The 53,438-nt window shown below is 71.6% G+C and carries 48 protein-coding genes, 2 tRNA genes and 1 pseudogene; 9 read left to right on the forward strand and 42 right to left on the reverse strand.

What is annotated here, in order from left to right; genetic code table 11:
* Positions 1-39 precede the first annotated feature (39 nt).
* Positions 40-630: a bifunctional pyr operon transcriptional regulator/uracil phosphoribosyltransferase PyrR gene (gene pyrR / locus FGF04_RS08195; protein WP_149510570.1), complete on the reverse strand. Its 591-nt coding sequence runs from the start codon at positions 628-630 to the stop codon at positions 40-42.
* Positions 631-874: 244 nt separating this feature from the next.
* On the opposite strand from pyrR, the gene bldD reads away from it, so the two are divergent.
* Positions 875-1,375 (forward strand): transcriptional regulator BldD, encoded by a 501-nt coding sequence (gene bldD / locus FGF04_RS08200; protein WP_017945577.1) that lies wholly within the window; start codon positions 875-877, stop codon positions 1,373-1,375.
* Between the two features lie 226 nt (positions 1,376-1,601).
* On the opposite strand, the gene nusB is transcribed toward bldD, so the two are convergent.
* The 14 genes from nusB to FGF04_RS08275 form a co-directional block, all read right to left on the reverse strand.
* The gene (nusB, locus tag FGF04_RS08205; RefSeq protein WP_149510571.1) at positions 1,602-2,036 is read right to left on the reverse strand and encodes a transcription antitermination factor NusB; all 435 of its coding nucleotides are present in this window, start codon (positions 2,034-2,036) and stop codon (positions 1,602-1,604) included.
* Between the two features lie 2 nt (positions 2,037-2,038).
* Entirely contained in the window at positions 2,039-2,605 is a 567-nt protein-coding gene (gene efp / locus FGF04_RS08210; protein ID WP_149510572.1) for an elongation factor P, read from the reverse strand.
* Between the two features lie 68 nt (positions 2,606-2,673).
* On the reverse strand, positions 2,674-3,792 hold the full coding sequence (locus FGF04_RS08215; RefSeq protein WP_149510573.1) for an aminopeptidase P family protein: 1,119 nt from the start codon (positions 3,790-3,792) through the stop codon (positions 2,674-2,676).
* A gap of 152 nt (positions 3,793-3,944) precedes the next feature.
* Complete coding sequence (locus FGF04_RS08220; RefSeq protein WP_149510574.1) at positions 3,945-4,796, reverse strand: Pro-rich N-terminal domain-containing protein; 852 nt, start codon at positions 4,794-4,796, stop codon at positions 3,945-3,947.
* A 166-nt stretch (positions 4,797-4,962) separates the two neighbouring features.
* Positions 4,963-6,054 (reverse strand): 3-dehydroquinate synthase, encoded by a 1,092-nt coding sequence (gene aroB, locus FGF04_RS08225; protein ID WP_149510575.1) that lies wholly within the window; start codon positions 6,052-6,054, stop codon positions 4,963-4,965.
* Entirely contained in the window at positions 6,051-6,533 is a 483-nt protein-coding gene (locus FGF04_RS08230) for a shikimate kinase (RefSeq protein ID WP_149510671.1), read from the reverse strand. The genes aroB and FGF04_RS08230 overlap by 4 nt, the downstream gene beginning before the upstream one ends.
* A gap of 29 nt (positions 6,534-6,562) precedes the next feature.
* The gene (gene aroC / locus FGF04_RS08235) at positions 6,563-7,747 is read right to left on the reverse strand and encodes a chorismate synthase (protein ID WP_149510576.1); all 1,185 of its coding nucleotides are present in this window, start codon (positions 7,745-7,747) and stop codon (positions 6,563-6,565) included.
* 227 nt (positions 7,748-7,974) lie between these two features.
* Positions 7,975-8,247 carry a hypothetical protein gene (locus FGF04_RS08240; protein WP_149510577.1) on the reverse strand — a complete coding sequence of 91 codons (273 nt, stop codon included), beginning with the start codon at positions 8,245-8,247 and terminating at the stop codon, positions 7,975-7,977.
* Between the two features lie 68 nt (positions 8,248-8,315).
* Positions 8,316-9,167, reverse strand: a complete 852-nt coding sequence (locus tag FGF04_RS08245; RefSeq protein WP_149510578.1) for a shikimate dehydrogenase — start codon at positions 9,165-9,167, stop codon at positions 8,316-8,318.
* Positions 9,145-10,911 (reverse strand): endolytic transglycosylase MltG, encoded by a 1,767-nt coding sequence (mltG, locus tag FGF04_RS08250; protein ID WP_149510579.1) that lies wholly within the window; start codon positions 10,909-10,911, stop codon positions 9,145-9,147. Before mltG ends, FGF04_RS08245 begins: the two co-directional genes overlap by 23 nt.
* A 120-nt stretch (positions 10,912-11,031) precedes the next feature.
* The gene (ruvX, locus tag FGF04_RS08260) at positions 11,032-11,496 is read right to left on the reverse strand and encodes a Holliday junction resolvase RuvX (RefSeq protein ID WP_149510672.1); all 465 of its coding nucleotides are present in this window, start codon (positions 11,494-11,496) and stop codon (positions 11,032-11,034) included.
* A 17-nt stretch (positions 11,497-11,513) separates the two neighbouring features.
* The gene (alaS, locus tag FGF04_RS08265; protein ID WP_149510581.1) at positions 11,514-14,186 is read right to left on the reverse strand and encodes an alanine--tRNA ligase; all 2,673 of its coding nucleotides are present in this window, start codon (positions 14,184-14,186) and stop codon (positions 11,514-11,516) included.
* Complete coding sequence (locus FGF04_RS08270) at positions 14,186-14,536, reverse strand: DUF6167 family protein (protein ID WP_149510582.1); 351 nt, start codon at positions 14,534-14,536, stop codon at positions 14,186-14,188. The genes alaS and FGF04_RS08270 overlap by 1 nt, the downstream gene beginning before the upstream one ends.
* A 7-nt stretch (positions 14,537-14,543) precedes the next feature.
* Positions 14,544-14,987 (reverse strand): DUF948 domain-containing protein, encoded by a 444-nt coding sequence (locus FGF04_RS08275; protein WP_149510583.1) that lies wholly within the window; start codon positions 14,985-14,987, stop codon positions 14,544-14,546.
* Positions 14,988-15,147: 160 nt separating this feature from the next.
* On the opposite strand from FGF04_RS08275, the gene FGF04_RS08280 reads away from it, so the two are divergent.
* On the forward strand, positions 15,148-17,334 hold the full coding sequence (locus FGF04_RS08280) for an ATP-binding protein (RefSeq protein ID WP_149510584.1): 2,187 nt from the start codon (positions 15,148-15,150) through the stop codon (positions 17,332-17,334).
* A 36-nt stretch (positions 17,335-17,370) separates the two neighbouring features.
* On the opposite strand, the gene rpsD is transcribed toward FGF04_RS08280, so the two are convergent.
* The 5 genes from rpsD to FGF04_RS08305 all read right to left on the reverse strand — a co-directional run bounded on the left by rpsD (position 17,371) and on the right by FGF04_RS08305 (position 22,724).
* Entirely contained in the window at positions 17,371-17,985 is a 615-nt protein-coding gene (gene rpsD, locus FGF04_RS08285; protein ID WP_149510585.1) for a 30S ribosomal protein S4, read from the reverse strand.
* A 300-nt stretch (positions 17,986-18,285) separates the two neighbouring features.
* Positions 18,286-19,641 (reverse strand): replication-associated recombination protein A, encoded by a 1,356-nt coding sequence (locus FGF04_RS08290; protein WP_149510586.1) that lies wholly within the window; start codon positions 19,639-19,641, stop codon positions 18,286-18,288.
* A gap of 91 nt (positions 19,642-19,732) precedes the next feature.
* Positions 19,733-20,371: a vitamin K epoxide reductase family protein gene (locus tag FGF04_RS08295; protein ID WP_235882240.1), complete on the reverse strand. Its 639-nt coding sequence runs from the start codon at positions 20,369-20,371 to the stop codon at positions 19,733-19,735.
* A 360-nt stretch (positions 20,372-20,731) separates the two neighbouring features.
* Positions 20,732-21,994 (reverse strand): histidine--tRNA ligase, encoded by a 1,263-nt coding sequence (hisS, locus tag FGF04_RS08300; RefSeq protein WP_149510588.1) that lies wholly within the window; start codon positions 21,992-21,994, stop codon positions 20,732-20,734.
* A gap of 13 nt (positions 21,995-22,007) precedes the next feature.
* Entirely contained in the window at positions 22,008-22,724 is a 717-nt protein-coding gene (locus tag FGF04_RS08305) for an MBL fold metallo-hydrolase (protein WP_149510589.1), read from the reverse strand.
* Positions 22,725-22,940: 216 nt separating this feature from the next.
* Here FGF04_RS08305 and FGF04_RS08310 point away from each other — a divergent pair, with 216 nt between their 5' ends.
* Positions 22,941-23,780, forward strand: a complete 840-nt coding sequence (locus FGF04_RS08310; RefSeq protein WP_149510590.1) for a peptidylprolyl isomerase — start codon at positions 22,941-22,943, stop codon at positions 23,778-23,780.
* Between the two features lie 135 nt (positions 23,781-23,915).
* Positions 23,916-25,145, forward strand: coding sequence for a DUF349 domain-containing protein (locus FGF04_RS08315; RefSeq protein WP_149510591.1), 1,230 nt, complete (start codon positions 23,916-23,918; stop codon positions 25,143-25,145).
* A gap of 124 nt (positions 25,146-25,269) precedes the next feature.
* On the opposite strand, the pseudogene FGF04_RS08320 reads toward FGF04_RS08315, so the two are convergent.
* The 15 genes and pseudogenes from FGF04_RS08320 to pgsA form a co-directional block, all read right to left on the reverse strand.
* Positions 25,270-27,600: pseudogene (locus FGF04_RS08320) on the reverse strand (RelA/SpoT family protein); the annotation flags it as partial.
* A 53-nt stretch (positions 27,601-27,653) separates the two neighbouring features.
* The gene (locus tag FGF04_RS08325; protein WP_149510592.1) at positions 27,654-28,202 is read right to left on the reverse strand and encodes an adenine phosphoribosyltransferase; all 549 of its coding nucleotides are present in this window, start codon (positions 28,200-28,202) and stop codon (positions 27,654-27,656) included.
* Positions 28,199-29,341, reverse strand: coding sequence for a protein translocase subunit SecF (secF, locus tag FGF04_RS08330; RefSeq protein WP_149510593.1), 1,143 nt, complete (start codon positions 29,339-29,341; stop codon positions 28,199-28,201). The genes FGF04_RS08325 and secF overlap by 4 nt, the downstream gene beginning before the upstream one ends.
* Before the next feature lies 1 nt (position 29,342).
* The gene (secD, locus tag FGF04_RS08335) at positions 29,343-31,109 is read right to left on the reverse strand and encodes a protein translocase subunit SecD (protein WP_149510594.1); all 1,767 of its coding nucleotides are present in this window, start codon (positions 31,107-31,109) and stop codon (positions 29,343-29,345) included.
* A 141-nt stretch (positions 31,110-31,250) separates the two neighbouring features.
* A complete protein-coding gene (gene yajC / locus FGF04_RS08340) occupies positions 31,251-31,781 on the reverse strand; it encodes a preprotein translocase subunit YajC (protein ID WP_149510595.1) in 531 nt (176 codons plus the stop codon).
* Positions 31,782-31,945: 164 nt separating this feature from the next.
* The gene (gene ruvB, locus FGF04_RS08345) at positions 31,946-33,016 is read right to left on the reverse strand and encodes a Holliday junction branch migration DNA helicase RuvB (RefSeq protein ID WP_149510596.1); all 1,071 of its coding nucleotides are present in this window, start codon (positions 33,014-33,016) and stop codon (positions 31,946-31,948) included.
* Positions 33,017-33,176: 160 nt separating this feature from the next.
* Positions 33,177-33,788 (reverse strand): Holliday junction branch migration protein RuvA, encoded by a 612-nt coding sequence (ruvA, locus tag FGF04_RS08350; RefSeq protein WP_149510597.1) that lies wholly within the window; start codon positions 33,786-33,788, stop codon positions 33,177-33,179.
* A complete protein-coding gene (ruvC, locus tag FGF04_RS08355; protein ID WP_149510598.1) occupies positions 33,785-34,330 on the reverse strand; it encodes a crossover junction endodeoxyribonuclease RuvC in 546 nt (181 codons plus the stop codon). The genes ruvA and ruvC overlap by 4 nt, the downstream gene beginning before the upstream one ends.
* Before the next feature lie 204 nt (positions 34,331-34,534).
* Entirely contained in the window at positions 34,535-35,287 is a 753-nt protein-coding gene (locus tag FGF04_RS08360; protein ID WP_149510599.1) for a YebC/PmpR family DNA-binding transcriptional regulator, read from the reverse strand.
* Positions 35,288-35,359: 72 nt separating this feature from the next.
* Positions 35,360-35,965: a pyridoxal 5'-phosphate synthase glutaminase subunit PdxT gene (gene pdxT / locus FGF04_RS08365; protein WP_149510600.1), complete on the reverse strand. Its 606-nt coding sequence runs from the start codon at positions 35,963-35,965 to the stop codon at positions 35,360-35,362.
* 6 nt (positions 35,966-35,971) lie between these two features.
* Positions 35,972-36,895: a pyridoxal 5'-phosphate synthase lyase subunit PdxS gene (pdxS, locus tag FGF04_RS08370; protein WP_149510601.1), complete on the reverse strand. Its 924-nt coding sequence runs from the start codon at positions 36,893-36,895 to the stop codon at positions 35,972-35,974.
* Between the two features lie 99 nt (positions 36,896-36,994).
* Positions 36,995-37,540 carry a LemA family protein gene (locus FGF04_RS08375; RefSeq protein ID WP_149510602.1) on the reverse strand — a complete coding sequence of 182 codons (546 nt, stop codon included), beginning with the start codon at positions 37,538-37,540 and terminating at the stop codon, positions 36,995-36,997.
* A gap of 222 nt (positions 37,541-37,762) precedes the next feature.
* Positions 37,763-38,935 carry a glycosyltransferase family 4 protein gene (locus tag FGF04_RS08380; protein ID WP_149510603.1) on the reverse strand — a complete coding sequence of 391 codons (1,173 nt, stop codon included), beginning with the start codon at positions 38,933-38,935 and terminating at the stop codon, positions 37,763-37,765.
* Positions 38,932-39,936, reverse strand: coding sequence for a phosphatidylinositol mannoside acyltransferase (locus tag FGF04_RS08385; protein WP_149510604.1), 1,005 nt, complete (start codon positions 39,934-39,936; stop codon positions 38,932-38,934). The genes FGF04_RS08380 and FGF04_RS08385 overlap by 4 nt, the downstream gene beginning before the upstream one ends.
* The gene (gene pgsA, locus FGF04_RS08390; RefSeq protein ID WP_235882242.1) at positions 39,933-40,721 is read right to left on the reverse strand and encodes a phosphatidylinositol phosphate synthase; all 789 of its coding nucleotides are present in this window, start codon (positions 40,719-40,721) and stop codon (positions 39,933-39,935) included. Before pgsA ends, FGF04_RS08385 begins: the two co-directional genes overlap by 4 nt.
* 214 nt (positions 40,722-40,935) lie before the next feature.
* Between pgsA and FGF04_RS08395 the strand changes: the two genes are divergently transcribed.
* Complete coding sequence (locus FGF04_RS08395) at positions 40,936-43,134, forward strand: elongation factor G-like protein EF-G2 (RefSeq protein ID WP_149510605.1); 2,199 nt, start codon at positions 40,936-40,938, stop codon at positions 43,132-43,134.
* A 178-nt stretch (positions 43,135-43,312) separates the two neighbouring features.
* Positions 43,313-44,974 carry a hypothetical protein gene (locus tag FGF04_RS08400; RefSeq protein ID WP_408055594.1) on the forward strand — a complete coding sequence of 554 codons (1,662 nt, stop codon included), beginning with the start codon at positions 43,313-43,315 and terminating at the stop codon, positions 44,972-44,974.
* A gap of 64 nt (positions 44,975-45,038) precedes the next feature.
* Here the strand turns inward: FGF04_RS08400 and FGF04_RS08405 are convergent, their stop codons facing one another.
* Complete coding sequence (locus FGF04_RS08405; RefSeq protein ID WP_149510607.1) at positions 45,039-45,599, reverse strand: HIT family protein; 561 nt, start codon at positions 45,597-45,599, stop codon at positions 45,039-45,041.
* 67 nt (positions 45,600-45,666) lie between these two features.
* On the opposite strand from FGF04_RS08405, the gene FGF04_RS08410 reads away from it, so the two are divergent.
* The gene (locus tag FGF04_RS08410; RefSeq protein ID WP_149510608.1) at positions 45,667-46,335 is read left to right on the forward strand and encodes a potassium channel family protein; all 669 of its coding nucleotides are present in this window, start codon (positions 45,667-45,669) and stop codon (positions 46,333-46,335) included.
* 38 nt (positions 46,336-46,373) lie between these two features.
* Here the strand turns inward: FGF04_RS08410 and thrS are convergent, their stop codons facing one another.
* The 3 genes from thrS to FGF04_RS08425 form a co-directional block, all read right to left on the reverse strand.
* Positions 46,374-48,350, reverse strand: a complete 1,977-nt coding sequence (gene thrS, locus FGF04_RS08415; RefSeq protein WP_149510609.1) for a threonine--tRNA ligase — start codon at positions 48,348-48,350, stop codon at positions 46,374-46,376.
* A gap of 99 nt (positions 48,351-48,449) precedes the next feature.
* Complete coding sequence (locus FGF04_RS08420) at positions 48,450-49,673, reverse strand: hypothetical protein (protein WP_149510610.1); 1,224 nt, start codon at positions 49,671-49,673, stop codon at positions 48,450-48,452.
* Positions 49,670-50,233, reverse strand: a complete 564-nt coding sequence (locus FGF04_RS08425; protein WP_149510611.1) for a DUF4365 domain-containing protein — start codon at positions 50,231-50,233, stop codon at positions 49,670-49,672. Before FGF04_RS08425 ends, FGF04_RS08420 begins: the two co-directional genes overlap by 4 nt.
* A 168-nt stretch (positions 50,234-50,401) precedes the next feature.
* Here FGF04_RS08425 and FGF04_RS08430 point away from each other — a divergent pair, with 168 nt between their 5' ends.
* Positions 50,402-51,130, forward strand: coding sequence for a 3'-5' exonuclease (locus FGF04_RS08430; RefSeq protein ID WP_149510612.1), 729 nt, complete (start codon positions 50,402-50,404; stop codon positions 51,128-51,130).
* A 69-nt stretch (positions 51,131-51,199) separates the two neighbouring features.
* Here the strand turns inward: FGF04_RS08430 and FGF04_RS08435 are convergent.
* The 3 genes from FGF04_RS08435 to FGF04_RS08445 form a co-directional block, all read right to left on the reverse strand.
* Positions 51,200-51,271 (reverse strand) — tRNA-Val (locus FGF04_RS08435).
* 646 nt (positions 51,272-51,917) lie between these two features.
* A tRNA-Val gene (locus FGF04_RS08440) sits at positions 51,918-51,989 on the reverse strand.
* A 68-nt stretch (positions 51,990-52,057) separates the two neighbouring features.
* Entirely contained in the window at positions 52,058-52,492 is a 435-nt protein-coding gene (locus tag FGF04_RS08445; protein WP_149510613.1) for a TIGR02611 family protein, read from the reverse strand.
* A gap of 191 nt (positions 52,493-52,683) precedes the next feature.
* Here FGF04_RS08445 and FGF04_RS08450 point away from each other — a divergent pair, with 191 nt between their 5' ends.
* Positions 52,684-53,097, forward strand: a complete 414-nt coding sequence (locus FGF04_RS08450) for an SsgA family sporulation/cell division regulator (protein ID WP_003959770.1) — start codon at positions 52,684-52,686, stop codon at positions 53,095-53,097.
* Positions 53,098-53,438 lie beyond the last annotated feature (341 nt).

Raw genomic sequence — 53,438 nt, forward strand, 5'->3', positions numbered from 1 at the left:
GGTGGGCGCGGCGGACGGCGGCTGCCGTACGCCGGTGGCCTACTGCGGTCCGTCCGGGGAGGTCCGCTTCACACCGAGCAGCACGGTGTCGCGACCGTCCTCCTCGGCGAGCTGGACCTTGACCGTCTCCCGCAACGACGTGGGGAGGTTCTTGCCGACGTAGTCGGCGCGGATCGGGAGTTCGCGGTGGCCGCGGTCGACGAGGACCGCGAGCTGCACGGCGCGCGGGCGGCCGATGTCGTTCAGCGCGTCGAGGGCGGCGCGGATGGTGCGGCCGGAGAAGAGCACGTCGTCGACGAGGACGACCAGGCGGCCGTCGATGCCGTCACCGGGGATGTCGGTGCGGGCCAGCGCGCGCGGCGGGTGCATGCGCAGGTCGTCGCGGTACATGGTGATGTCGAGGGAGCCGACCGGGATGGCGCGGCCGGTGATCTCCTGGAGCTTGGCGGCGAGCCGCTGGGCCAGGTACACGCCCCGGGTCGGGATGCCGAGGAGCACCACGTCGTCGGCGCCCTTGGCGCGTTCGACGATCTCGTGGGCGATGCGGGTCAGGACCCGCGCGATGTCGGGGGCCTCCAGAACGGGCCGCGCATCGGACTCGTACTGCTGCTTCTGCTGTTCGGTGTCCATACGAAACGGACCTCCTTCTCCGCCTCACGGGACGGATCATTAAAGGACGTCGGAATTGCGCCATCCACGGTACCAGCCCCGCAACACCGCTGATCACCCCCCTCGTCCCGGCCGTTCCCCGCTTCCCCGGGAGGGGCGGTCCGGACCATTCGGCTTGACGAGCCAGAGTCACGCTGCGTAACCTCACAGTGAGTCACCAGCCGCGCGGCCGAGCCGCACGTCGACACAGTGTCCGGGGAGCCATATGTCCAGCGAATACGCCAAACAGCTCGGAGCCAAGCTCCGTGCCATCCGTACCCAGCAGGGCCTTTCCCTCCACGGCGTCGAGGAGAAGTCCCAGGGCCGCTGGAAGGCGGTCGTGGTCGGTTCGTACGAGCGCGGCGACCGCGCCGTGACCGTACAGCGTCTCGCGGAGCTGGCGGACTTCTACGGCGTCCCCGTGCAGGAGCTGCTGCCCGGCACCACGCCCGGTGGAGCCGCCGAGCCGCCGCCGAAGCTGGTCCTCGACCTGGAGCGGCTGGCCCACGTGCCGGCCGAGAAGGCGGGCCCCCTGCAGCGCTACGCGGCGACGATCCAGTCCCAGCGCGGCGACTACAACGGCAAGGTGCTGTCGATCCGCCAGGACGACCTGCGCACCCTCGCCGTCATCTACGACCAGTCGCCCTCGGTCCTCACCGAGCAGCTGATCAGCTGGGGCGTCCTGGACGCGGACGCGCGCCGCGCGGTCGCCCACGAAGAGGGCTGACCCGCACCAGCACTGAGAAGAAACGTGCCCTCGGGGTGGCCGGAACCGATTGGTTCGGGCCACCCCGAGGTCGTTTTACGCAGGTACGCCGGAGGGCCCCAGCGGATTGCTGGGGCCCTCCGGCGTACCTCAGGGGCGCGGGGCAGAGACACGGTGCGGCTCCGCCGCGTGGGCGCGACCAGCCCCCACGGCCCCGCACACGGCGTCGTGGGACCGAGCGGAGCGTTCAGGCGTCGTCGCGCCGCAGCGACGACTTGAGCTCCTTGAACCGGCCGAGCAGCCCGTTCACGAAGGAGGGCGACTCGTCCGTGGAGAACTCCTTGGCGAGCTGCACCGCCTCGTCGAGCACGACCGCGTCCGGGGTCTCGTCCACCCAGATCAGCTCGTACGCGCCGAGGCGCAGGATGTTGCGGTCGACGACCGGCATCCTGTCGAGCGTCCAGCCGACGGCGTACTGGGAGATCAGCTCGTCGATGCGCTTCGCGTGGTTCGCGTAGCCCTCGACCAGCTGCATCGTGAACTCGCTCACCGGCGGCTGCCGGGTGTCGGTCCGGGAGTGCCGGATCCAGTCCGCGAGGACCGTCACGACGTCCGTGCCGCGCTGGTCCCCCTCGAAGAGGATCTGGAAGGCGCGCTTGCGGGCCGTATTGCGGGCAGCCACGGTTAGCTGTTCACCCGGCCGAGGTAGTCGCTCGTACGGGTGTCGACCTTGATCTTCTCACCGGTGGTGATGAAGAGCGGGACGTTGATCTGGTGACCGGTCTCCAGGGTGGCGGGCTTGGTGCCACCGGTGGAGCGGTCGCCCTGGACGCCCGGCTCGGTCTCCTGGACGACGAGCTCGACGGCGGCCGGCAGCTCCACGAAGAGCACCTCGCCCTCGTGCTGCGCGACGGTGGCGGTGAAGCCCTCGATCAGGAAGTTGGCGGCGTCGCCGACGGCCTTGCGGTCGACCATGAGCTGGTCGTAGGTCTCCATGTCCATGAAGACGAAGTACTCGCCGTCCATGTACGAGAACTGCATGTCGCGCTTGTCGACAGTGGCCGTCTCGACCTTGACGCCGGCGTTGAACGTCTTGTCGACGACCTTGCCGGAAAGCACGTTCTTCAGCTTGGTGCGCACGAAGGCCGGGCCCTTGCCGGGCTTGACGTGCTGGAACTCGACTACGGACCAGAGCTGGCCGCCTTCGAGCTTGAGCACCAGGCCGTTCTTGAGGTCGTTCGTGGAAGCCACGGTTGCGGAATCTCCTGGACTGACGTGGACGACCCCGGTGGCACGCGCACGGCTCGAAGCGTTCGGAGCTAGAGCGCGAGCAGTTCCTTGGTCGTGATGGTGAGTAGCTCGGGTCCGCCGTCCGCCTCAGGGCGCACGACGAGCGTGTCATCGATCCGGACACCGCCCCGGCCCGGGAGGTGGACCCCCGGTTCGACGGTGACCGGCACGCAAGCGTCCAGTTTACCCATGGCCGCGGGGGCCAACTGCGGCTCCTCGTCGATTTCGAGCCCCACACCGTGTCCGGTCGACGCGGGGAGCCCTTCCGCGCACCCCGCGGAGTCCAGCACCTGGCACGCCGCGTGGTACACGTCACGGCAGGCGGTGCCGGGCACCAGGGCTTCGCGGCCGGCCCGCTGCGCGGCGAAGACCAGGTCGTACAGCTCGATCTGCCAGTCGGCGGGCGAGGTGCCGATGACGAAGGTGCGGCCGATCTCGCTGCGGTAGCCGCGGTAGGTCGCGCCGAGGCGGACGGAGAGGAAGTCCCCCTCCTCGACCCGGCGGTCGGTGGGCCGGTGCCGGCGCAGGCCGGAGTGCGGTCCCGTGCCCACCGAGGTCCTGAAGGCCGGGCCGTCGGCGCCGTGGTCGACCAGACGGCGTTCCAGTTCCAGCGCAAGGTGCCGTTCGGTGCGGCCGACGAGGATCGACTCCAGGAGTTCGCCCAGGGCCTGGTCGGCGATCTCCGCGCCGGCGCGCAGGCAGGAGATCTCGTCCTCGTCCTTGATCACCCGCAGCTGCTCGACGGCTCCGCCGACGTCCGCGAGGCGCAGGCCGGGGGCGACGGAGCCGATCGCCCGGTGCCTGTCGACCGTCAGGTGGTGTTCCTCCACGGCGAGGGACTCGGCGCCCTGGGCAGCCGCGAGGCCCGCGGCGGCCACCGCGGGGTCGCCGCCGGGGCCGGGCAGTGTGTGGACGCGCAGCGTCTCGTCCGGGCGGACCCCGCCCTGCGGGACGCCCGCCGGGGCCTCCGGGGCCACGCCGTGCACGAGGAGGTCCTCGGTCCTGCCCAGCAGGAGGACCGCGCCGGGGGCCGTCGCGCCGGTGAGGTAGCGGACGTTCGCGGGGCGGGAGACCAGCGCGGTGGCGCTGCCGCTTGCGTTGCAGCGGTCCCTCAGGCGGGCTCGGCGGGTCTCGTACACCTCTGGCATGTGTCCGACCGTATGCGCTTCGCGCGGTTTGTGCCGTTTCTGCACGGCCGACGGAAACGGGGTGCCGCGGAGGCAGTGTGCCGGGTGCGGGCCGTGGGGGTCACCCGCGCAGTTCCCCGCGCCCCTGGCGGGGCCCTCTTACCGGGGCCCGGTCACCACTGGGGCGGGCTCGCCATCGCCCGGGCCAGGACGTCGTTCAGGACCTGGGCCGTCTGGGGGACGTCGAGCTGGGAGTTGTCGATGATCGGCAGGCCCGAGCCGTACCAGCCGGCCATCCGGCCGTGGATGCGGGCGACCTCCTCGTCGGTGAGGCGGCGGTTTCCGGAGCGCTTCGCGTTGCGCTCCAGGACTATCTCCAGGCCGGGCAGCAGGACGACCGGGAGCAGGCCGGGTCCGACGTGCCGCTTCCAGCCGCCCAGGCCCACCACGGGCCGGTCGGGGAAGACGGCGTCGTCGAGGATGCACGAGATGTTGTTGGCCAGGAAGTTGCGGGCCGAGAAGCCGCAGGTGCGGCGGGCGAGCCGGTACTGCGCCTCCGACATGTCGTTCCACCCCGCCTGCGGGTCGGCGAAGCCGGAGCGCACCCACTCGCGGACGTCGTCCAGGCTGATGTGGGCGGTGGGCACCCTGCGGTGGTCCGCCCAGTACTTGGCGACGCTGGTCTTGCCCGCGCCCGCGGGCCCGATGAGCAGCACGGCGAGCGTCGTGGACGTCGGGTCGGGGGTGCCGGCCGCGGGCGGTGCGCTCGGCATCGGCACGGGGCCGCCCGGCGGCAGCTGGACGTGGCCCGTGGTGTCCGGCGCCGGCGGTACCGGGGCGTGGTGCGGGACCGCGTGGTGCGGCGGCGCGGGCGGGTTCACCGGTCCCGGCCCCGCGTGCGGGCCCGGGTGAGGCGGGCCCGGATGGGGCGGTCCCGGGTGTGGTGCGGCCCCCGACCAGCCGGCGGCCGGTCCGTGCCCCTGCTGGTGGGGCGGCGGCAGCGGAGACCCCACTGCGTGCTGCATCCGGTGCCACTCCGTCTCGTACAGGCAATGGGCGCTGGCAGCGAGGCATCCTCCCCGCTCCCCTACCGAACGGTACCGTCCCCGGCCGCCGTTTGGTGAACGGCCGGGGGCGGCCCGAAGTGCCCGTCCGCGCACGGCGGATCGGCCCGAAGGGTGCCCGTGGGGGCTATTCGCCCACTTCGCCGTAGGCGGCGAGCAGCACCGCCGGGTCGGGGCCCTCCAGGACGGTGGGCTTGGCCAGTCCGTCGAGGACGATGAAGCGCAGGAGGTCGCCGCGGGACTTCTTGTCGATCTTCATGTTCTCCAGGAGCCGGGGCCACTGGTCGTAGCGGTAGCTCAGCGGCAGCCCGACGGACTCCAGGACGGTGCGGTGCCGGTCGGCGGTCACGTCGTCGAGACGGCCCGCCAGCCGCCCCAGTTCGGCGGCGAAGTGCATGCCGACCGCGACCGCCGCGCCGTGCCGCCACTCGTAGCGCTCGTTCTTCTCGATGGCGTGGGCGAGGGTGTGACCGTAGTTGAGGATCTCGCGCAGGCCCGACTCCTTGAGGTCGGACGAGACGACCTCGGCCTTGACCCTGATGGAGCGCTCGATGAGCTCGGCGGTGTGCGGCCCGGCGGGCGTGCGGGCGCCCTGCGGGTCGGCCTCGATCAGATCGAGGATCTCCGGGTCGGCGATGAAGCCGGCCTTGATGATCTCGGCGAGCCCCGACACGAAGTCGTGGACCGGCAGCGAGTCGAGCGCGGCCAGGTCGCACAGCACGCCGGCCGGCGGGTGGAAGGCGCCGACGAGGTTCTTGCCCTCGGCGGTGTTGATGCCGGTCTTGCCGCCGACGGCCGCGTCCACCATGGCCAGCACGGTGGTGGGGACGGCGATCCAGCGCACCCCGCGCAGCCAGGTCGCCGCGACGAACCCGGCCAGGTCGGTGGTGGCACCGCCGCCGACGCCGACGATCACGTCGGTGCGGGTGAAGCCGGACTGCCCGAGCGCCTTCCAGCAGTAGGCGGCGACCTCCGCGGTCTTGGCCTCCTCGGCGTTGGGCACCTGGATGGCGACGGCCTCGAAGCCCTGCTCGGCCAGGTCGGCGCGGAGCGCGTCACCGGTCTCGGCGAGCGCCTCGGGGTGGATCACCGCGACCCGCTTCGCCCGCTCCCCGACCAGCGCGCCCAGCTCGCCGAGCAGCTGACGGCCGACCAGGACCTCGTACGGCTCGCTGCCCGCCGTGCCGCCGACGTGGATCCGCGTCACTGCCTCGCTCATGCTTCTTTCAACTCCAGTGCGTCGAGGACCGCCCGGGCGACCTCTTCGGGGGTGCGGCCGTCGGTGGCGACCACGGCGCCCGCGACCTGCTCGTACAGGGGGCGGCGGGCGTCCATCAGCTCGCGCCACTGCCGGCGCGGGTTGACCGCGAGCAGCGGCCGGGCCGCGTTCAGGCCGGTGCGCTGCACCGCTTCCTCGACGTCCATCGAGAGGTACACCACGGTGTGTCCGGCGAGCAGCGCCCGGGTGTCCGCGTCGAGGACCGAGCCGCCGCCGAGCGCCAGGACGCCGTCGTGCTCCGCGAGCGCGCGCCGCACGGCCTCCTTCTCGACGGTGCGGAAGGTTTCTTCGCCGTCGTCCAGGAAGATGTCGGCGATCGTGCGGCCCTGCTCGGCCACGATGTCCTCGTCGGTGTCCCGGCAGCGGCAGCCGAGCCGCTCCGCGAGCAACGCGCCGACCGTGGACTTGCCGACCCCCATCGGGCCGACCAGCACGATCCGGGGGCCGGTCACCGCACGGCCAGGTGGTCGAGGTAGGACTCCACGTTGCGGCGGGTCTCCGGGACGCTGTCGCCGCCGAACTTCTCCGCGACCGCGTCCGCCAGGACCAGCGCGACCATCGCCTCGGCGACGATCCCGGCCGCCGGCACCGCGCAGACGTCCGAGCGCTGGTGGTGCGCCTTGGTGGCCTCGCCGGTCGCCACGTCGACGGTGGCCAGTGCCCGCGGCACCGTGGCGATGGGCTTCATCGCGGCCCGTACGCGCAGCAGCTCGCCGGTGGTGAGACCGCCCTCGGTGCCGCCGGAGCGGCCGGAGGCGCGCCGGATGCCCTCCTCGGTGCGGACGATCTCGTCGTGCGCCTGGGAACCGGGCACCCGCGCGAGGTCGAAGCCGTCGCCGACCTCCACGCCCTTGATGGCCTGGATGCCCATGAGCGCCGCCGCCAGCCGGGCGTCCAGGCGCCGGTCCCAGTGCACGTGCGAACCGAGGCCGACCGGCACGCCGTACGCCAGGACCTCGACGACTCCGCCGAGGGTGTCGCCGTCCTTGTGGGCCTGGTCGATCTCCGCGACCATCGCCTCGGAGGCGGCCTCGTCCAGGCAGCGCACCGGGTCCGCGTCCAGCTTCGCCACGTCCGCGGGGGTCGGCAGGACGCCGTAGGGGGCCTTCGCCGCCGCCAGCTCCACCACGTGCGAGACGATCTCGATGCCGGCGGTCTCCTTCAGGTACGACCGGGCCACCGCGCCCAGGGCCACCCGCGCCGCCGTCTCCCGCGCGGACGCCCGCTCCAGGATCGGCCGGGCCTCGTCGAACCCGTACTTCTGCATGCCGGCGAGGTCGGCGTGGCCGGGCCGCGGGCGGGTCAGCGGGGCGTTGCGGGCCAGGTCGGCGAGGATCTGCGGGTCCACCGGGTCGGCCGCCATCACCTGCTCCCACTTGGGCCACTCGGTGTTGCCGACCATCACCGCGACCGGCGAGCCGAGGGTGAGTCCGTGGCGCACCCCGCCGAGGAAGGTGACCTCGTCGCGCTCGAACTTCATCCGCGCGCCGCGTCCGTAGCCCAGGCGCCGCCGGGCCAGGTGGTCCGCCACCATCTCCGTGGTGACGGGCACGCCGGCGGGAAGACCCTCCAGCGTCGCCACGAGTGCGGGGCCGTGCGACTCCCCCGCGGTCAGCCAGCGCAACCTGCTCAACGGTGCTCCTCATGCTCGCGCCCTGGTGCTGTGTCCTGCCGTGCGCACACGTGTGTGCGTACGCGCGTCCTCGCGTACGGCGACGGCGCGACCGGGTGCGCGGCCCTGGCCCGCCGCCCCGATCCTTTCACGTCCGCGCCCGGGCCCGGCCCGGGGTCCACCAGACGGACGCGCTCCCGCCACGCCGCGGCGGCCGCACTCCGTGGGGGCCGCACCGCGCGGCGGTCTCACGCCGTGGTGTCGTCCGGCCCGGTCCGCGGGGCGTACGCGCCCAGGTAGTCGGCGCCGCGGCCCTGTCCGTACGGCGCCGCCGCGTGGACGGGCTGCCCGGAGCGCACCGCGCGCCGGTGCGCGAGCCTGCGCCTGAGCTTGACGCCCCAGCTCGCGAGGACCGCGAGCACCAGGAGCCCGAGGGCGCCGGTCTGCGCCCAGTCCGGCAGGAAGCCGACGGTCACCTGGAAGATCTCCGACTTCCAGGACGCCTGTGTCGTGTGCAGCATGGTTCAGTCCCCCGATGGATCCGGCCCCACCCCCTGCGGGACCGGAAGCCGGATCCTAGCGGCCTTCGCTATCTCGCCGCGAGGGCCTTCTCGCCCGCCGTCCGCATGGCGTGCAGCGGGGCCGGAGCGCGCCCCGTCATCTGCTCGACCTGCAGCACCGCCTGGTGCACGAGCAGGTCCAGGCCGCTGACGACGGCGCCGCCGTGGGCGGACCAGCGGGCCGCGAGGTCGGTCGGCCACGGGTCGTAGAGGACGTCGAACAGGGTGGCGGGCCGTTCGGGGACGGACCGGGCGAGGGAGTCGGTGGTGCCGGCGGGGGTCGTCGCGATCACCAGGGGCGCGCGCAGCGCCCGGTCGGCGTCCGCCCAGTCGGCCGTGCGCACCCGCAGGCCCAGCCGTTCGCCCCACTGCCGCATCTCGGCGGCGCGCGCCGCGCTGCGGACGTACGCGACGACCTCGCCCGTGCAGACGCGGGCCAGCGCGGCCAGTGCGGAGGACGCGGTGGCGCCCGCGCCGAGGACGGCCGCGGAGTCCACCTGCTCGATGCCGCGTTCGCGCAGGGCGGCGACGATCCCGGGGATGTCCGTGTTGTCGCCGACGCGGCGCCCGTCCTGCGTGAACACCACCGTGTTCACGGCCTCGACGGAGGCCGCGGTGTCGGAGACCTCGTCGAGCAGCGGGATGACGGCACGCTTGAGCGGCATCGTCAGCGAGAGCCCGGCCCATTCGGGGCCGAGTCCGGCGAGGAATTCCGGCAGCGCCGCCTCGTCGGTCTCGAAGCGGTCGTACGACCAGTCCCGCAGGTCCAGTTCCTCGTAGGCGGCGCGGTGCAGCACCGGCGAGAGGGAATGGCCGATCGGGGAACCGAGAACGGCGGCCCTGTGCCGCCGGTTCCCGTCAGTCCTTCTTGCGCCGTTCATTGAATTTCTGAACCAGCTTCTCGTGGTCGGCCAACGTCTTGGTGAAGTCGGTCTTCTTGCCGTCGATGGAGATGAAGAACATCCACGCACCGCCGTCCGGGTTCACCGCCGCCTTCAGCGCGTCCTCGCCGGGATTCCCGATGGGCCCGGGCGGCAGGCCCTTGTAGAAGTACGTGTTGTACGGGTCGTCGTAGTTGCGGATCTCGGCGACCGAGATATCGATCTCGCTCTGGCCCTTGAGGTAGTTGTACGTCGAGTCGAACTCAAGTTTCTGGTTGGTGACGTCGTTCGTCGGCTTCAGGCGGTTGTAGACGACGGCCGCCATCTTCCGGAAGTCGTCGTGCGTGATGCCCTCGGCCTGCACCAGGCTCGCCACGGTGACGACCTCCAGCGGATTCTCCAGGCCGAGGTCCGCGGCCTTCGCCTCCAGGTCGTACACGGCGTACTGCTCGTTGGCCTGCGACACCATTTCCTTGAGGACGGCCTCCGGCTTCATGTCCTTGTCGGCCGGATAGGTCGCCGGGTAGAGGAATCCTTCCAGCGGGTCCTTGATGTCGGAGTCGTCGTTCGCCCAGTCCGGCAGTCCGAGGCTCTCGTACTTCTCCTTCGCGACCTTCGCGGTGCTGCCCTTGGGAAGGTCGAGCTGCTTGTCGATCGCCTCGTACACCGTGACGTTGCGCTGGCCCTCGCGGACGACCAGGTTGTTCTGGCTCTTGGGGTCGAGCATCAGCGCGACAGCGCTTTCTGCGGACATCTGCTTGTTCAGCAGATAGGAACCTGCTTGAATCTTGGCGCCGTCGGAATTCTGCGACTGGGCCGCCACGAAGGCGTCGACGCTCTTGACGACGCCGGCCGCCTTGAGCTTCTGGCCGATGACCGACCCGAAGGCGCCCTTCGGAATGACGACGGTCACCTGCTGGGAGGTACCGTCACCGGAGTAATCGGGAGCCGAGCCGAAACGATTCTCGTAGAACTGGTAGCCGAAATAGGCGACGCCGCCGATGACCGAGGTGAAGACGAGCGAGACGACCAGGCAGGCACAGCCGCTCTTGCGTTTCTTCTCGCCCTTGCCCTTGCTCCCCTTGCCGCCCTTTCCGCGCCGGCGGCTCTGCGGGTCGTCGTCGGAGTCGTCGTCCGGGTCGTCCTCGCCGCTGAAGAACGCGTGCTCGCCCTGGTCGGGGCCCGGGTCCCAGTCCTCGCGCTCCTCCTGCCGCGGCTCGGGCTCGGGTTCGGCGCGCCGGCGGCCGGGCGGCTCCGGCGGCGGGTACGCGTCGGGGGTCCCGTAGTAGTCGGGCTGCTGCCCGGCGTACGCGGCGGCCTGGTTGCCGTAGGGGTCGTTCGGGTCCCCGGCGTACGGGACCTGCTGCGGCTGGTACTGCTGCTGGCCCGTGTCGTAGCCGCCCTGATAGGGCTGCCCGTTCTGGTCGTACTGCTGGCCGTACCCGCCGCCCTGGCCGTCGTACCCCTGCCCGCCCTGGCCGTCGTACTGCTGGGGGGCGTGCGCGCCGTACTGCTGCTGTCCCTGGGGGTACTGCTGCTGCCCCTGCTGGTCGTAGCCCGCCTGCGGGCCCTGGCCCCAGTCGCCGTACTGCGGCTGCTGCGCCTGCTCAGGATGCTGCTGCGGCTGGCCGCCGTAGGGGGGCCGGGCCGCCTGCGCCTCCTGCCCTCCCCATCCGCCGTCCCCGTACAACGGGTCCTCGGGATGCCACGGTTCGGAGCCGGGGCCCCGGCCATACTCAGTCATCGATCCCCTAGAGCCGCGAGGCGACGATGGCACGGTGGCTGGGCTCGGCTACCGTCCGCCTCTCCTGTGCGGAGGCTATTCGAACACCACCGCATCGCGCGGAACGTTACCGTACCGCGATCAGATGACCACTTCGACGCCCTCGCCGGGAGACGTGCCTGACGCCCGTTCGGACTCCAGTGCCTGCTGGAGGATGATCACGGCCGCCGCCTGGTCGATGACCGACCGGCCCTTCTTGGACCTCACGCCCGAGGCGCGCAGCCCCTGACTGGCCGTCACCGTGGTCATCCTCTCGTCCAGGAGCCGCACCGGGACGGGGGCGATGCCCCGCGCGAGCTCCTGCGCGAAGGCGCGGACCTTGACCGCGGCGGGGCCCTCGCCACCCTTGAGGGAGCGCGGGAGACCGACGACGACCTCGATCGGCTCGTACTCCTCGACGAGCTGCCGCAGGCGCCGATGGGCGGCCAGGACGTCGCGTCCCGGCACGGTCTCCACCGGCGTGGCGAGGATCCCGTCGGGGTCGCACGAGGCGACCCCGATCCGGGCGTCTCCGACGTCGAGGGCGAGCCGGCGGCCGCGGCGCATGACCCGCTCGCCCTCGCTCACCTGGCGGACTCGGCGACGAGACGCTCGACGGCGTCGACGGCCTCACCGATGGCGGCCGGGTTCTGGCCACCGCCCTGGGCGACGTCGGGCTTGCCGCCACCGCCGCCGCCGAGGGTCTTGGCGGCCGTGCGCACCAGGTCACCGGCCTTGAGGCCGCGCTCGCGGGCGGCCTCGTTGGTGGCGATGACCGTCAGCGGCTTGCCGTTCACGGTCGTGAAGAGGGCCACCACGGCGGCCCGGCCGCCCTGGATGCGGCCGCGCACGTCGAGGACCAGCTTGCGCAGGTCGTCGGCGCCCGTGCCGTCGGGGACCTGACCGGTCACGAGCGCGACGCCCTGCACGTCCTTGGCGGACCCGGCGAGGCCGGCGGCGGCCTGCAGGACCTTCTCGGCGCGGAACTTCTCGATCTCCTTCTCGGCGTCCTTCAGCTTGCCGAGCATGGCCGAGACCTTCTCCGGGAGCTCCTCGGGGCGGCCCTTGATCAGCTCCTGGAGCTGGGCGACGACCGTGTGCTCGCGGGCGAGGAAGTTGTAGGCGTCGACCCCCACCAGGGCCTCGATGCGGCGTACGCCCGAACCGATCGACGACTCGCCGAGCAGCTTCACCAGGCCGAGCTGGGAGGTGTTGTGCACGTGTGTGCCGCCGCACAGCTCCTTGGAGAAGTCGCCGATGGTGACGACGCGCACGCGCTCGCCGTACTTCTCGCCGAACTCGGCGATGGCGCCCTGCTTCTTGGCCTCGTCGATGCTGAGGATCTCGGCGTGCACGTCCAGGTCGCGGGCGAGCACCTCGTTGATCTTCTGCTCGACGTCCGTCATCACGGCCGTCGGCACGGCGGCCGGGGAGCCGAAGTCGAAGCGGAAGCGGCCGGGCTGGTTCTCGGAACCGGCCTGGGCGGCCGTCGGGCCGAGGGCGTCGCGCAGGGCCTGGTGGGTCAGGTGCGTGGCCGAGTGGGCGCGGGCGATGGCCGTGCGGCGGCGTACGTCGATGACGGCCTGGGCCCTGGCGCCGACGGTCACCTCGCCGACCTGGACGACGCCCTTGTGGACGTACACCCCCGGCACCGGCTTCTGGCAGTCGCGGACCTCGATCACGGCGCCCGTGTCGGTCCTGATGCGGCCGGTGTCGCCGATCTGGCCGCCGCCCTCGGCGTAGAACGGGGTGCGGTCGAGGACGATCTCGACCTCGTCGCCCTCGGTGGCGGCCGGCGAGGAGGCGCCGTCGACGAGGATGCCGACGACCGTGGACTCGCCCTCGGTGCTGGTGTAGCCGATGAAGTCGGTCTCACCGGCGGCGTCGGCGATCTCGCGGTAGGCGCCCAGGTCGGCGTGGCCGGTCTTCTTGGCCTTGGCGTCGGCCTTGGCGCGCTCGCGCTGCTCCTTCATCAGGCGCCGGAAGCCGTCCTCGTCCACGGACAGGCCCTGTTCGGCGGCCATCTCCAGGGTGAGGTCGATGGGGAAGCCCCACGTGTCGTGCAGCAGGAAGGCCTGGTCGCCGGAGAGGACCGTGCCGCCGGCGGCCTTGGTCTCCGTGACGGCTGTGTCGAGGATGTTGGTGCCGCCCCTGAGGGCCTTGAGGAAGGCGGCCTCCTCGGCGAGGGCCACGGTCTCGATGCGCTGCCGGTCGGTGACGAGCTCGGGGTACTGCTGCCCCATCATGCCGATCACGACGTCGACGAGGTCCTTGACGACCGGGCCGGTGGCGCCGAGCAGGCGCATGTTGCGGATGGCGCGGCGCATGATGCGGCGCAGCACGTAGCCGCGGCCCTCGTTGCCCGGGGTGACGCCGTCACCGATGAGCATCACCGAGGTGCGCATGTGGTCGGTGACCACGCGCAGCGAGACGTCGGACTCCTGGCCCGCGCCGTACTCGACGCCGGTCAGCTCGGTGGCCTTCCTGATGACGGCCATGGAGGTGTCGATCTCGTACAGGTTCTGCACGCCCTGCAGGATCATGGCGAGGCGTTCCAGGCCCAGACCCGTGTCGATGTTCTTGCTCGGCAGGTCGCCGAGGATCTCGAAGTCGTCCTTCGAGGTGCCCTCGCCCCGCACGTACTGCATGAAGACGAGGTTCCAGATCTCCACGTACCGCTCGTCGTTGACGGCGGGGCCGCCCTCGACGCCGAACTCGGGGCCGCGGTCGTAGTTGATCTCGGAACACGGGCCGCAGGGGCCCGGCACGCCCATGGACCAGAAGTTGTCCTTCTTGCCCAGGCGCTGGATGCGCTCCTTGGGGACGCCGACGACCTCGTGCCAGATGCGCTCGGCCTCGTCGTCGTCCAGGTACACGGTGATCCAGAGCTTCTCGGGCTCCAGACCGTAACCGCCCTTGTCCTGGGGGCTGGTCAGCAGCTCCCAGGCGTACTTGATGGCGCCTTCCTTGAAGTAGTCGCCGAAGGAGAAGTTGCCGCACATCTGGAAGAACGTGCCGTGCCGGGTGGTCTTGCCGACCTCTTCGATGTCCGGGGTGCGCACGCACTTCTGGACGCTCGTGGCGCGCTCGAAGGGCGGCTTGACCTCACCGAGGAAGTACGGCTTGAAGGGCACCATGCCGGCCGGGACCAGGAGCAGGGTCGGATCGTCCGCGATGAGCGACGCCGAAGGCACGACGGTGTGCCCGCGCTCCTCGAAGAAGCTCAACCAGCGGCGGCGAATCTCGGCCGACTCCATCAGTGGTCCTCATTCCGGTTGTGCGAGTACGCCGACCTCTCGACGTACGTCGGGTTCTTGCTGTACTGCGGGTCGTTGCGGTTCTCCAGGGCGGCGACGCGGCGCGCGGGCGGCAGTTCGGGATCGGCGTTCAGGCCGAGGGCCTCGCCGAGCTCCGCCTCGCGCTGGGCCATCCCGTCACGGACGTCGAGTGCGAAGTCCTTGATGCGGTGGCCCGCCTCGATCGCCTTGTTCGCGGCCTGCGCCGCGAGGCTCTCGGGCGTCAGCTGCCTGATCTTGCGGTTGACCTTGGTGGTGGCCCACACGCCGGCGGCTGCGCCCGCGGTGAACCAGAACGTACGGCGGAACATCGCTGCGTCAGTCCTTCTTCCGCTTTCCCCGTCGCGTCGACGGGACGGTGCGGCCCACGATCACGGTGCGACGCGCGGGCTTCGGGGCGGGCACGTCCTCGCGGTCGCGGCCGCCGCCCATGGCCCGGCGCACGCCGTAGCCGAAGGCCGCGACCTTCACCAGCGGGCCGCCGAAGGTGGAGGCGACGGTCGAGGAGAGCGCCGAGGCGTTCGACGTGACCTCCTGGACGTCCGACGCGATGGCGTCGACCCGCTCGATCTGCGTCTGCGCCGAGCGCACGGCCGCGGAGGCGTCCGCGAGGAGCGGGACCGTCTGTTCGGTCACGTCCGCGACGAGTTTGGTGGTCGCCCTGAGCGTCTGGGCCAGCCTCGCGAGTGCCACCGCGAGGAAGGAGACCAGGATCGCCCAGAAGACGGCCACCAGGATCCCGGCCACCTCTCCACCGGACACTGCGCACCCGCTCCCTGAATTCGTGCCTCACCGTCGAAAAGTCGTCCTCCGACCCTATCGCGCCGGGGCAACCGCTCCGTACCGGATTACCGTCCGCCGGAAGGGGAGTCGCGCAACGAGATTGTACGTAGTGCGTATGGATGAGTACGCTCCGTTGCCCATGCGGCGATCTCACGGTTCTGAGCGTTCGGACGCGGGGGCGGCCGGCCGGCGGCCCGGCAACCTCCCCCTGGAACTCGACGCGTTCGTGGGCCGCTCGGCGGAACTGGCCCGGCTGGCCGAGGCCCTCGACACGGCGCGACTGGTGACGGTGACGGGCCCGGGCGGGGTCGGCAAGTCGCGGCTGGCGGCGCACGCGGCGGCCCGGCTGCGGCCGCGCGACGGCGTGTGGCTCGTGGAGCTGGCCGCGCTGCGCGATCCGGACCTCGTCGGGTACGCGGTCCTCGAGGCGCTGGGCCTCACCGACCACACCGGGCGGCCGCCGCGCGAGATCCTTCTGGAGCACCTCGCGGAGCGCCGGCTGCTGCTCGTGCTCGACGGGTTCGAGCACCTGGTGGACGCCTGCGCGCCGCTGGTCGGTGAGCTGCTGCGGCGCTCGGCGGGCCTGCGGGTGCTCGCCGCGGGGCGCCGGCCGCTCTCGGTGGACGGCGAACGGGTCCTCCCGCTGGCGCCGCTCGGCGGACGGGAGGCGGCCGAGCTGTTCGAGGAGCGGGCGGCGGCCGGCACGCCGGGACTCACCCTGCACGACGGCGACCGCGCGGACGTCGAGGAGATCTGCCGGCGGCTCGACGGTGTGCCGCTCGCCGTCGAGCTGGCGGCGGGGCGGTTGCGGACCCTCTCCCCCGCGCAGCTGCTGGCCCGGCTCGACGACCGCTTCCGCCTCCTCACCGGCGGCGGGCGCGACGCCCTGCCGCGCCACCAGGCCCTGCGGACGGCGATCGGCTGGAGCCACGAGCTGTGCACCCCGCAGGAGCGGCTGCTGTGGGCGCGGCTCTCGGTGTTCGCCGGGCAGTTCGACCTGGAGGCCGTGGAGTACGTGTGCGGGGGCGGCGGACTGCACCCCGACAACATCCTCGACGTGCTCGACGAGCTCCTCGCCCAGTCGGTCGTCACCCGCGAGGAGACGCCCGCGGGGGTGCGCTACCGGATGCTGGACACGATCGGGGCGTACGGCGCCGACTGGCTGGACGCCCTGGGCGACGGGGACCGGCTGAGGCGGCGCCACCGCGACTGGTACATGGGGCTCGCGACCTGGGGCGAGCTGGACTGGTTCTCGCCCCGGCAGCACGAGGTGGCCGCGCGGGTGGAGGCGGAGCTGCCGAACCTGCGCCGCGCCCTGGAGCACTGTCTGGAGGAGCCGGACGGCGGGCACCTGGGGCAGTACCTGGCGGGCACCCTCTGGTTCTACTGGGTGGGCTGCGGGCGCCTGTCGGAGGGGCGGCACTGGCTGGAGCGGAGCGTGGACCTGGAGACCGCGCACGAGCGCTCGCGGCTGAAGGCGCTGTGGGTGCTCGGGTACGTGGCGGTCCTGCAGGGCGACACCGTGCCCGCGTTCGCCGCGCTCCACGAGTGCCGGGAGCGGGCGGAACGTTCCGGGAACGCCGCCGCGCTGGCCTACGCCGAGCACCGCACCGGCTGTCTGGCGCTGGTCACCGACGACATGCCGCGCGCGGAGATGCTCCTGCGGTCGGCGCTCGCCCGCTACCACCGGATCGGCGAGCTCAACAGCAACGTCCTGATGGGGCAGGTCGAGCTGGCGATGGCCCGGGCGTTCCAGGGCGACCTGCCGGCCGCGGTGCGGCTGTGCGAGGAGGTGCGCCGGGTCTGCGAGCGCCACGGGGAGCGCTGGGCCCTCACGTACGCGCAGTACGTACTGGCGTACGCGGCCTGGACCGAGGGGGACCTGGCGGGGGCCCGGCGGCTGCTCACCGGGTGCCTGGACATCAGCCACGACTTCCACGACCTGCTCGGCACGGTCCTGGTGGTGGAGCTGCTCGCGCTGGTCACCGTGGCGGAGGGCGACGCCGAGGAGGCCGCGGTGCTGCAGGGCTCCGCCTCCCGGATGTGGCCGGCGGTGGGTCTGCCGCTGTTCGGCTCGGCCCACTACAACGCCCCGCACGAGCTGTGCGAGACGACGGCCCGGGAGCGGCTCGGCGACGAGCGGTACGAGGAGTGCGTACGCGTCGGGGCGCGGCTCGGCCGGCAGGCGGCGGTGGGCCGGGCGCTGGGGCACACCCGGCGGCGGGCGCCCGGCGCGCCGCTCGTCCCGCGGTGCGTTCCGGCGCCCCCGGACGCGCGGCAGCCCGCCGCCTCGCCCACCCACAAGGGCGGTGAGGCGACGGGCTGACGCGTACGTGCTGCCGGTGCTGAGGAGAACGCCTGATCAGCGGGCGTAGTACTCGACGACGAGCTGCTCGTCGCAGATCACCGGGATCTCCTTGCGGTTCGGCTCGCGGTCCAGGCGGAAGGCCAGGGCGCCGAGGTTCACCTGCAGGTAGCGCGGGGTCTCGCCGTCGGGGGCGAAGCCACCGGCGCGCGCGACCTCGAACAGGGGCTTGCTGCGGCTGCGCTCGCGGACCATCACGACGTCGTCGGGCTTGACGCGGAAGGACGGCTTGTCGACCTTGCCACCGTTGACCTCGATGTGGCCGTGCACGACCATCTGGCGGGCCTGGTAGATCGTGCGGGCGATGCCCGAACGCAGGACCAGCGCGTCGAGACGCCGCTCCAGCTCGATGACCAGGGCCTCACCGGTCTTGCCCTGCGTCTTGGCGGCACGCTCGTAGGCGCGGACGAGCTGGCGCTCGGACACGTCGTACTGCGCGCGCAGACGCTGCTTCTCCAGCAGACGGACCTTGTAGTCCGAGTTCTGCTTGCGGCCACGGCCGTGCTCGCCCGGCGGGTAGGGGCGGGCCTCGAAGTACTTGACGGCCTTCGGGGTCAGCGCGATGCCGAGGGCACGCGACTTCTTGACCTTGGGGCGGGACTGGTTCGCCACTTCTTTTCCTTCTTCTCTTCGGCTGCCTCAGGGTTACGGGAGGTCGCATCCGCAGCCGGGGATTCCCACCGGGTCCGCGAGGGACCCGCCGGGCAGCCGCTCCCCTGGTCTGGGCACATACGTGCAGCACACGAACGGCCCACCGACCGGTCCCGGAAGTGCGGGTGGTGGTGGGCTGCCCGCGACACCTACGACGGTGCGCGACGCTCCTGGATCGAAAGATCCGGCTGGGTGTCCCGCCTGAGGCGCCGACCGGGGCCGGACACGGGACTCAGCACTGCGGAGGAGTCTACAGGGTCCTCAGGACCGCCCCCGACCGAGGTGCTTCCTGGTCCACTCGACCGCGTCCGCGTAGCGCGCCTCGGCGCCGTGCCGGGTCGGGGTGTAGTACTCGCGGTCCTTGAGCTCCTCCGGCGCGTACTGCTGGGCGGCGATGCCCTCGGGCAGGTCGTGCGGGTACACGTACCCCTGTGCGTGGCCGAGCGCGGTCGCGCCCTTGTAGTGCCCGTCGCGCAGGTGCATGGGCACGGGGCCCGCGTGGCCCTTGCGCACGTCCTCCAGGGCGGCGCCGATCGCGGTCGTCGCGGCGTTCGACTTCGGGGCCAGGGCGAGCGCGATGGTGGCGTGGCTGAGGGTGAGCGCGGCCTCCGGGAAGCCGATCATGGCGACGGCCTGGGCGGCGGCGACGGCGGTCTGCAGGGCGGTCGGGTCGGCGAGGCCGATGTCCTCGCTGGCGGAGATCATCAGGCGGCGGGCGATGAACCGGGGGTCCTCGCCGGCCTCGATCATCCGCGCCAGGTAGTGCAGGGCCGCGTCGACGTCCGAGCCGCGGATCGACTTGATGAGGGCGCTGGCCACGTCGTAGTGCTGGTCGCCGTCGCGGTCGTACTTCACCGCGGCCCGGTCGACGGTCTCCTCCAGGGTCCGCAGGGTGATCTCCGCCTCGCCCTTGTCGAGCGCGGAGCCGGCCGCGGCCTCCAGGGCGGTGAGCGCGCGGCGGGCGTCGCCGCCGGCGATGCGCAGGAGGTGGGACTCGGCGTCCTCGGGGAGGGTGACGGCCCCCTTGAGGCCGCGCTCGTCGCCGAGCGCCCTGCGGAGCAGTCCGCGCAGGTCGTCGTCGGTGAGCGGTTCGAGGGTGAGGAGCAGGGAGCGGGAGAGCAGGGGGGAGATCACCGAGAAGTACGGGTTCTCCGTGGTCGCCGCGATCAGCGTCACCCAGCGGTTCTCCACGGCCGGGAGCAGGGAGTCCTGCTGGGCCTTGCTGAAGCGGTGGATCTCGTCGAGGAAGAGGACGGTCTCCTTGCCGAAGCCGCCGGTGGCGCGGCGGGCGCCCTCGATGACGGCCCGCACCTCCTTGACGCCGGCGGTGATCGCGGAGAGCTCCACGAAGCGCTTGTCGGTCGCCTTGGAGACCACGTAGGCGAGGGTCGTCTTGCCCGTGCCGGGCGGGCCCCAGAGGATCACCGAGGAGGGTCCGGCCGGGCCGCCGCCGCTCTCGCCGACGAGCCGGCGCAGGGGCGAGCCGGGCTTCAGCAGATGCTGCTGGCCCACGACCTCGTCGAGGGTGCGCGGGCGCATCCGTACGGCCAGGGGGCTGCCGGAGGGGTCCTTCTCCTGGCGTTCTTCGGCTGCGGCGGTGAACAGGTCGGGCTCCACGTCGGAAACCCTATGCCACGCCACCGACAGAGGCTCCGGGCCCTCGTGCCCTCAGCCGGGCCCCGGCCTCCTCAGCGGGGCCCCGGTCGCCTCAGCTGGTCCAGAAGTCCCACCAGCGCGTCAGGATCAGCATGCCGATGATCCCGATGTGCAGGACCGGCGGCACCCAGGCGAACTCGGCGAAGAAGCCCTTCAGCCAGCCGGGCGCGGGCAGCAGGCCGTTGCGGACGTTGTGCGAGGTCACCGCCCAGAACATGACGATGGTCGCGACCCAGGCGAGGCAGCACCACAGGCAGAGCGAGTTGATGTTGTACAGCGACTGGTACTGGAGCCAGGTGACGAAGCCCACGCCGAACAGCGTGCCCGCGTTGAAGGTCAGCCAGTACCAGCGCGGGAAGGTGGCGCGGCCCAGCAGGCTCACGCCGACGCAGACCACCATGCCGTAGGCGACGAGGCCCAGCATCGGGTTGGGGAACCCGAAGACGGAGGCCTGGTCGCTCTTCATGATGTTGCCGCAGGAGACGACCGGGTTCAGGCTGCAGCCCGGCGTGAAGTTCGGGTCCTCCAGCAGCTTGAACTTGTCGATGGTGATGACCCAGGAGGCCAGCAGCCCGGCCGCGCCGGTGATCACCAGCAGGAGGGCCAGGACACGGCCGCCGCCCACGGTCCGCGGGGCTGCGGCGGGCACCTGGCCGGTGGAGACGCCTTCCCTGACTGTCGTCTTGCTCATCACGCCGTTTCCGTAGCTTGAGAGGACCTTTCCGGGCAGGGTCATTGTGCCGCACGGGCACGGGTGTGCACCGTTCGATGCGCATAAGGAAGTGGGTGCGGGGGTCGTTCGCGGGGCTGCGTGTGCAGTACAGGGAGGTCGCCGGGGGCGGTGGCCTCGGCCTCGGTCGTGGGTGGGAATCGCTCGGCGGGGCGAATCTGTGGGCGCGGGGTTGACGGCTGTGCGTCCCGGGGTGTTTTTCGCCCCCGCCGCCCCTACCCATTCCCGTCACTTCCTCGGGGGCTCCGCCCCCGAACCCCCGTTGCGCAGTTCCCCGAGCCCCTGGGTACCCAGGGGCTCGGGGAACTGCGTAGTGACGGGTCAGCTGAGGCGGGACTCCAGTTCCGCCACGATCTCGTTCACGCCCACCGGGATCTGCTCGCCCGACTCCATGTCCTTCAGCTGCACGACCCCCTCGGAGAGGTCCCGCTCGCCGGCGACCACGGTGTACCGGGCACCGCTGCGGTTGGCGTTCTTCATGGCGCCCTTCAGGCCCTTGGACCCGTACGAGAAGTCCGCCGCGATCCCGTTGCGGCGCAGCTCGCTCACCACGCCGAAGAGCACCCGCCGCGCCTCCTCGCCGAGCGGCACGGCGAACACGCTGGTGGCCGCGGGCAGCTGCAGCTCCACCCCTTCCGCCTCCAGCGCGAGGACCGTGCGGTCGACGCCGAGGGCCCAGCCCACGGACGGCAGGGCGGGGCCGCCGATCATCTCGGACAGGCCGTCGTAGCGTCCGCCGCCGCCGACCGCGGACTGCGAGCCGAGGCCGTCGTGCACGAACTCGAAGGTGGTGCGGGTGTAGTAGTCGAGCCCCCGCACGAGCTTGGCGTCGTCCTCGAAGGAGACGCCCGCGGCCGTGATCAGCTCGCGCACCTCCTCGTGGTACGCCTTGCACGCGTCGCACAGGTAGTCCCGCAGCAGCGGGGCGCCGACGAGCTGCTTCTGGACGTCGTCGCGCTTGTCGTCGAGGACGCGCAGCGGATTGATGTCGGCGCGGCGCAGGGTCTCCTCGTCCAGGTCGAGCCCCCGCAGGAAGTCCTGGAGCGCGGCCCGGTAGACGGGCCGGCACTCCTTGTCGCCCAGCGAGTTGAGCAGGATCCGGAAGTCGCGCAGTCCCAGCGAGCGGTACGCCTGGTCGGCCAGGATGATCAGCTCGGCGTCGAGCGCCGGGTCCTCGGCGCCGATCGCCTCGGCGCCGACCTGGGAGAAGTGCCTGTACCGGCCCTTCTGCGGGCGCTCGTAGCGGTAGTAGGAGCCCGAGTACCAGAGCTTGACGGGGAGGTTGCCCGCCTTGTGGAGGTTGGCCTCCAGCGCGGCCCGCAGCACGGAGGCCGTGCCCTCGGGGCGCAGGGCCAGCCGGTCGCCGCCCTTGGTCTCGAAGGCGTACATCTCCTTGGTCACGATGTCGGTGGACTCGCCGACCCCGCGCGCGAACAGCTCGACGCTCTCGAAGCCGGGCGTCTCGATGTACCCGTAACCGGAGTTGCGCAGCGGAGCGGCGATGGCCTCGCGCACCGCGAGGTACTTCGCGCTGTCCGGCGGGATCAGGTCGTACGTGCCCTTGGGTGCCTTGAAGGTGCTCAACGGAAGTCTCTCGTCACATTCCTCGTCGAGGGGCGGACTTCGGGTCCGCCCCCTGGCCGGCTGCCGCCACCTGCCGCAGATACGGGTTGGTGGCGCGCTCCTGGCCGATGGTCGTCTGTTGGCCGTGGCCCGACAGCACCACGGTCGAGTCGTCGAGCGGCAGGCACACGCGTGCCAGCGAGCCGAGCATCTCGTCCATGTCGCCGCCGGGCAGGTCGGTGCGTCCGACGGAGCCGGCGAAGAGCAGATCCCCGGAGAAGAACACGGAGGGGATCTCCGCGGTCTCGGGCATCCGGAACGTCACCGACCCCTTCGTATGGCCCGGCGCGTGCGCGACGGAGAGGTCGAGGCCGGCGAGCTTCAGCGCGGCGCCGTCCGTCAGTTCCTTGACGTCGTCCGGTTCACCGACCGTGAGCTCGCCCATCAGCGGCATGCCGATCGAGCGGCCGAGCGCGCGCTCCGGGTCGCTCATCATGTAGCGGTCCTCGGGGTGGATCCACGCGGGCACGTCGTGCGCGCCGCAGACCGGGACCACCGAGGCGACGTGGTCGATGTGGCCGTGCGTGAGGACGACGGCGACGGGCTTGAGCCGATGCTTGGCGAGCGTCTCCTCGACCCCCTGGGTGGCCTGGTGGCCCGGGTCGATGATCACGCACTCCTCACCGGCGGCGGGGGCGACCACGTAGCAGTTGGTGCCCCAGGCCCCGGCGGGGAACCCGGCAATGAGCACGTTCGTCCTTCGGTATGCGTACGGGTGGTGTCCCGTACGAGCGGTGTCTCGTACGGGGGACGTGCCGTACGGGGAATGGCTTCGCTGCGGATCAGAGCCTACCGGCGCTGCCGGAACCACAGCGAACCCATATACGGTACGGGGCACACGCAGGCGGTCGGCTCACGAGACCCACGCGTCCCACCCGACGTACGAGACGCATGAGGAGATAACCCGGTGGTCACCCAGGAACAGCGGCGGCGCCAGCTCGCCCGGGAGAAGTTCTTGCGGCAGCAGCAGCGGCGCACGTCCGCCCGCCGCAAGGCCCGCGCTCGTAACGCGGTGATCGCGTCGGTCCTCGGCGTGGTCGTCGTGGGCAGCGTGGTGTCGTACGCGACCGGGGTGTTCAAGCAGGACGACGACGACAAGTCGAACGCGGCGGCGGAGGCCACTCCCAGCGCCTCCCCCAGCAAGGCCCCGGACCCGTGCGACAAGGCCGCCGCGGGCAAGGTGAAGAAGCTGAGCTACAAGAAGGAGCCGGCGCTCACCGTCGACAAGTCGGCGGACTACACGATGAAGCTGCAGACGACCTGCGGCACGATAGACATCGACATGCCGGCCTCGAAGGCCCCGCACACCGTCAACTCGTTCAACTTCCTGGCGGGCAAGGGCTACCTGGACCACACCAAGTGCCACCGCCTGACGACGAACGGCATCTACGTGCTCCAGTGCGGCGACCCGCAGGGCACCGGCATGGGCGGACCCGGCTACACCATCCCCGACGAGAACCTCAAGGACAAGCGGCTCAAGGGCGGCGTGTACCCGGCGGGCACGGTGGCGATGGCCAACCAGTACAACGCGCAGACCAAGGAAGGCCGCGACACCGGCGGCAGCCAGTTCTTCCTCGTCTACCAGGACAGCCAGTTGCCGGCCAACTACACACCGTTCGGCACGATTTCCGACGCGGGCATGAAGGTGCTGAAGAAAATCGCCGGCGCCGGTGAGAGCACCGGCCAGGGCGACGGCACGCCCAACGCGACGGTCGTGATCGACAAGGCGACCGTGACGAAATCCTGACCCCGGGCAGGGAAAGTTCGGTCGCGCGGGATGCGGACAGCCGCCCCGCCGGTCGCCTATGTTGGCCGTGACGAAATTGTGGACGATGCCCGGGGGCAAAGCTGCCCCACGCAGGCATCATGTGGAGGAGGCGCTGTGAGCAGCGACCCGTGGGGCCGCGTCGACGAGACGGGGACCGTGTACGTGCGTACGGCCGACGGCGAGCAGGTCGTCGGTTCCTGGCAGGCCGGTACTCCCGACGAGGCACTGGCCTACTTCGAGCGCAAGTACGAGGGCCTGGTCGTGGAGATCGGCCTCCTCGAACGACGGGTGCGGACGACCGATCTGTCCTCCAAGGACGCCCAGGTCGCGATCGACCACATCCGCGAGCAGGTGGACGCCCACCACGCGGTGGGCGATCTGGCCGCGCTGCGGACGCGGCTGGACAAGCTCGTCGAGACGGTCGACGCTCGCCGTGAGGAGCGCAAGGCGCAGCGGGCCAAGCAGTCCGACGAGGCCCGGCACGCCAAGGAGGCGCTGGTCGTCGAGGCGGAGGAGCTGGCCCGGTCCGACCAGTGGCGGGCCGCCGGTGAGCGGCTGCGCGCCCTGGTGGACACCTGGAAGGGCCTGCCGCGGCTCGACCGCAAGTCCGACGACGAGCTGTGGCACCGCTTCTCGCACGCGCGCTCGGCGTTCTCCAAGCGCCGCAAGGCGCACTTCGCGTCGCTGGACGCGCAGCGCGAGGAGGCCCGCAAGACCAAGGAGAAGCTGGTCGCGGAGGCCGAGGCGCTCTCCGGCTCGTCCGACTGGGGTCCGACGGCGGCCCGCTACCGCGAGCTGATGGCGGACTGGAAGGCGGCGGGCCGTGCCCAGCGCGAGCACGAGGACGACCTGTGGAACCGCTTCCGCGGTGCCCAGGACGTGTTCTTCGCGGCGCGCAGCTCGGTCTTCGCCGAGCGGGACGCGGAGCAGACGGAGAACCTGAAGCTCAAGGAGGAGCTGGCCGAGGAGGCCGAGAAGCTCGTCCCGGTGCAGGACCTGAAGGCGGCCAGGGCCGCGTTCCGGTCGATCAACGAGCGCTGGGAGGCCATCGGCCACGTGCCGCGGGACGCCCGTCCCAAGGTCGAGGGCCGGATGCACGCGGTGGAGCGGGCGCTGCAGGAGTCCGAGGAGAACGAGTGGCGCCGGACGAACCCGGAGGCACGCGCGCGTGCCGAGGGTCTGACCGGTCAGCTGCAGGCCGCCGTGGACAAGCTCCAGGGGCAGATCGAGCAGGCGCGCGCCCAGGGCAACAACGCGAGGGCCGACAAGTTGCAGCGGGAGCTGGATGGGCGGCAGGCGCTGCTTGACCAGGCGCTCAAGGGGCTGCAGGAGTTCGGCGGGTAGCTCCGCTGGTGGCCCGGCATTTGTCTGCGGGTGCGCTGTGGCTGGTCGCGCAGTTCCCCGCGCCCCTCACGGGACGCAGGAGGGGCCCCGTACTTGCGTACGGGGCCCCTCCTGTCGTTCGCTGTCAGGCCTCCGAAGGTCTGCGGGCCGACGTGACGCGGTAGACGTCGTACACGCCCTCCACTCCTCTGACCGCCTTCAGGACGTGGCCCAGGTGCTTGGGGTCGCCCATCTCGAAGGTGAAGCGGGAGGTGGCCACCCGGTCGCGGGACGTCTGGACGGCCGCCGACAGGATGTTGACGTGCTGGTCGGACAGGACCCGCGTGACGTCCGACAGGAGCCGGGAGCGGTCCAGGGCCTCGACCTGGATGGCGACCAGGAAGACCGAGGACTGGGTGGGGGCCCACTCGACGTCGAGGATGCGCTCGGGCTCGCGGGACAGGGAGTCGACGTTGACGCAGTCCGTGCGGTGGACCGACACCCCGCTGCCGCGCGTCACGAAGCCCATGATCGGGTCGCCGGGGACGGGCGTGCAGCAGCGGGCCAGCTTGACCCACACGTCGTCGACGCCCTTGACGACGACACCGGGGTCGGCGTTGGAGCGGCGCTTGCGGGCCCGGCCGCGGGCCGGCGGGACGCTCTCGTCGATCTCCTCGGTGGCGGCCTCCTCGCCGCCGAGCGCCTGCACGAGCTTCTGCACGACGCCCTGCGCGGCCACGTGGCCCTCGCCGATGGCCGCGTACAGGGACGAGATGTCGGGGTAGCGCATCTCGTGCGCGAGCGTGACCAGCGAGTCGCCGGTGAGGATGCGCTGGATCGGCAGGTTCTGCTTGCGCATGGCGCGCGCGATGGCGTCCTTGCCCTGCTCGATGGCCTCGTCGCGGCGCTCCTTGGAGAACCAGGCGCGGATCTTGTTGCGGGCGCGGGGCGACTTGACGAAGCCCAGCCAGTCCCGGGACGGTCCGGCGCCGGCCGCCTTGGAGGTGAAGACCTCCACCAGGTCGCCGTTGTCGAGGGTCGACTCCAGCGGGACGAGGCGTCCGTTGACGCGTGCTCCTATGGTGCGGTGGCCCACCTCCGTGTGCACCGCGTAGGAGAAGTCGACGGGGGTGGCGCCGGCCGGCAGCGCTATGACGTCGCCCTTCGGCGTGAAGACGAAGACCTCGTTGCGCGAGAGGTCGAAGCGCAGGGACTCCAGGAACTCGCCGGGGTCCTCGGTCTCCTTCTGCCAGTCGAGGAGCTGGCGCAGCCACGCCATGTCGTTGAGGTGGTCGTCCTTGCCGGTGGTCCGCGGCGCGTCGGAGCGCACCTTGGAGGCGCCGGCGACGGCCTCCTGCTTGTACTTCCAGTGCGCGGCGATGCCGTACTCGGCGCGGCGGTGCATGTCGAAGGTGCGGATCTGCAGCTCGACGGGCTTGCCGTTGGGGCCGATGACCGTCGTGTGCAGCGACTGGTACATGTTGAACTTGGGCATCGCGATGTAGTCCTTGAACCGGCCGGGGACCGGGTTCCATCGCGCGTGCACGGTGCCGAGGGCGGCGTAGCAGTCGCGGACCGTGTCGACGAGGACGCGGATGCCCACCAGGTCGTAGATCTCCGCGAAGTCGCGGCCGCGGACGATCATCTTCTGGTAGACGCTGTAGTAGTGCTTCGGGCGCCCGGTGACGGTCGCCTTGATGCGGGCGGCGCGCAGGTCGGACTGGACCTCGTCGGTCACTATGGCGAGGTACTCGTCGCGCTTGGGGGCGCGCTCGGCGACCAGGCGCACGATCTCGTCGTACATCTTGGGGTAGAGGATCGCGAAGGCGAGGTCCTCCAGCTCCCACTTGATGGTGTTCATGCCCAGGCGGTGGGCGAGCGGCGCGTAGATCTCCAGGGTCTCGCGCGCCTTCTTCTCCTGCTTCTCGCGCTTGAGGTACCGCATGGTGCGCATGTTGTGCAGGCGGTCGGCGAGCTTGATGACCAGGACGCGCGGGTCCTTGGCCATGGCGACGACCATCTTGCGCACCGTCTCGGCCTGCGCGGCCTCGCCGAACTTGACCTTGTCGAGCTTGGTGACGCCGTCGACGAGGAGGGCGACCTGGTCGCCGAAGTCCTTGCGCAGGGTGTCGAGGCCGTACTCGGTGTCCTCGACGGTGTCGTGCAGCAGGCCCGCCATCAGCGTGGCCGGGTCCATGCCCAGCTCGGCCAGGATGGTCGTGACCGCGAGCGGGTGCGTGATGTACGGGTCGCCGCTCTTGCGCTTCTGGCCGCGGTGCCAGCGCTCGGCGACCTGGTAGGCGCGCTCGACCTGGCGCAGCGTGGACGTCTCGATCTTGGGGTCGTTGCTGCGCACGATCCGCAGCAGCGGCTCCAGGACCGGGTTGTACGGGTTGGAGCGCTGTACGCCGAGACGGGCGAGCCGGGCCCGTACGCGGTTGGAGGAGCCGCCGGAGCGGGCGGGCTGACCGGGCGCGGGGCGGGCGGCGGGCGCGGAGGTCCGCCGCTCGGGCGCGGTCGTACGGGCGCTCAGACCTTGAGCAGCGTCTCCAGCGGGGCGCCGTCCAGGGCGGGCTCCAGACGGGCGCGGCCGTCCAGGAAGCCGAGCTCCATGAGGACGGCGACACCGGCGACCTCGGCGCCCGCCCGGCGGATCAGCCGCAGCGAGGCCTCGGCGGTGCCGCCGGTGGCGAGGACGTCGTCGACGACCAGGACCCGGTCGCCCGGCGCCAGGTCCTCGGCGTGCACCTCGATCTCGGCGGAACCGTACTCCAGGTCGTACACCTGGCTCAGGGTCGCTCCGGGGAGCTTGCCCGCCTTGCGCACCGGGACGAAGCCCAGTCCGGCGCGGACCGCGACCGGGGCGCCCAGGATGAAGCCGCGGGCCTCCAGGCCGACGATCTTCGTGGCGCCGGTGCGGACCGCGATCTCCGCCAGGGCGTCGGTGAGCGCCGAGAACGCCGCCGGGTCCGCCAGGAGCGGGGTGATGTCCTTGAACATCACGCCCGGCTCCGGGTGGTCGGGGACGTCACGGATGCGGCTGAGCAGCAGCTGCGTGACGTCCGCGGAGGCGGTCATCGGCGCTTGCCCGAGGGGCGGCCGCGGCCCCGGCCGCGGGACGAGGGCTGGGCGCGCTGGGCGCGGGGTCCGACGACGGCGGGCGTCGCGTCCTCCGGGGCGTCGTCCCCGTCCTCGTCGTCCTCGTACGTCCGGGGGGCGACGGGGGCGTCCAGGGGCTCGCCCTTGGCCGCGGCGGCGGCCCGCTTGGCCAGGACGCGCTTCCTGAGCGCCTTCATCTGCGGCTCGCGCTCCTTGAGGTCGGCGACGAGCGGCGTGGCGATGAAGATCGAGGAGTACGCACCGGCCGCGAGGCCGACGAACAGCGACAGCGAGATGTCGTTGAGCATGCCCGCGCCGAGGACGCCGCCGCCGATGAACAGCAGGCCCGCGACCGGGAGCAGCGCGACCACCGTGGTGTTGATGGAACGCACCAGGGTGCCGTTGATCGAGCGGTCGGCGATCTCGCTGTACGTGTAGCGGGTCTGCTTGGTGATGTCCTTCGTCTGCTCCTTGAGGCTGTCGAAGACGACCACCGTGTCGTAGAGCGAGTAACCGAGGATCGTCAGCAGACCGATCACGGTGCCCGGGGTGACCTCGAAGCCGACCAGGGCGTAGACGCCGACCGTGATGGTGATGTCGTGGATGAGCGCCACCAGCGCGGCCGCGGCCATGCGCCACTCGAAGGCGATCGCCAGGTAGATCACGACCAGGACCATGAAGATCGCCAGGCCCTGCCAGGCCTTGTTGGCGATCTGTTCGCCCCAGCTGGGGCCGACCAGGTCGGCGTTGATCTTCTCCGCGTCGACCTTCAGGTCCCTGGCGAGGTCTTCCTTGATCTGGTCGGACTTGCTGGTGTCGACCCCGGCGACCTGGATGCGCAGGCCGCCGTTGCCGAGCTTCTGGACGATCGCGTCGTGGCCCGAGGCCTCTTCCGCGTACGTCTCGGCCTGGCTCACCGAGACGCTGGTGCGCTCGGTGGTGAAGACGGCGCCGCCCTGGAACTCGATGCCCATGTTCAGGCCGCGCACCGCCAGGCCGACGATGGCCGTGATGGTGATCAGGATGGAGATGCCGTACCAGAGCTTGCGCTTGCCGACGAAGTCGTAGCCGATCTCGCCGCGGTGGAGCCGGGCGCCGAGGGTGCCGAGTTTCGACATCTCACGCCTCCTTCGTGTCGACGGGGGCGGACACGCGACGGGTGCGGCGCAGCGGCGGCTGTACGCCCAGTCGCTTCGGGTCGAGACCGGACCAGCTGTGGCCCTCCGCGAAGAACTTCCTGCGGGCCAGGATCGTCATCAGCGGCTTGGTGAAGAAGAAGACGACGACCACGTCGAGCACGGTGGTCAGCCCCAGGGTGAAGGCGAAGCCCTGGACCTTGCCGACCGTGACGACGAAGAGCACGGCGGCGGCGAGGAACGACACGAAGTCGGAGACCAGGATGGTGCGCCGGGCGCGCGGCCAGGCACGCTCGACCGCGGGGCGCATCCGGCGGCCCTCGCGGATCTCGTCACGGATGCGTTCGAAGAACACGATGAACGAGTCCGCCGTGATGCCGATGGCCACGATGGCGCCGCAGACCGCCGGCAGGTTCAGCGCGAACCCGATCGTCGGGCCGAGCAGCGACATGATCACGTACGTCATGACCGCGGAGACCAGCAGCGAGGCGATGGCGATGAGGGACAGGCCGCGGTAGTAGACCACCAGGTAGATGATGACCAGGGCCAGGCCGATGGCGCCGGCGATCAGGCCGGCCTCCAGCTGCTCGCCGCCGAGCGCGGCGGTGACGGTGGTGACGCTCGCCTCGGTGAAGGTGAGCGGCAGCGCGCCGTACGACAGCATGTTGGCCAGGTCCTGCGCCTCCTGCTGGTCGAAGCTGCCGGAGATCTCCGCGGTGCCGCCGGTCAGCGCCTGGCTGACGTACGGGTCGGAGACGACCTCACCGTCGAGGACGATGGCGAACTGGTTCTGCGGGGACTGGTTCTGGGCGAGCTTGCCCGTGATGCTCGCGAACTTCTTGCCGCCCTTGCCGGTGAAGTCCATGGTGACTTTCCAGCCCGCGGCACCCTGGGTGTCGAACACGGCCGAGGCCTTGTCGACGTCGGTGCCCTCGACCTCGGCCGGGCCGAGGATGTACTTCTGCCACTGGCCCTGCGAGTTCTGGCCGCAGGCCACGGTCGGCTGCGAGGCCTTGACGCCGTCACCGGCCGTCGCGCGGGCCTTCTCCTTGCTGCAGTCCAGCGCGGTGTACTCGGCCTGCAGCTTCGCGGTCGCCGGGTCGGCGCTCGCGGAGGCCGAGGCGGACGGGCTGGCGGAGGCGGACGCCGAGGCGTCCTCGGTGGCGCTCCCCGAGGGAGTGGGGTCGGCCTTCAGCGCGTCGGTGACCGCCCGGCCCTGCGAGGTGGCGGAGGCGGAGGGCGACGAGGACGAGGTGGCCTTCTCGCTCTCCTTGTCCGAGGCGGAAGGGCTCCCGGAGGGACTGCCCGAGGCGCTCGGGGAGGGACTGGCCGCCGGGTCGCCGCCGGAGACCTCGGTGGTCAGGACGGGACGGAAGTAGAGCTTGGCGGTGGTGCCGACCTGTTCCCGGGCCTGCTTGGAGTTCGTGCCCTTGGGAATGTTGACGATGATGTTGCTCTCGCCCTGGGTCTGCACCTCCGCCTCGGAGACGCCCAGACCGTTGACACGGCGGTTCATGATGTCGACCGCGGTGTCCATGTTGGTCTTGTTGATCGCGTTCTTCTGACCCGGCTCGTTCTTCGCCTGGAGCGTGATGCTCGTACCGCCGGCGAGGTCGATGCCCAGTCGCGGTGTCGTGTGCCCGGAGGCGAACATGCCGCCGGTGAGCGCCACGATGGCGATCAGGATCAGGGCCAACGTGCGTCCCGGCCTGCCCTGGGTGCCCTGTCGGCCCTTCTTGGGTGCTGCCACCTTCTCGTTCTCCCTCTTCGTCCGCCCGGTCTCTCGGTACCTTCGCGGACGGGCGTCAAATGATGTCGGGGGACCGCACGAAGCCGTACGCACCGGGGACCACGGCGCGCGAGCGGTGCGCTCCGCGGTCCCCGGCCGTGACTACTTCGTGTCGGACTCGCCGTCGGACTTCTTCAGGTCTGCGCCATCGGTCTTCTTCGGCTCCGCGACGGCGGACTCGTCGACGGGGGCGACGTGGGCGTCGGCGACGGGAGCGTCGGCCGGCTCGTCGGCGTCCTTCTTGCCGAGCTCGATGGGCTTGTCGTCGGAAGCGGCGGCGGGCTCGTCCGTCCCGGTGAGGGAGGAGGCGTCGTCCGGCACGACCGACTCGTCGGACTTCAGGTCGTGCTCGATGCCGTGGACGATGCGGTTGTACTCGTCGTCGCCGAGGACCGCGCCGATGGCGTTCTTCGCGAAGAGCAGGTCGACGCCGGGGCCCGCGTCAAGGAGGACCGTCTCCTCGTTGACCTCCTTCACCGTCGCGTACATGCCACCGATCGTGCGGACACCGGAGCCGGGCTGCATGTCGTTGCGCATCTGCGCGGCCGCTTGCTGCTTCTTCTTGGCCGACCGGGTCATCAGGAACATGGCCCCGATGAGCACGATGAACGGGAGGAGGGTCACGAGACTCACGGGTCGGAACTTCCTTCATTCGACCGCGATGGTGAGCGGCCTGATGGATGGGGGTGTGCGCGTCGCCTGCAAGGGCGGCATCGGCGGAGTCTAAGCGAGTCCGCCGTCAAGGAACAACGCTCAGCATGGCACCGGGGTTCCTGACCTCGCGAGCCCCCTCGCCGTCACGCCCCGAACAGGTCCTGTTGTCCGTTTCCACCGGTTGACGACCGGGGCGGCGTGAGGCCCAGGTGCGCCCAGGCCGCGGGGGTGGCCACCCGTCCGCGGGGCGTGCGCGCAAGCAGCCCCTCGCGCACGAGGAAGGGCTCGGCAACCTCCTCGACGGTCTCCCGCTCCTCCCCCACGGCCACGGCGAGCGTGGACAGGCCGACCGGGCCGCCGCCGAACAGCTTGAGCAGGGCTTCGAGGACACCGCGGTCGAGGCGGTCGAGACCGCGGTTGTCCACCTCGTACACCGCGAGGGCGGCTCCCGCGATCTCCTGCGTGATGACGCCGTCCGCCTTGACCTGCGCGTAGTCGCGCACGCGGCGCAGCAGGCGGTTGGCGATGCGGGGCGTCCCACGGGAACGGCCGGCGATCTCGGCGGCCCCCTGCGGGTCGATCTCCACGTCGAGCAGATGTGCGGACCGGTGGATGACGCGCTCCAGCTCGGCCGGCTCGTAGAACTCCATGTGGGCGGTGAAGCCGAAGCGGTCGCGCAGCGGGGGCGGCAGCAGGCCCGCGCGCGTGGTGGCGCCGACCAGGGTGAAGGGCGGCAGTTCGAGGGGGATGGCGGTGGCCCCGGGCCCCTTGCCGACGATGACGTCGACGCGGAAGTCCTCCATCGCCATGTAGAGCATCTCCTCGGCGGGCCGCGACATGCGGTGGATCTCGTCGAGGAAGAGGACCTCGCCCTCCTGGAGGGAGGAGAGGATCGCCGCGAGGTCGCCCGCGTGCTGGATGGCGGGGCCACTGGTGATGCGGATCGGGGCCTCCATCTCGGCCGCGATGATCATCGAGAGGGTGGTCTTGCCCAGGCCCGGGGCGCCGGAGAGCAGGACGTGGTCGGCGGTGGCGCCCCGCGCGCGGGCGGCGCGCAGGACGAGGTCGAGCTGCTCGCGGACCTTCTCCTGACCGATGAACTCGCCGAGGTCCTTGGGGCGCAGGGCGGCTTCGACGGCCTGCTCCTCCCGGTCGGTGGACGCGCCGACGAGCCGCTCGGCGGTGCCGTCGTCGGCCGTGTCGTCCCAGTTCATTCGGTGTGCCTCGCGGTGTAGTGGTTCCGGATCAGGTTTTCACGGGCCGACGCCCCTCAGGAGGCGTGCCCCGTCAGGAGCGCCCCGTCAGGGGCGCGGGGAACTGCGCGACCAGCCACGACGGACCCGCAGATTCGATCGGCGCACCCCCGGGCAGGGCTCAGCGCGCCCGGTTGAGCGTCTGCAAGGCGGCCTTCAACAACGGCCCGACCTGCGGCGCAGCCCCCGCGGCCTCGGCCTGCGGCTCCACCGCGGAGACGGCCTCGTCGGCCTCCCGCGTCGCGTACCCCAGCCCGATCAGCGCCGCGTGCAACTGCTCGCGCCAGCCGGAGGCGACCGGCCTGCCGATGGCCGGCCCGCCCGGGCCGAGCGGCTCGCCGAGGCGGTCCTTCAGCTCCAGGAGCAGCTTCTGGGCACCCTTCTTGCCGATGCCGGGGACGGCGGTGAGCGCCTTCTCGTCGCCGGTGGACACCGCGCGGCGCAGGGCGTCGGGGCTGTGCACGGCGAGCATGGCCTGGGCCAGCCGCGGGCCCACGCCGCTGGCGGTCTGCAGCAGCACGAACGTCTGGCGCTCGTCGTCGTCCGCGAAGCCGTACAGCGTGAGCGAGTCCTCGCGCACGACCAGGGAGGTGGCGAGCCGCGCCTCCTGGCCGATGCGCAGGTCGGAGAGGGTGTTCGGGGTGCACTGCACGGCGATGCCGATGCCGCCGACCTCGACCACCGCGGAGTCGGGGGCGAGGGCGGCGACCGGGCCGCTGACGAAGGCGATCATCGGGTGACCTTCCGGCTGGAGACCTGGGCCTGGCGGTGTGCGGCCTGCGCCTGCTGGAGGCGGTTCACGGCCGGGGCACGCCAGATGTGGCAGATGGCGAGGGCGAGGGCGTCGGCGGCGTCGGCCGGCCTGGGGGGCGCGTCGAGCCTGAGCAGCCGGGTGACCATGGCACCGACCTGCGCCTTGTCGGCGCGGCCGCTGCCGGTGACGGCGGCCTTGACCTCGCTGGGGGTGTGCAGGGCGACGGGCAGGCCGCGCCGGGCCGCGCAGAGCATCGCCACCGCGCTGGCCTGGGCCGTGCCCATCACCGTACGGACGTTGTGCTGGCTGAACACCCGCTCCACGGCGACGTATTCGGGCCGGTACTCGTCGAGCCAGGCCTCGATGCCCTGCTCGACGGCGACCAGGCGGTGCCCCAGCTCCGCGTCCGCGGACGTGCGCACGACACCGACGCCGAGCATGGTGAGCGGCCGGCCCGCCACGCCCTCGACGACACCGACACCGCACCGGGTCAACCCGGGGTCGACTCCCAGTACCCGCACCCGGTCCCCCACTCTCCGATCCCACCGCCACCACCGGGAAGCACCCGGTTCGAGCAGGCTATCGGGTGCCACCGACAACGCCGGCCAGCGACTCCCGGCGGCGTCCGCCGACCGCGGCGCCCGGCAGAGCGACGGGCCGACGGGGGTGCCCCGCCGGCCCGTTGTGCCAGGTGTGCCCGTTGCGCCCGTACCGCTTGCGCGGTGTTACGCGTCGACCTTCTCCATGACCTCGTCGCTCACGTCGAAGTTGGCGAAGACGTTCTGCACGTCGTCGCTGTCCTCCAGGGCGTCGATGAGCTTGAAGATCTTCTTGGCGCCCTCCTCGTCCAGCTCGACCTGCATGGTCGGGACGAAGTTGGCGTCGGCGGAGTCGTAGTCGATGCCGGCCTCCTGGAGCGCGGTGCGCACCGCGACCAGGTCGGTGGCCTCGGAGAGGACCTCGAAGGAGTCGCCGAGGTCGTTGACCTCCTCGGCTCCCGCGTCCAGGACGGCGCCCAGGACGTCGTCCTCGGTGAGCTCGCCCTTGGGGACGATGACGACGCCCTTGCGGTTGAAGAGGTACGACACCGATCCCGGGTCGGCCATGTTGCCGCCGTTGCGGGTCATGGCGACGCGTACGTCCGAGGCGGCGCGGTTGCGGTTGTCGGTGAGGCACTCGATGAGCACCGCGACACCGCTGGGGCCGTATCCCTCGTACATGATCGTCTCGTAGTCGGCGCCGCCCGCTTCGAGACCGCCGCCGCGCTTGATCGCGGAGTCGATGTTCTTGTTGGGCACCGAGGACTTCTTGGCCTTCTGCACGGCGTCGAACAGCGTCGGGTTGCCGTCCAGGTCGACGCCGCCCATGCGCGCCGCGACCTCGATGTTCTTGATCAGCTTCGCGAAGAGCTTGCCGCGCTTGGCGTCGATCACGGCCTTCTTGTGCTTCGTCGTAGCCCATTTAGAGTGGCCGGACATCTGCCTGTCTCCTTCGCGTAACCCATCCCGTACGAACCGCCCCGGACTTCACGATCCGGGGACCACCAGATCCTACAAGGATCCCGCCGTCCGGTCCGCGCGGACCATGTCGACAAACAGGCCGTGCACGCGGTGGTCGCCGGTCAGTTCCGGGTGGAAGGACGTGGCGAGCGCGTTGCCCTGGCGCACGGCGACGATGTGACCGCCGTGCTCGGCCAGCACCTCCGCCTGCACGCCCACCGACTCGACCCAGGGGGCGCGGATGAAGAGTCCCTCCACAGGATCTCCCCCCACGCCCTTCACGTCGACCTGCGCCTCGAAGGATTCGTTCTGCCGTCCGAAGGCGTTGCGGCGCACGATCATGTCGATGCCGCCGATGGTCTCCTGGCCCGAGCGCGGGTCGAGGATCTTGCCGGCGAGCATGATCATGCCCGCGCAGGTGCCGTAGACGGGCAGTCCGGCCCGCACCCGCGCGCGCAGCGGCTCCATCAGACCGAAGAGGACGGCCAGCTTGGAGATGGTGGTGGACTCGCCGCCGGGGACGACCAGGCCGTCGACCTCCGCGAGCTCCTCGGGACGCCGCACCGGTCTGGCCACGGCGTCCGCCGCGGCCAGGGCGACGAGGTGCTCCCGTACGTCGCCCTGGAGGGCCAGGACGCCTATGACAGGTGTGCTCATCGGTGGTTACCAGCCGCGGTTCGCGTAGCGCTCGGCCTCGGGGAGGGTGTCGCAGTTGATGCCGACCATGGCCTCGCCCAGGTTGCGGGACGCGTCCGCGACGATCTTCGGGTCGTCGTAGAAGGTGGTGGCCTTCACGATGGCCGCGGCGCGCTTGGCCGGGTCGCCGGACTTGAAAATGCCCGAGCCGACGAAGACGCCCTCGGCGCCGAGCTGGCGCATCAGCGCGGCGTCGGCGGGGGTGGCCACGCCGCCGGCGGAGAACAGCACGACCGGGAGCTTGCCGAGCTCGGCGACCTCCTTGACGATCTCGTACGGGGCGCGCAGCTCCTTGGCGGCGGCGTACAGCTCGTTGTTGTCGTAGCCGCGCAGCCGCGCGATCTCGTTCTTGATCTGGCGCAGGTGGCGCACGGCCTCGACGACGTTGCCGGTGCCGGCCTCGCCCTTGGAGCGGATCATGGCGGCGCCCTCGGCTATCCGGCGCAGGGCCTCGCCCAGGTTGGTGGCGCCGCAGACGAAGGGGGTCGTGAAGGCCCACTTGTCGGAGTGGTTGACCTCGTCGGCGGGGGTGAGGACCTCGGACTCGTCGATGTAGTCGACGCCGAGGGACTGCAGGACCTGGGCCTCCACGAAGTGGCCGATGCGCGACTTGGCCATCACCGGGATGGAGACGGCCTCGATGATGCCCTCGATCATGTCCGGGTCGGACATGCGCGCCACGCCGCCGTCCTTGCGGATGTCGGCCGGGACCCGCTCCAGGGCCATGACGGCCACGGCGCCCGCGTCCTCGGCGATCTTCGCCTGCTCGGGCGTGACGACGTCCATGATCACGCCACCCTTGAGCTGCTCGGCCATGCCGCGCTTCACGCGCGCGGTGCCGGTCGCCGGGGTGTCGGTGGACGGGACGGGGTGGGAAGGCGTGCTGGACACGGGGTGACCTCACTCGGTGAAAGAGGGTTTCTGCACCACCGAGGAAACGCCCGCGGACCAGTCCACAGCAAGGGCCAATGGAGAGCCGGTGGCTCGTTCTCACGTTCCGGGGCGGTCCGCCAGGGCCGTCGGCGGCTCGTCGTCCATCTCGAAGGCCAGCGGGAAGGGCGCGTGCCCGGCCAGCCGGAACCAGCGCACCGTGCGGTGGCGGCGCAGGGCGCGGGCCGCGCGTACGGCGTCGTTGTGGAAGCGGCGGGCCATCGGTACGCGGCGGACCGCCTGGGCGAGTTCGCGGGCCGCGGACTCGCCGCCGGGGGCCGCCTGGACGGCCTCGACCTGCGCGGACTCGCCGAAGACGGCCCGCAGCGCGTGGCTGAGGTCGCTCTCGGCGACCTCCCGGTGGTCCTCCTCGGCCTGCCGGGCGGCGTGCGCCGCCTCGTAGAGCACCATCGACGCGGCCGGGTCGAGCACTCCGGAGGTGGCCAGTTCCTGGGCCACCGAGGCGCGGCGCAGGAGTTGCGCGTCGAGGGCGGCGCGGGCCGCGTCGATGCGGGAGTGCAGGCGGTCGAGGCGGCCGGCGGTCCAGCTCAGGTAGAGGCCGATCGCCACGAGGGCGACCGCGATCCAGATCAGTGTGGAGGTCACGGGGGCACACGGTACCGGTGGGCTCCGCCGGGCGTTTCATGCACCGGGTGCGGGCCGGTGGGGGCGGGCCGCGCAGTTCCCCGCGCCCCTGAAGGGCGGGCTTCGCCCGGCCCTTCACCGGCGCGGGGTGAAAAGCACGGCGCAGCCGGCTTTTCAGGGGCGCGGGGAACTGCGCGACCGGCCCCCACGCACCCGCAGTCGAAAACCGTGCCCCCCGGAGGGTCAGTCGCGGGCCAGCCCGAAGCGGGCCAACAGACCCCCCGGCTCCGCCGGATCGTCCGCCGCCGCCACCGCCGCCGCCCCGTCCGTGACCGTCTCGTAGACGGACAGGATGTCCGCGCCCACCGTCGACCAGTCGAAGCGCCGCACGTGCGCGCTCCCCCGCTCGCGGAGTTCCGCGCGGCGCGCCGGGTCGCCCAGGAGCCGTACCGCCGCGGCGGCCAGCGCGTCCGCGTCCTCGTTGGCGAACAGCTCGCCCGCCGCGCCCTGGTCCAGGACCTGGGCGAAGGCGTCGAGGTCGGAGGCGAGCACGGGCGCGCCCGCCGACATCGCCTCGACCAGGATGATCCCGAAGCTCTCGCCGCCGGTGTTGGGCGCGACGTACACGTCGACGCTGCGCAGGAACCGCGCCTTGTCCTCGTCGCTGACCATCCCCAGGAACTCGACGCGGGGGCGCAGCTCCGCCGGCAGCTTCTCGACCGCTTCCTTCTCGTCGCCGCGCCCGGCGACCAGCAGGCGGGTGTCCGGGCGCTCGGCGAGGATCCGCGGCAGCGCCTTCATCAGGACCGGCAGGCCCTTGCGCGGCTCGTCGATGCGGCCCACGAAGCCGAGCGTGCCGCCCTGCCACTCGGGCCGGGGCTCGGCCCGCGCGAAGAAGTCCACGTCGACGCCGTTGGGGATGACCACGGCGTCGCCGCCCAGGTGCTCGACGAGCGTGCGCCGGGCGTACTCGCTCACCGCGATGCGCGCGCTGATCTTCTCCAGCGCGGGCTGCAGGATCGGGTACGCGGCGATCATCGCCCGGGACCGGGGGTTGGACGTGTGGAAGGTGGCGACGATCGGCCCCTGCGCCGCCCAGCAGGCCAGCAGGCCGAGGGAGGGCGAGGCCGGCTCGTGGATGTGGATCACGTCGAAGGTGCCGTCGTGCAGCCAGCGGCGCACCCGCGCGGCCGACAGGAACCCGAAGTTGAGGCGCGCGACCGAGCCGTTGTACGGCACCGGCACGGCCCGGCCCGCCGAGACGACGTACGGCGGCAGCGGTGTGTCGTCGTCGGCGGGGGCGAGGACGGAGACGTGGTGCCCGAGCGCGATGAGGTGGTCGGCCAAGTCGCGGATGTGGAACTGGACCCCGCCGGGCACGTCCCAGGAGTACGGGCAGACGATGCCGATCCTCACGACCGCTCCCCGGGCCGGACCTGGTCGTCGCGCCGGACCCGGTCGTCGCGCCGGGCCGCTCCGTCCCGCGCCGCGGCGGAGGGGTCCTCGGCGGGCGGCCCCGGGCGGGGTTCCAGGTCGGCGAGCCACAAGCGTTGCAGCATGTGCCAGTCCTCCGGATGGTCGGCGATCCCCGTGGCGAAGGCATCGGCCAGCGCCTGTGTCATGACAGACGTCTTCTCGGTCCGGGTACCTGACGCGGGGACCTCGACGGGCGGATGGACCCGGCCGCGCATCACGGGCGACCCGTCGTACCACAATGTCACCGGCAGCAGCAGCGCGCCGGTCTGCTGGGCCAGCAGGGCGGGCCCGGCGGGCATCCGGGTCGTCTCCCCGAAGAAGGTGACCTCGACCCCGGAGGCGGACAGGTCGCGCTCGGCGACCAGGCAGACCAGGCCGCCGTCCCGCAGCCGCCGCGCCAGCGTGCCGAAGGCGGTGCCCCCGCTGTGCGGCAGCACCTCCATGCCGAGGCCCTCGCGGTACGCCACGAACCGGTCGTACAGCTTCTCCGGCTTCAGGCGCTCGGCGACGGTCGTGAACGGCGTCTCCATCCGGGTGGTGACCCAGGCGCCCGCGAGGTCCCAGTTGGCCAGGTGCGGCAGCGCGAGGACGACGCCCCGGCCCGCCGCGAGCCCGTCGGTCAGGTGGTGCAGGCCCTCGGGCTCGAAGCCCCCCTTGATGCGCTCCTTGCTCCAGGCCGGCAGCCGGAACGACTCCATCCAGTAGCGCAGGTAGGAGCGCATCCCGGCGCGCGAGAGCTCCATGAGCCGCTCGGGGGACGCGTCCGGCAGCACGCGCGCGTAGTTCGACTCCAGGCGCAGCACGCCCTTGCCGCGCCGCTTCCAGGCGATGTCGGCGATCGTCCGCCCCAGGCGCACGGCGACTGGCTCGGGGAGCTTCTTGACGGCCCCCCAGCCCGCCGCGTACGCCGCGTACGAGAGCTGGTCGCGCAGACCGCTCACGAGGCGGCCCCGCTGTTGCGCGGGGTGCTCTCCGGCGCSGCGCCGGACGCAGTCCCGGATGCCGTCCCGGGCGCTGTCTCCGGCGGCGCGACGACCGTCGCGTCGGCCTCGGCGGCCTCGCGGCGCACGGTGACCACGCGCTGGACCAGCGTGACGACGCTGCCCACGGCGACGATCCACAGCGCGATCGGCAGCAGCACGTCGATGCCGGGGACGCCGAATTTGTGGAGCCCCGCGAGACCGGCCGCGACCAGGGAGATCACCAGGCGCTCGGCGCGCTCGACGAGGCCGTTGACCGCGACGGGCAGGCCGATCGACTCGCCCCGCGCCTTGGTGTACGACACCACCTGGCCGCTGGCCAGGCAGAAGATCGAGACGGCGCACAGGACGTTGTCGTCCCCGTTGCCCGCGTACCAGAGCGCGAAGCCGCCGAAGATCGCGCTGTCGGCGACCCGGTCGAGCGTCGAGTCGAGGAAGGCGCCCCAGCGGCTGGAGCGGCCCAGCTGGCGCGCCATGTTGCCGTCGACCAGGTCCGAGAAGACGAAGAGCGTGATGACGATCGTGCCCCAGAAGAGCTCTCCACGGGGGAAGAAGACCAGCGCGCCCGCCACGACTCCGGCCGTGCCCAGGAGGGTGACCGTGTCGGGGCTCACCCCCCGGCGGATGAGAAACGCGGCGAACGGTGTGAGGACACGCGTGAAGAATGCACGCGCGTACTTGTTCAGCATGGCCTTCCCGAGGGTCGGTGTGGCCGGGCGGCCCCTGCTGGCCACCGGCGGGCCCATCGTAGTCACGCGTGCGCCTGTACGACGGTCGGGCACCCGCGCCCCGGGTCACGTCCTGGTGACATCCGGGGCGCGGCGCGATCGCGTCCGGTGTATGGACGCACCGTGAGCCGAGTGCCAAGCTCGTTGGCACCGCGGGCGTCACCGGAGCAGCCGTACGCGGATCCGCGCGCCCGCGCCCACAGCGACCTCACCGTGTACGGGAGGCAAGTCCATGGGCGACAAGGCGAACGCACATCCCGGAGCCGCCGGCAGGGCCACGGCGGCCGACCACCCCGCGTCCGTACGGAATGTGGTGCTGGTCGGCCACAGCGGATCGGGCAAGACGACCCTGGTGGAGGCCCTCGCCCTGACGGCGGGGGCGGTGAACCGGGCGGGCCGCGTCGAGGACGGCGGCACGATATCCGACTACGACGAGATCGAGCACCGCCAGCAGCGCTCGGTGCAGCTCTCCCTCGTGCCGCTCGACTGGGACGGCTACAAGATCAATGTCCTCGACACCCCCGGATACGCCGATTTCGTCGGCGAACTGAGGGCCGGTCTGCGGGCGGCGGACGCGGCCCTCTTCGTCGTCTCGGCCTCGGACGGCGTGGACGGCTCCACCCGCATGGTGTGGGAGGAGTGCGCGGCGGTCGGCATGCCCCGGGCCATCGTGGTGACGCACCTGGAGTCGGCGCGGGCCGACTTCGAGGAGATGACCCGGATCTGCGCGCAGGCCTTCGGCGCCGACGACCCCGACGCCGTGCTGCCGCTCTACCTGCCGCTGCACGGCCCCCAGGGGCCCGACGGGCACGCGTCGGTGACGGGGCTGGTCGGGCTGCTCTCGCGGCGGGTGTTCGACTACGCCTCCGGCGAGCGCAAGGAGTCCGAGCCGGGCCCCGAGCAGCTGCCGCTCATCGAGACGGCCCGCAACCGGCTCATCGAGGGGATCATCTCGGAGAGCGAGGACGAGACCCTCATGGACCGCTACCTGGACGGCGAGGAGATCGAGTTCACGACCCTCGTGCAGGACCTGGAGCGGGCCGTGGCGCGCGGCGTCTTCCATCCGGTGCTGGCCGCCGCGCCCGCCGCCGAGGGCGCCCGTCAAGGGCTGGGCACGGTGGAACTCCTCGAACTGATCACCGGCGGCTTCCCGACCCCGCTGGAGCGCGAGGCCCCGGCCGTCACCACCCCGGACGGCAGGGAGCGCCGGGTGCGGGCCTGCGACCCGGACGGGCCGCTGGTCGCGGAGGTGGTGAAGACCGCCTCCGACCCCTACGTGGGCCGGGTCTCGATGGTGCGGGTGTTCTCCGGGACGCTGCGCCCCGACGAGACGGTGCACGTCTCGGGGCACGGGCTGGCGGACCGGGGCCACGAGGACCACGACGTCGACGAGCGCATCGGCGCCCTGTCGGCCCCCTTCGGCAAGCAGCAGCGCGTCCTCACGCACGCGATCGCGGGCGACCTGGCCTGTGTGGCCAAGCTGAGCCGCGCCGAGACCGGGGACACGCTCTCCGCCAAGGACGACCCGCTCCTGATGGAGCCGTGGGAGATGCCCGACCCGCTGCTGCCGCTCGCCATCCAGGCCCACAGCAAGGCCGACGAGGACAAGCTCTCCCAGGGGCTCGGCCGGCTGGTCGCCGAGGACCCGACGATGCGCCTGGAGCAGAACCAGGCCACCCACCAGGTCGTCCTGTGGTGCCTGGGCGAGGCCCACGCGGACGTCGCCCTGGAGCGGCTGCGCAGCCGCTACGGCGTCCAGGTCGACGTCGTCCCGCACAAGGTGTCCCTGCGGGAGACGTTCGCCGCGGGCTCGACGGGGCGCGGGCGCCATGTGAAGCAGTCCGGCGGGCACGGGCAGTACGCGATCTGCGAGATCGAGGTGGAGCCGCTGCCCGGCGGCTCCGGCATCGAGTTCGTCGACAAGGTGGTGGGCGGGGCGGTGCCCCGGCAGTTCATCCCGTCCGTGGAGAAGGGCGTCCGCGCCCAGGCCGCCAAGGGAGTGGCCGCCGGCTACCCGCTCATCGACGTGCGGATCACGCTGCGCGACGGCAAGGCGCACTCGGTGGACTCCTCGGACGCCGCGTTCCAGACCGCCGGCGCGCTCGCCCTGCGGGAGGCCGCGGCGGGCGCGCGGATCCATCTCCTGGAGCCGGTCGCGGAGGTGACGGTCCTGGTGGGCGACGAGTACGTGGGGGCCGTGATGAGCGACCTGTCGGGCCGGCGCGGCCGGGTCGTCGGCACCGAACAGGCCGCCGGGGCGCGGACCCTGGTGCGGGCCGAGGTGCCGGAGATCGAGATCGGCCGGTACGCGGTCGATCTGCGCTCCCTGTCGCACGGCACCGCGCGCTTCCACCGCGTCTACGCCCGGCACGAGCCGATGCCACCGCAGTTGACCGACCGGATCCGCGAACAGGCCCAGGGAAACGCCTAGTCGGTCGCGCCGCCACGTCCCTCCGGACCGGCGGACGGCCGCCCCCGTCCGCCGACGGATGTCCGCCTCTGCGGATACTCTGGCAACCTGATCAAGACGATGACCTGATCAACAGGTGTGCGGAGCACGGAAGTCGGGAAGAGCCGCAGAGCGGGGCACGGCGGCGATGGGGGCGGCAATGGCGGACGAGGGATTCGATTTCAGGCCCGGGGCGCAGGTTCCGCTCTCGGGTTCCGCGGGCCAGACGGCGGCGACGTTCGCGCTGGCCTCCGCGGCGTACCGGGACAGTCCGGTCGAGGTGATCCTCGACGCCAACAGCGAATGGCACCAGTCGAAGGTCACCTCGGGTCCCTCCTGGGCGAAGATCTTCAAGCCCAACCTGGGCGAGGCCTTCGCCCGGGCCGTCCAGCTCCGCATGCTGGGCGGCAACCGCGCCGCGCTCATCCAGTCCTTCGGCATGGAACCGCAGGTGATCGTCGAGCACTGCCTCGCGGCGAACCGCATCCGCAAGGAGCGCGACAGCTGGCTCACGGCCGTGATGGTGCTGACCGGTCTGATCTTCCTGCCCGGTCTGCTCCTGTGGCTGCTGGTCTTCATGATCCGCCGCTCGGTGGCGAAGACCGAGGACAAGCGGGCCGGCGCCCTCGCCACCACCGTCCTGGTCGGGGTGGGCGCCCTGGCCGTGCTCTTCCTGCTGAAGATGCCGTTCACCGGTTTCTGGGCCTGGTACGCGCGCGCCGCGATCGTCGCGCCCGTCCTGGGCTGGGTCTGGGCCAAGCAGATCTGCGAGCGCACGGCGCGCGACCTGCGGGACCGCTGGAGCGGCCTGCTGGCCGGCGGCGGCATCGGCGCGAAGATCCCCGAGGCGGTGCCCGGCAGCCCCGGCGAGACGGCGGCCGAGGCGCTGCGCCAGTCGCTGGCCCGCCTCAGCGCCGAGCAGCAGTCGAACGCGATCTTCTACGCGGGGCCCAAGGGGATACTGGGCATGGGCACGCGGTGGGGCAGCTGGCAGCTTGCCGAGGACCTGGTGCCGGCCGACCCCACCAAGGAGATCCACGGCTTCCGCAGCTGGGACGTCATCCGGTCGATCCACGACCAGTTGCGCATGCTGGAGCGGGGCCCGCTCAACACCGGCGGTTTCCCCGCGCCCTCGGTGAAGCACTGGGTGGTCACGCCGATCAACGAGAACGCCGGCTCGGTCTCCCGGCCGGGCGGCACGGACGTGGACGCGTACCAGGTCAAGCAGCACAAAATACAGGAGATCTGCAACAAGCAGCAGTTCGGCAGCGGTGACCGCCACTACCTGGGCGTGCAGTGGACGCTCTGGGACGGCCAGCTGATCATCACCATGCTGATCACCGTGACCGTGCTGCACGAGACGCTGCGCATCGAGGTCACCGGCCACGCCCTGGGCCCCGTGCACTCGCTGTTCACCAGCGGGCCCGCCGCCAAGACGAAGACGGTCCCCAAGACCGTCAGGTTCTGGGAGACCAAGACCCAGAAACTGCCGCTGATCGACGCCGACGAGGTCGTACGGCTCGCGGTGCGCGCGCCCTTCACCTGGTACCCGCCGATCCTGGACCACCTCGGCGGCAAGCTGGTCCTGCCGGAGCCGTTCGGCCTGCGGCACGCCTGGGCGTCCAAGCCGTGGCGGCACCGCTTCATGGCCGACGACGCCCTGCGCGCCGCGACCCCCGTGCTGCGCGTGGTGCACGCGGCCGCGATCCGGGTGCTCAAGGAGAACGGCGTGGACACCGACAAGTTCGGCAGCCGCTCGTCGAACCTCAGCACGGCCGTCCAGGACGTCTCCCCCAGGAAGGCCGACCTCTACGACGCGTAGGCGTCCACTCCGCGCGGACACCTGCGCGGCCCGGCCACGCCTCCCGTGGACACCCGCGGGAGGCTCAGGCCGAGGGCCAGGCGTCCGCGAGCATCTTGCGCGTGTCGGCGAGGAGCTGCGGCAGGACCCGGGTGTGGCCGACCACCGGCATGAAGTTCGTGTCGCCGCCCCAGCGGGGCACGACGTGCTGGTGGAGATGGGCGGCGATGCCGGCGCCCGCGACCGAGCCCTGGTTCATGCCGATGTTGAAGCCCTGCGCGCCGGACGCGGTCCGCAGCGCGGTCATCGCCTGCTTGGTCAGCTCACCCAGCTCGGCGGTCTCCGGGGCGGTCAGGTCCGTGTAGTCCGCGACGTGCCGGTAGGGCACCACCATCAGGTGCCCGCCGTTGTACGGGTACAGGTTGAGCACGGCGTAGACCTGCTCGCCACGCCGGATCACGAGCCCGTCCTCGTCGGACTCGGCCGGGATCGAGCAGAAGGGACAGCCGTCGCCGGCCCCGGGGCCGGTGGGCTTGTTCTCGCCCTGGATGTACGCCATCCGGTGGGGCGTCCACAGGCGCTGGAAGGCGTCCTGGGTGCCGACTCCGATCTGCTGCTCCGGCTCACTCGTCATGAGGTGCAGCATATGGCTTCGCCCGTCCGCGGCGTGTCGGCGGGTACCGCGCCGCAGGGCTCCCGGCCAAGCTGGGGCGATGGACGACGACAGCCGCACGACGCGCTGGGAACGCCGTACCGAGGTACCGCTCGCCGTCGCCTCGATGCTCTTCCTCACCTCGTACGCGATCCGGGTCCTGGCCCACGGGCTGCCGGAGTTCTGGCGGTCCGCCTGCCTCGCGGTGACCCTGGGGACCTGGACGCTGTTCGCCCTCGACTACACCGTGCGCTGGCGGCTGAGCGGTTCGGGGCCGCGCTTCGTGACGGCGCACTGGCTGGACACGGTGGTCCTCGTGCTGCCGCTGCTGCGTCCGCTGCGGGTCGTGAAGGTCTACGAGACCGTGCGGCGCCGGCGCGGCGGACCGCGGCTGGCGCTGCACGCGCGCGTGATCACGTACGCGGGTCTCGCGGTCGCCCTGCTCGGCTTCGCGGGCGCGCTGGCCGTGTACCAGCAGGAGCGCGGGGCGCCGGGCGCGACGATCCGCACCTTCGGCGACGCGGTCTGGTGGACCTGCGCGACGCTGGCGACCGTGGGGTACGGCGACGTGGCTCCCGTGACGGCGGCCGGACGGGTGGTCGCGGTGGGCCTGATGGCCTGCGGGCTCGCACTGCTCGGCGCGGTGACGGGGTCGTTCTCGTCCTGGCTGCTGCAGGTCTTTTCCAGCGAGGAGGGCGGCGGGGCCAACGGGAAGCCCCCGGGAGGCTGAGCCTCCCGGGGGCTTCCCGGCCGTGCGGAGCGCGCGGATCAGACCTGCGCCCGCTCCTCGACGACCTTCGCGATCTTGGCGATGGCCTCGTCGAGCGGGATGCCGTTCTCCTGCGAGCCGTCGCGGTAGCGGAACGAGACGGCGCCGGCCGCCATGTCCTCGTCGCCCGCGATGACCATGAAGGGCACCTTCTGCTTCTGGGCGTTGCGGATCTTCTTCTGCATGCGGTCGGAGGACGAGTCGACCTCGACCCGCAGCCCCTTCTTCTTCGCCTCGGCGGCGAACTTCTGCAGATACTCCACGTGCGCGTCGCCGATCGGGATGCCCACCGCCTGGACGGGCGCGAGCCACGCCGGGAACGCGCCCGCGTAGTGCTCGAGGAGGACCGCGAAGAACCGCTCGATCGAGCCGAAGAGCGCGCGGTGGATCATGACCGGCCGCTGCTTGGAGCCGTCGGGCCCGGTGTACTCCAGGTCGAAGCGCTCCGGCAGGTTGAAGTCGAGCTGCACGGTCGACATCTGCCAGGTCCGGCCGATCGCGTCCTTGCACTGGACGGAGATCTTCGGGCCGTAGAAGGCGGCGCCGCCCGGGTCCGGGACGAGCGGGAGGCCCTGCTTCTCGGCCACCTGCCGCAGCGTCTCGGTGGCCTCGTCCCAGATCTCGTCCGAGCCGACGAACTTCTCCGGGTCCTTGGTGGACAGCTCCAGGTAGAAGTCGGTCAGGCCGTAGTCGCGCAGCAGGTTCAGGACGAAGGTGAGCGTCTTGTCGAGCTCCTCCGCCATCTGCTCCTTGGTGCAGTAGATGTGCGCGTCGTCCTGGGTGAAGCCGCGGGCCCGGGTCAGGCCGTGCACGACGCCGGACTTCTCGTACCGGTACACGGTCCCGAACTCGAAGAGGCGCAGCGGCAGTTCGCGGTAGGAGCGGCCGCGCGCGTCGAAGATCAGGTTGTGCATCGGGCAGTTCATGGGCTTGAGGTAGTAGTCCACGCCCTCGTCGAGCTGCATGGGCGGGTACATGCCGTCGGCGTACCAGTCCAGGTGGCCCGAGGTCTCGAAGAGCTTCCCCTTCGTCGCGTGCGGGGTGTAGACGAACTCGTAGCCCTCCTCCTCGTGCCGGCGGCGCGAGTAGTCCTCCATGACCCGGCGGACGATGCCGCCCTTGGGGTGGAAGACGGCGAGGCCGGAGCCGATCTGCTCGGGGATCGAGAAGAGGTCCAGTTCGTTGCCGAGCTTGCGGTGGTCGCGCTTCTCGGCCTCGGCGAGGAAGTCGAGGTGCGCCTTCAGCTCGTCCTTGGTCGGCCAGGCGGTGCCGTAGATGCGCTGGAGCATCGGGTTCTTCTCGCTGCCGCGCCAGTACGCGGCGGCGTTGCGCATGAGCTTGAACGCCGGGATGGCGCGGGTGGTGGGCAGGTGGGGACCGCGGCACAGGTCCTTCCAGCACAGCTCGCCGGTCTTGGCGTCGAGGTTGTCGTAGATGGTCAGCTCGCCGCCGCCCACCTCGACGTCCGCGCCGTCGTCCGAGGAGGCGGAGCCCTTGATGCCGATGAGCTCCAGCTTGTACGGCTCGTCCGCCAGCTCCTCGCGGGCGGCCTCGTCGCTCACCACGCGGCGGGAGAAGCGCTGGCCGCGCTTCTGGATCTCCTGCATCTTCTTCTCGACGGCCTTGAGGTCCTCGGGGGTGAAGGGCCTGGCCACGTCGAAGTCGTAGTAGAAGCCGTCCTTGACCGGCGGGCCGATGCCCAGCTTGGCCTCGGGGAAGAGCTCCTGCACGGCCTGCGCCATCACGTGCGCGGTGGAGTGGCGCAGGATGTTCAGGCCGTCCTCGGAGGAGATCTCGACGGGCTCGACCTCGTCGCCGTCCCGCACCTCGTACGCGAGGTCCTTCAGCTCGCCGGCCACGCGGGCCGCGACGACGGTGCGCTCGCCGGGGAAGAGCTCGGCCGCCGTAGTGCCCGTCGTCACCACGCGCTCTTCCCGCTCGGAATCGCGTTGGATGATCACACGGACGTCTGACACCGGACTCTCCTGACTGAAGGGGGTAACACCCATGGCATCGCATGCCATGCCTGCGGCGATCCTACCGAGCGCCGGGCGCCCCTCGCGAAACAGCCGGTCTCAGTCCCCGCTGCACGCCTCCTCGAAGAAGTCGAGGTTCTCCTGCAGCGACTTCATCAGCCGGTCCCGCTCCGCCTCGTCCACCTGCACGGGCGCCACCCCGGACGCGCCGGTCAGCCGCCGGAACCCGCCGCGGCTCTCCAGGCGCCCGTGCACCCGCACCGGCAGCCCGACCAGATGGGCGTGGCCCGCGATGCGGTAGGCCTCCTCGTCGAGCGTCATCCGCACGTGCGGCACCTCGGCGCCCGCGATGACCTTCAGCCGTACGGTCCCGTCGCCGCGCGGTCCCGACCTGCGCATCCGCACCACGGCCCCGGTCAGGCGCACGGGCACGGACGGCTCCTCGCGCAGGTAGCGGGCCGCCGCCGCACGGAGCGCGGGCAGGTCTCCGGGGGAGAACTCGACAGGCTCCGAGGACGTCGTGCACCCTTCGGGCACCCCGGCGGCGGGCGCCCACTCGACGGCGATCCTGGCCCCTTGCGTACCGCGCACCAGCGCCACCAGGGCCTCGGCCAGCTCATGGCTGACGCCCGCCTCGACCGCCCCGTCGAAGGCGTCCATGCCGCCGGTGGCGCGCTGGTAGTCGACCGCCTCCCGGGCCGCGTACAGCGCGTGGTGCAGCCGCACGGCGAGCGGCCGGCCGGTGGCGGCGGGCACGAAGGCGGCGAGCCGGCGGCCGCCCGGGGCGGCTCCGACGAGCACGTCCTCCAGGGCCGCGGCGGCGGACCTGCGGTGGCGGGCGCCGTGGTAGCCGGCCCGTGCGCGGGTGGCGAGGGCGCCCGCGAACAGGACCTGCCGCGCCGCCGTGCGCAGCTGCTCCTCGACGGTCCACGTCGAGGCGCCGGCGGGGCCCGCCGGGACGTCGCGCCACCAGTGGATCTCGTCGCTGGGCACGGTGAGGCCGAGCAGGACGTCGCGGGCGGCGGGCGATCCGCTGCGGTACAGGGCGGTGAGGGCCTCCCCGAGGAGGTCCTCGCTGTCGGGGAACGCCCGGCTCTCCGGTACGAGCAGGCTGGTGCCGGAGCCGCCGGGTCCGGGCGGGGTCCAGCGGCCGTAGCGTCCGGGGGCTCCGCCGCGGCGCTGCCAGCCGTGCCGGTGCAGCAGCGCGCCGAGGACGGCCGGGTCGACCTGGTCGGGCCGCGGCGGCCGGTCCCGGTCCCCCGCCGGTTCGGCGGGGTGGGGCCTGACCGGGCGCAGGGGCTCTTCGGAGGGGCGGTGCGTCACGGTATGCCTCCCGTACCGACCCGCGTCATGATGTCGCAGAGCGCCCGGTCGTCGAAGACGCGGGAGGTCGGTATCCGCACGGTGGTCCTGTGCCGGCCCGTGGTCCGGTGCCCGGCCAGGTTGATCCAGTAGCAGCAGTGCCGCAGGTCGAGGCCGTCGTGGCCGGCGCGCAGCCAGTCCTCCTGTGACCTGGGCACGAGCATCACGACCAGTATCTTGTGCACCGAGACCGGGGTCCGGGCCAGCTTCTCCAGGTGGGCGTTGTCGAGCGTGAAGGAGAAGGCGGGTCCCGGGCGCGGCGGTACCTGGTAGGTGCACTTGAGCTGGACCTTGATGGTGACCTCGTCGTCGACCGTGTGCCCGGGGGCGCTGTGGCTGACGTGCCAGTCGATGCCGTTGTCCGGAAAGGGCTGGGACAGGGAGCAGCCCGAGGCGGCGGCGACCGCGTGCAGATAACCGACCTGGAGCGTCTCCATGCAGGCCGTGGTGGCCAGTGAGCCGCGCTGCGGTGCCGTGTGCCCGGGCAGCAGCCCGCCCTGCTCGGGCTGCGCGAGCGACATGGTCAACAGCCTTCCGAATTCAGGGAATCCTTGCGGCGGGTCCCTGAACTGCAAAGACCCGTACCTCTGTTGTCTCCTTCCGGCGTACGGCGCAAACAGCCCGGGTATCACAAATGGGGCAGGGGACGGCGCGTCATCTGCCGGAGGTGGACGAGGAGTTGTGTGCGCATGACGTGCTGGTACGAAGGGCCTCTGACAGCGTTCGACACCGAGACGACCGGTGTCGACGTGGAAACCGACCGCATCGTGTCGGCCGCAGTCGTCGTCCAGGACGCTCCCGGCAGCCGGCCGCGGGTGCGCCGCTGGCTGGTGAATCCGGGGGTGCCGGTGCCCGAGGGTGCCACGGCGGTGCACGGGCTGACCGACGAGCACCTGCAGCGCAACGGCCGCTGGCCGTCGCCGGTGGTGGACGAGGTGGTGCGGGAGCTGGCCGAGCAGAGCGCGGCGGGACGTCCGCTGGTGGTGATGAACGCGCCCTTCGACCTGACGCTCCTGGACCGGGAGTTGCGCAGGCACCGGGCGTCGTCGCTGGGCCAGTGGTTCGAGTCGGTGCCGCTGCACGTCCTCGATCCGCGGGTCCTGGACAAGTACCTGGACCGCTACCGCAAGGGCCGCCGCACGCTCACGGACCTGTGCGCGCACTACGAGGTGGAGCTGCAGGGCGCCCATGACGCGGCGGCGGACGCGCTGGCGTCCCTGGAGCTCGTCCGGGCGATCGGGCGCCGTTTCGCGCTGCGGCTGGAGCGGCTGTCGGCGGCCGAACTGCACACGCTGCAGGCCGTCTGGCACGCCGCGCAGGCCCGCGGACTGCAGGCCTGGTTCGCGCGCACCGGCGTGGAGGAGGCGGTCGACCCGGCCTGGCCACTGCGTCCTGAGCTGCCGGCCGCGGCGGCCTGAACGGATGCGGTCCGACCGGCCGCGGCATGCAAAAAGCCGGTCCGTCTGGGACGGACCGGCCTTTCCCGGTGGGCGATACTGGGTTCGAACCAGTGACCTCTTCGGTGTGAACGAAGCGCTCTCCCACTGAGCTAATCGCCCGGGAACGCACTGAACAATACAGGTCCCCGTGCGTTTCCTTCAAACCGCTTCGCCCTTCCCGCGGAGGTGGGCCGCCAGCCCCCCCCGCCCGGCCCGCATCATCAGGGCGGGGTTGGGCGGAGCTGGAGCGGCGGCCGGGGGTGGGCGGAGCTGGAGCTATGACCGAGGGTGGGCGGAGCTGGAGCGACGGCCGGAGGCGGGCGGAGCTGGCGCTATGACCGGTGATGGGCGGAGGGCGGAGCTGGAGCGGCGGCCGGGGGTGGGCGGAGCTGGAGCTATGACCGAGGGTGGGCGGAGCTGGAGCGACGGCCGGAGGCGGGCGGAGCTGGCGCTATGACCGGTGATGGGCGGAGCTGGGGCCGTGGTCGGATGGGGCGCAGGTAGACGCCTGCGAGCACAGAGGCAGTGGTGGGCGCAGAGGTGGTGTGGGGGCAGGCATGTGTATGTCTGTGTCGCAAGTTCGGTGGGGTGTCGGCCGTCGGGGCGCATGTGGGCAGCGGGTTCCGGTGTCAGGGATCGTGCGTCGGTACCGGACACGCAGAGTGAGCTTGGTCTGCGGGGCGGCGGGTCCCTCGCGGCGTGCCGTGAACATGCGAAAGGCGGCCCGGTCCATCTGGATCATGGACCTGGCCGCCTGTCGGCAACGTGGGCGATACTGGGATCGAACCAGTGACCTCTTCGGTGTGAACGAAGCGCTCTCCCGCTGAGCTAATCGCCCGGGCGCAGAAGTAGATTACCCCATGTCACGGGGTGCCTCCGACCGCCTGTACCGCGCCCGGAGCGCCGTCACTCCTTGATCTTCCACGGCATCTCGAAGCCGAACTTCCAGACGTAGACACCGGCCAGCACCGCGATGATCACCAGCCCGACGGACGTCAGGATGATGTTCCGGCGCCGGACCTTGGGGTCGAGCGCCTTCTGCGTCGCCTCGGTCACCTTCCGCTTGGTCCAGCGGAGCACCAGCTGCGCCCAGACGAACTCGGTCGCCCAGATCGCCATGCCGCCGAAGATCACCAGCCACCCCGGGCCGGGCAGGGGCAGCATGATCACGCCGGCCACCACGACCGCGAGCCCCACGATGAAGACGCCCACCTGCCAGCTGAGATGCAGCACGCGGCGCGCCTTGATGAATTGCGGCGCACGGGACCCGAGCGCCTGCTCGCCCTTCGTTTCGTCGGCCGCCATGGCGACCTCCCCCGTTCCGTCACTCCCCGTATTCATACGGCCAAACCCTACCGGACGGAATCCGATCACCGGAATGGGCGTAAGGCGCGAACTGACGCTCGGCCGGATGAGGTACCTAAAGACACGCAAAACACTCAGAGGGGTTTACAACGGCACCGTAGGTGGCATGTCGATTTCGCCGACGTGCGAATCCCCGAGCGCACACTGAGCGAAAGGCCCTGGCGCTTATGAACACCACGGTCAGCTGCGAGCTGCACCTGCGCCTCGTTGTGTCGAGCGAGTCATCCCTGCCTGTCCCCGCAGGCCTGCGGTACGACACGGCCGATCCCTATGCCGTGCACGCCACCTTCCACACTGGAGCCGAGGAGACTGTCGAGTGGGTGTTCGCCCGCGACCTTCTCGCCGAGGGCCTGCACCGGCCCACCGGCACCGGGGACGTCCGAGTCTGGCCGTCCCGCAGTCATGGTCAGGGCGTCGTGTGCATCGCCCTGAGCTCTCCGGAGGGCGAGGCGCTGCTGGAGGCCCCGGCGCGGGCCCTGGAGTCGTTCCTCAAGCGAACCGACGCCGCCGTGCCACCCGGCACGGAACACCGGCACTTCGATCTCGATACGGAGCTCTCGCACATCCTCGCCGAAAGCTAGGACGAGAGTTCGCGCCAAGCCGCCCGGCGCCGTCCACTCGGGGAGACGGCTCGGGCTCAGACAACTGCATAGGGTGCACATCGGTGCCGTCTTCGCGCTTGCGTGGGGGCGGCGCCTTTGCGTGTGCCTCCGGCGGTGGCCGGGGGGTTTGCGCCGTTCCCCGCGCCCCTGGGTCCGTGGGGGGTGCGCGGAGCGCGGAGCGTGCGGGTTCGTTTGGGCTGAGCGCGCAGTTCCCCGCGCCCCTGGGCTGGTGGGGGTGAGCGGCGTGTGGGACGTACGGGGCCGTTTTGGTTGCGTGCGCCGTTCCCCGCGTCCCTGGAGAGCGGGGGCGGGTGGCGTGG

This window comes from Streptomyces apricus (assembly GCF_008369065.1).
Taxonomy (GTDB): domain Bacteria; phylum Actinomycetota; class Actinomycetes; order Streptomycetales; family Streptomycetaceae; genus Streptomyces; species Streptomyces apricus.

Coding starts and splice junctions, on each gene's coding strand:
- FGF04_RS08360 (WP_149510599.1), bottom strand. CDS start 35,287: ATGTCCGGCCACTCTAAATGGGCTACGACGAAGCACAAGAAGGCCGTG.
- FGF04_RS08395 (WP_149510605.1), top strand. CDS start 40,936: ATGGGCGACAAGGCGAACGCACATCCCGGAGCCGCCGGCAGGGCCACG.
- ruvB (WP_149510596.1), bottom strand. CDS start 33,016: ATGAACTGGGACGACACGGCCGACGACGGCACCGCCGAGCGGCTCGTC.
- FGF04_RS08215 (WP_149510573.1), bottom strand. CDS start 3,792: ATGCCAGAGGTGTACGAGACCCGCCGAGCCCGCCTGAGGGACCGCTGC.
- FGF04_RS08400 (WP_408055594.1), top strand. CDS start 43,313: ATGGCGGACGAGGGATTCGATTTCAGGCCCGGGGCGCAGGTTCCGCTC.
- FGF04_RS08280 (WP_149510584.1), top strand. CDS start 15,148: ATGCGGCGATCTCACGGTTCTGAGCGTTCGGACGCGGGGGCGGCCGGC.
- FGF04_RS08425 (WP_149510611.1), bottom strand. CDS start 50,233: ATGTCGCTCGCGCAGCCCGAGCAGGGCGGGCTGCTGCCCGGGCACACG.
- FGF04_RS08450 (WP_003959770.1), top strand. CDS start 52,684: ATGAACACCACGGTCAGCTGCGAGCTGCACCTGCGCCTCGTTGTGTCG.
- FGF04_RS08445 (WP_149510613.1), bottom strand. CDS start 52,492: ATGAATACGGGGAGTGACGGAACGGGGGAGGTCGCCATGGCGGCCGAC.
- secF (WP_149510593.1), bottom strand. CDS start 29,341: ATGTCGAAACTCGGCACCCTCGGCGCCCGGCTCCACCGCGGCGAGATC.
- mltG (WP_149510579.1), bottom strand. CDS start 10,911: ATGACTGAGTATGGCCGGGGCCCCGGCTCCGAACCGTGGCATCCCGAG.
- FGF04_RS08220 (WP_149510574.1), bottom strand. CDS start 4,796: ATGCAGCACGCAGTGGGGTCTCCGCTGCCGCCGCCCCACCAGCAGGGG.
- alaS (WP_149510581.1), bottom strand. CDS start 14,186: ATGGAGTCGGCCGAGATTCGCCGCCGCTGGTTGAGCTTCTTCGAGGAG.
- pdxT (WP_149510600.1), bottom strand. CDS start 35,965: ATGAGCACACCTGTCATAGGCGTCCTGGCCCTCCAGGGCGACGTACGG.
- FGF04_RS08270 (WP_149510582.1), bottom strand. CDS start 14,536: ATGTTCCGCCGTACGTTCTGGTTCACCGCGGGCGCAGCCGCCGGCGTG.
- FGF04_RS08325 (WP_149510592.1), bottom strand. CDS start 28,202: ATGACCGCCTCCGCGGACGTCACGCAGCTGCTGCTCAGCCGCATCCGT.
- FGF04_RS08410 (WP_149510608.1), top strand. CDS start 45,667: ATGGACGACGACAGCCGCACGACGCGCTGGGAACGCCGTACCGAGGTA.
- ruvX (WP_149510672.1), bottom strand. CDS start 11,496: ATGCGCCGCGGCCGCCGGCTCGCCCTCGACGTCGGAGACGCCCGGATC.
- FGF04_RS08295 (WP_235882240.1), bottom strand. CDS start 20,371: ATGAGCAAGACGACAGTCAGGGAAGGCGTCTCCACCGGCCAGGTGCCC.
- FGF04_RS08230 (WP_149510671.1), bottom strand. CDS start 6,533: ATGGGGGTCGGCAAGTCCACGGTCGGCGCGTTGCTCGCGGAGCGGCTC.
- FGF04_RS08405 (WP_149510607.1), bottom strand. CDS start 45,599: ATGCTGCACCTCATGACGAGTGAGCCGGAGCAGCAGATCGGAGTCGGC.
- FGF04_RS08240 (WP_149510577.1), bottom strand. CDS start 8,247: ATGCTGCACACGACACAGGCGTCCTGGAAGTCGGAGATCTTCCAGGTG.
- FGF04_RS08430 (WP_149510612.1), top strand. CDS start 50,402: ATGACGTGCTGGTACGAAGGGCCTCTGACAGCGTTCGACACCGAGACG.
- bldD (WP_017945577.1), top strand. CDS start 875: ATGTCCAGCGAATACGCCAAACAGCTCGGAGCCAAGCTCCGTGCCATC.
- pyrR (WP_149510570.1), bottom strand. CDS start 630: ATGGACACCGAACAGCAGAAGCAGCAGTACGAGTCCGATGCGCGGCCC.
- aroB (WP_149510575.1), bottom strand. CDS start 6,054: ATGAGCGAGGCAGTGACGCGGATCCACGTCGGCGGCACGGCGGGCAGC.
- FGF04_RS08245 (WP_149510578.1), bottom strand. CDS start 9,167: ATGAACGGCGCAAGAAGGACTGACGGGAACCGGCGGCACAGGGCCGCC.
- ruvA (WP_149510597.1), bottom strand. CDS start 33,788: ATGATCGCCTTCGTCAGCGGCCCGGTCGCCGCCCTCGCCCCCGACTCC.